Here is a 57671-nt window from a genome sequence, read left to right on the forward strand (position 1 = left end):
CCCGGCCCCGGGGCGGGGGGTTTGGGCGGCCCCCCGCCCTGGCCCCAACGCCGGTCCGTGAACCCCCCGCCGGCGCCCGTTCCCCCTCGGGCGCCGGCTCCCCCTCGGACGCCGGGCCCCCGTCGGACCCGACGAGCGGCGGCGCGGTCCTGCGCGGTACGTGGAACCAGGCGGCCTCGTCGGTCTCCTTGGACCGGATGCGGGACTTCCGGTAGTGGTCGGGCTCCACGTACCGGCCGCCGAGGACGACGACGTTCTCGTACAGCCAGTCGGAGACCACGACGAGCAGGTCGACCTCGGGTGCCTCCGTCATGATCCGCTTGGCCGGGGGGCTGTCGCAGAGCCGGGCGGCGAGGTCCACCGCCCGTCCGACGAGGCCGTGCCGGTCCTGGACGACGAGGCCGGCGTTCATGCCGATCCGCAGCCGCAGCCGCCGGCTGCGGCCCGCGTTGTGCTCGCGCAGGCTCTCGTAGAGGGTGTCGATCCACCGCCCGACCATGAGGGTCGGCGGCATGTCGGGGCGCAGGGCGGCGAGGATGCCGTCGCCCCGGTCCTCCTGGTGGAAGGTGCCGGGCTCGACTCCGACGGAGCTGTACGCCTCGTCGAAGGCGTCGTACATCGCGGCGCGGTGCAGCTCCTTCTCCGCCATGTCCATGGCCCCGGAACCACAGATGTCGCCGAAGACGACGAACCGGTGGATGCCGCCCTCCACCCCGCTCGCTCCCGCACTGCTCACTCGGACTCCCTGTGTGATGCGTCGTGCCGCTTGATGCCGTGGTGCAGTGGTGCCGTCGTGCCGCTTGACGCCTTGGTGCCGTCGGTTCCTCGTCGGTGGCGCTCGTCCGCCTTCGCCGGCGTTTCCGTGCCGGTGGCGCAGGTCCAGAGTGGTCGCCTTCCGCGACCGGCGATGTAGCCGTTTACACATCCGGCGGAGATTCGTCCGCCCGTTCCGCGCGGGGGCGCGCGCGCCCCTCGGCGAGCAGCACCAGGACCCGCATGTCGATGACGACGACGGTGCGGTTCGCGGTCCGGACGACGTCCTGCTCGCGCAGCAGGCGCAGCGCCTTCGCGACCGCCTCCCGGGTGGCTCCGATGGCCGCCGCCAGGTCGTGCTGGGGCAGCGGCAGTTCGAGCACGGTGCCGGCGTCGGCGCGCCTCCCCGCACGCTCGGCCAGTTCGACGAGCCGGGCGGCGAGGCGCTGGAGGACGGTCTCGGAGGCGAGCGCGCGGCGTTCGACGTCGGCGCTGCGGAGCCGGGTGGCGAGCTGCCGCATGATCAGCGAGGTGGCGTGCGGCCGGGCGGCGAGGAAGCGCCGGAACCGGTCGCCCGAGACGGCCACCGCCTCGACCGCGCCGAGCGCGGTGACACTGGCGCTGCGCGGGCGCAGGTCGACGGCGGCGAGGTCGCCGACGACCTCGCCGGCGCCGCGCAGGGCGAGGATGAGCCGCGAGCCGCGCTCGGTGCCGACGGAGACGACGGACCAGCCGGAGAGCAGGGCGAGGACGTAGGCGCTGGTGTCCCGTTCACGGATCATCACCTCCCCGGGTTCGTAGACGCGGCGGGCGCCCTCGGCGAGCAGCGCCCGCCGGTCGGCCGCGGGGAGGGCGTGGAGGAAGGAGCGGTCCTGGCCGAAGAGACTCATGGCCCGTTCACCCCCCGTACCGTCCGCCCGCCCTCGGCGGAAGACCGCCCGCCGGTGGTCGACCGGCTTTATTCGTGCGCTTGTTCCCACCCCATGTGACCACCTCCGTCACAGAGTTGACGCTGCGTCACCTCATGGGGTGAAGAACGCTAGAGGGTGCGGAAGAAACACGTCAACGAGCACGAGGGGCGCAGGGGAGCGCCGTCGCCGGCGTCCCTGCGCCCCCCCGTGGGCGGCGGAAGGGCGGCTTCGCGAAGCCTTGGTGAAGGCTTCGCGAAACCGCCCCGGAACATTCCCTTCGGCGTCGTCTCGCGACGCTGTCGCGCGGCGGCGTCAGAGCCTCGGGTCGACCGGCTCCGATTCCAGCGCGAGGACCGCGAAGACGGCCTCGTGGACCCGCCAGAGCGGTTCCCCGTCGGCCAGCCGGTCGAGCGCCTCCAGGCCGAGGGCGTACTCGCGCAGCGCCAGCGACCGCTTGTGGCCCAGGAAGCGCTGACGCAGCCGCTCCAGGTTCTCCGGCCGGGTGTACTCGGGGCCGTAGATGATCCGCAGGTACTCGCGGCCGCGCACCTTGACGCCCGGCTGGCCGAGCCGGCCCTTGGCGTCGCGGACGAGCGCCGCCAGCGGCTTGACGACCATGCCCTCGCCGCCGGCTCCGGTCAGCTCCAGCCACCAGTCGGTGCCGGCCCTGACCGATGCCTCGTCGCCGGTGTCGACGACGAGCCGGCGGGTGACCTGGAGCAGCCCGGTCGGATCGTGCTCCACCAGCCGGTCGAGCAGGGCCAGCTGCTCGTCGTGCGGCACGGCGGCGAGCGAGCGCCCGCGTGCGGCCAGGAGCTGGAAGGGCGCGAACCGCACCCCGTCCAGTCCCTCGGTCGGCCAGCAGTACCTGCGGTACGCCTCGGTGAACGCCGCCGCGTCCCCCACCCGCTCCCGCTGCCTGGCGAGCAGCCCGTCGATCCCCTCGACCCCGCGCGCCACCGCCTGTTCGAGGGCACCGACCACACCGGGGAGGACGGCGCCGGAGGCCGCGCCGACCGCCGCGTACTGCGCGCGCAGCAGCCCGGCGGACTTGAGCGACCACGGCATCAGTTCGCCGTCGAGCAGCAGCCAGTCGGTGTCGAGCTCCTCCCAGAGGCCGGCGGCGCCGATCGCGGTCCGCAGCCGGCCGAGCACCTCCTCGGTGACGGCGGTGTCGTCGAAGAAGGGCCGTCCGGTACGGGTGTGCAGCGCGCCGGTCACCCCGGTGACACCGAAGCGCTCGCGGGCCGCCTCCTCGTCGCGGCAGACCAGGGCCACGGCCCGGGAGCCCATGTGCTTCTCCTCGCACACGACCCGCTCGACGCCGTCCGCCCGGTACTGGGCGAACGCCTCGGCCGGGTGCTCCAGGTACCCCTCGGTGCGCGAGGTGGCGGTCGGCGCCATCGTCGGCGGCAGGTAGGCCAGCAGCCGGGGGTCGACCGCGAAGCGGCTCATGACCTCCAGGGCCGCCGCCGCGTTCTCCTCCCGCACGGCGACGTTGCCGAGCTGCCGGGTCTCCACGATCCGCCGGCCGTGCACGTCGGCCAGGTCCAGGGGGCGTCCCTGGTGGCCGCCGGGCGCGTCCGTGGCGAGCGGCCGGGCCGGCTCGTACCAGACCCGCTCGGCCGGTACGTCGACGAGCTCGCGCTCCGGCCAGCGCAGCGCGGTCATCTTCCCGCCGAAGACGGCGCCGGTGTCGAGGCAGAGGGTGTTGTTGACCCACGAGGTGTTCGGCACGGGGGTGTGGCCGTACACGACGGTGGCCCGGCCCCGGTACTCCTCCGCCCACGGGTACCGCACGGGCAGCCCGAACTCGTCGGTCTCGCCGGTGGTGTCCCCGTACAGCGCGTGCGAGCGGACCCGGCCCGAGGTGCGGCCGTGGTACTTCTCCGGCAGACCCGCGTGACAGACGACGAGGTTGCCGCCGTCGAGGACGTAGTGGCTGACGAGCCCTTCGATGAAGTCGGCGACCTGGGCCCGGAACGCGTCGCTCTCCCCGGCCAGCTGCTCGATGGTCTCGGCGAGTCCGTGCGTCTCCTGGACCTTCCGTCCCTTCAGCCAGCGGCCGAGCTTGTTCTCGTGGTTCCCGGGGACGCACAGGGCGTCGCCCGAGGCGACCATCCCCATCACCCGGCGCAGGACGCCCGGCGAGTCGGGGCCCCGGTCGACGAGGTCGCCGACGAAGACGGCCGTGCGCCCCTCGGGGTGGTGGCCGTCGACGTACCCCAGCTTGGCGAGCAGGGTCTCCAGCTCGGAGCTGCAGCCGTGGACGTCGCCGATGACGTCGAAGGGGCCGGTGAGGTGGCGCAGGTCGTTGAAGCGGCGCTCCAGGACGATCCCGGCCTCCTCCACCTCCTCGGCGGAACGCAGCACGTGGACCTTGCGGAAGCCCTCGCGCTCCAGTCCGCGCAGCGAGCGGCGCAGCTCGCGGCGGTGGCGCTGGATGACGTGCGCGGGCATGTCCGCCCGGTCGGGGCGGCCGGCGTTCCGGCTGCGGCACACCTCCTCGGGCAGGTCGAGGACGATCGCGATGGGCAGCACGTCGTGCGTCCTGGCCAGCTGTACGAGCTGCCGCCGGGCCTCCTGCTGCACGTTGGTGGCGTCGACGACGGTCAGCCGTCCCGCCTCCAGACGCTTGCCCACGATGTAGTGGAGGACGTCGAAGGCGTCCCTGCTCGCGGACTGGTCGTTCTCGTCGTCGGCGACGAGTCCCCGGCAGAAGTCGGACGAGACGACCTCGGTGGGCTTGAAGTGACGCCGGGCGAACGTGGACTTGCCGGAGCCGGTCGCGCCGACGAGCACGACGAGCGACAGGTCGGTGACGTGCAGGGTGCGGGTCATGCCGTGACCTCCTTCAAGGTCTCGTCGGTGCGGGTGAAGACGGCCATCTGGGTGGGCGGTCCGACCTCGGGGTCGTCGGGGCCGACGGGGGTGAACCCGACGTCGTACCCGTACCGCCCGGCGACCTCGGCCGCCCAGCTCCGGAACTCCTCGCGGGTCCATTCGAAACGGTGGTCGCCGTGGCGGACATGCCCGGCCGGCAGCGACTCCCAGCGCACGTTGTACTCGACGTTCGGCGTGGTCACCAGGACCGTCCGGGGCCGCGCCGAGCCGAACACCGCGTACTCCAGGGCCGGCAGCCGCGGCAGGTCCAGATGCTCGACGACCTCGCTGAGCACGGCCGCGTCATAGCCGGTCAGCCGCTTGTCGGTGTACGCCAGGGAGCCCTGGAACAGCTTCACCCGGGCGGCCTGCCGCTCCCCCATCCGGTCGAGCCGCAGCCGTCGCGCGGCGACGGTCAGGGCCCGGACGGACACGTCGACGCCGACGATCTCGGTGTACCGGGCGTCCTTGAGCAGGGCCTGCACCAGCTGCCCCTGCCCGCAGCCGAGATCGAGCACCCGGGCCGCTCCGGCGGCGCCCAGCGCGGCGAGGATCGCCTCGCGCCGCTGCTCGGCGAGCGGCACCGGCCGCTCCTCCGTGTCCGTGGTCTCGTCGACGGCGTTGTCGACGTCCTCGACGTCGACCTCCTCGGCCTCGGCGAGCCGCACCAGTTCGAGCCGCTCCGTCGCCTCACGGGTCAGGGACCAGCGGCGGGAGAGGTAGCGGGCGGTGATCAGCTGCCGCTCGGGGTGGGCGGCCAGCCAGCCGTCACCGGCGCGCAGCAGCTTGTCGACCTCGTCGGGCGTGACCCAGTAGTGCTTGGCGTCGTCGAGGACGGGCAGCAGCACGTACAGGTGGTTGAGGGCGTCCGCGAGCCGCAGCTCGCCCTCCAGGACCAGCCGCACGTACCGGGAGTCGCCCCACTCGGGGAACTCCGTGTCCAGGGCCACCGGCTCGGCGTCCACCGTCTCCCAGCCGAGCGGCCCGAACAGCGCCCGCACCAGTTCGGCGCCGCCCCGCGCGGGCAGCACGGGCACCTCGACGCGCAGCGGCAGCGGCGCGGCGGCCCGCTCGGGCATCGTCTTGCAGACGCCGTGCAGCGCCGTCGCGAAGACCTTCGCGAGCGCGACGGCCAGCAGCGAGGACGCCGCGTAGGGCCGGTCGTTCACGTATTGCGCGAGCGAGGAGTCCGGGGCGCCGCCCCGGCCCTTGCCCTTGCCGCGGCGCACCAGCGCCACGGGGTCCACCTCCAGGAGGAGTGCCGCCGTGCACCGCTCGGTGCTCGCCTCGGGATAGAGGACGTGCACGGTGCCGTGCGAAGTCGTGAACGACTGCGCCCGCTCGGGATGCTTGTGCAGCAGAAAGCCGAGATCGGTCGCGGGTCGCTCCGGGTTGCCGGTCGTACTGATCGTCAGGAACACACTTCCGAGTATGGTTCGCCCGTCCCCCCGCCGACCAGGCATTTTCCGCGGCCCCGGCCCGGGCGCACACCTCAGAGCGGCCGACCCCCGGAGCCCGGGAACCCCCCGCCGTCCCCGGGATGCCCCGTATCCCCGGTGCCCCCGGTGCCCCTGGCATGCCCGGCATGGCCGGTGTCCCCGGTGTCCCCGGACAGGGCCGCCGCGAGGGCGGTGATCGTGGCGGGCCCCACGCGGCAGCAGCCGCCGACGAGCCGGGCGCCGGACGCGGCCCAGGCGGTGGCCGCGGCCGGGTCGAGGGCGGGGTCGCCGCGCCAGCCGCGCGCGCGGGCGTCCCACCGCTCCCCGCTGTTGGGGTAGACCACGACCGGTCCCCCGGTCACGGCCACGGCGAGCTCCACGGCGCCCCCCGCCCCGGCCGGGTCGCAGCAGTTCACGCCGACCGCCACGACCTGGTCGTTGCCGGCGGCGACCGCGAAAGCCTCCGCCAGGTCCTGCCCGGCCCGGGTCCGCCCGCCCTCGACCGTGTACGAGAGCCACACCGGAACCCCGCACCCCTCGGCCGCCCGCAGCAGCGCCTCCGCCTCCGTCACGTCCGGAACCGTCTCCAGCGCCAGCACGTCCGGCGCCGCCGCCGCGAGGGCCTCGATCCGCGGCCGGTGGAACGCCTCCAGCTCCCGCACGGACAGCCCGTACCGTCCCCGGTACTCGCTCCCGTCCGCCAGCATCGCCCCGTACGGTCCGACGGACGCCGCGACCCAGACCTCCTCCCCGGCGCGGTCCGCCGCCGCCCGGGCGAGCTCCACGCTCCGGGCCATCAGCCCCGCCGCCGCCCGGCCCGCGCCCCGCCGGGCGAAGCCCTCGAAGGTGGCCTGGTAGCTGGAGGTGATGAGCACCCGGGCACCGGCCCGTACGTACGCCACGTGCGCCGCCTCGATCTGCTCGGGGCCGTCGGCGAGGAGCCGCGCGGACCAGAGCGCGTCCGAGAGGTCGCAGCCCTGCGCCTCCAGCTGGTTGGACAGACCGCCGTCGAGGACGACCGTCCCCGCCCGGAGGGCCTCGGCGAGCGTGCGGACCGGTTTCACCGGATCACCCCGCTCGTCCCAGCTGCGACTGGACCCGCGCGGAGATCAGCTCCAGGTGGTCCAGGTCGTCCAGGTCCAGGACCTGGAGGTAGACCCGGGAGGAACCGATCGCCGCGTACCGCCCGAGCTTGTCGACGACCTCGGCTGGCGAGCCCGCGAGGCCGTTCGCCCTGAGCTCGTCCACGTCCCGCCCGATCGCCGCGGCCCGGCGCGCCACCTCGGCGTCGTCCTTGCCGACGCAGACGACCAGCGCGTTGGAGTACACCAGGTCGTCGGCCGCCCGCCCGGCCGCCTCCGCGGCGGCCCGGACCCGGCCGAACTGCAGCGCGCTCTCCTCCAACGAGGCGAAGGGGATGTTGAACTCGTCGGCGTACTGCGCGGCCAGCCGCGGCGTACGGCTCACGCCGTGCCCGCCGATCAGCACCGGGATCCTGTCCTGGGCGGGCTTGGGCAGTGCCGGGGAGTCGGTGAGCCGGTAGTACTCCCCCGCGTAGTCGAAGGTCTTCCCGACCTCGGTCCCCCACAGCCCCGTCACGATCGCCAGCTGCTCCTCCAGCCGGCCGAACCTCTCCTTCGGGAACGGAATGCCGTACGCCCGGTGCTCCTCCTCGAACCAGCCCGCCCCGAGGCCCAGTTCGACCCTGCCGCCGGACATCCGGTCGACCTGGGCGACCTGGATGGCGAGGACCCCGGGAAGCCGGAAGGTCCCCGCGGTCATCAGCGTGCCCAGCCGGATCCTCTTCGTCTCCCGGGCCAGGCCCGCCAGGGTGATCCAGGCGTCCGTGGGGCCGGGCAGCCCGTCGCCGGACCCCATGCCGAGATAGTGGTCGGAGCGGAAGAAGGCATCGAACCCCAGGTCCTCGGTGGCCCGGGCCACGCCGAGGAGGGTGTCGTAGTCGGCTCCCTGCTGGGGTTCGGTGAAGATGCGAAGATCCATACCTCCATCCTGCACCGTCGGGTGCGTGTCAACCTCTCCGTCACCCCGCCGTCCGCACCGGCACGGGCGGGTGAATATCCGACCCCCTGGCGGGGCGCGTCCGCCCTGGCCAGTGACCGGGGCCCGGCACCCGTCGTTGGCTCGGGCGGAGCCGGACCGCCCGGCCCTCGTGCCGGCGGCCGCTGCCGGTGCGTCGCTCTCTCTCGCGGCCCCGTCCTCGGCGGTGGGGTCCGGGTCGAGGAGGCCGCCATGTCCCAGGAAGCCGCGCCGAAGCGGGCCGTTCCCGAGCAGCCGGTACCGCAGTCCGTGCCCGAGCAGAAGACCGCCGGCGCCCCCAAGGGTCTGCTCCAGCAGATGGAGGAGCTCATGGCGGCGCTCTCCGCCGACCTCTCCCAGCTCGACGCCGACCTGCAGTCCACAGCCGACCGCCACGAGCCCGACCAGCACGAGTCCGGCCAGAGCGAGTCCCACCAGCACGGGTCCGACCAGCGCGGACACGACCGCTAGGCCCTCCGTCGCCCTCCGCGTCCCGGCCGTCGGCCGGGCGCCGTTCACGTCGGGCCCCGTCCGGGGCCCGCGCGACCGCGGGCCGGGTCGGGCGGGCGGGCCCGCTCCCCGTCCCGCACCGCGAGGCGCCGGAGCATCCCGCGGACCCGGTCGCTCGACTCGTCGGCGGCGTCGATGGCCTCGATGCACTGCCAGTAGAGCCCTTCCTCGTCGGTGGCGCAGGCCACCCCGACGAGCGCGATCCCCACCTCGCCGAGTAAGGCCCCCAGCGCGGTCAACGTCCCGCGCGGGTCGCCCACTTCGGTCAGCTGGGCCGCCCGGGGGCCGCCGGCGCCCCACACCGGGTACTCCCCGATCTCGCTCAGCCCCCGCGCGTCACCCCTCAGTTCCAGCGGTCCGCAGAGGGCGAGATGACTCCCTATCGCCTGGGCGAGGGCCTGGGCCTGCCATGCCTCCGCCACGATGTCCTGTGCCGTTCCGCTCTCCGCCAGCGCGCGCCGGCCGAGCGTGATGAGTCGCTCCGCGTCCATCAACGCAGCCCCCGTTCGTACGACTTACTACCCACTCCATCCACTACCCAGCGTGAGGCCGCCTGAGCCGCTCCACCAGGGGAATTCGGAAATCTGTGGACAGGAAGCTCGACGGGGAGAAGGCGATCACTCCGAAGAGTGACGATCCTCGTCCGTATCTCCGGTCCGGCCCCCTTCCTGACCCCCTTCGCGGCCTCCTCCGCCCCGTCTCCGGACGGGAAAACGGACCTCGTTGCGGTCGATCTTGGCCGCCAGGGCCTCCAAGGGGTCGACCCCGAGCACCGCGCAGAACTGGAGAAGGTAGGCGAGGACGTCCGCCACCTCGTCGGAGACGCGGTGCGCCGACTCGGGGTCGTCCATCACCCGCTCCGCCTGCTCGGGCGTCAACCACTGGAAGATCTCCAGGAGTTCGGCAGCCTCCACACTGAGCGCCGCCACCAGGTTCTTGGGCGTGTGGTAGGGCTGCCAGTCGCGTGCGGCCGCGAACTCGACCAGCCTGCGCTGCAGTCCCGCCACGTCGTCGTTGTCCGTCATCCGGTCAGGTCTACCACCGTCACCCCGGGCGTATGCCGGGCCTCCCCCGCCGCCCGCTCGCCGACCGTCCCGGCGACCCGGATGTGTCCGTCCGCGGCGATGCCCACCGCGAGCCGGAGCAGTTCGCCCACCTGCCGGCCGTCGAGGTCGCGGTCCAGGCCGTCGGCGAGCAGTGTCAGGCCCTGCATGGCGTCGGGGACTTCCGCGAGCCGGTCCATCGCCAGCACGCCGGGGCCGGTGAGCAGGGTGAGCGCGAGCGCCAGATAGCGCAGTTCGCCGCCGCCGAGCCGGCCCAGCGGCGTCGCGGGCCGGCTGCCCCGTTCGAGGAACGCCCGTACCGTTCCCTCCGGCAGCTCCTGCACGCCGAGTCCGGTGACGGGGCCGGCGCAGCCGGCACCCGCGACGGCCGCGAGGCGGTGGTGCCGGCGGGGGCAGTCGGTGTGGGTGCGGTGCAGGACCTCGGCGAGGTTGCCGCAGCCGCGCCGAAGCCGCCCCTCGCCCGGCGGTACGGGAGCCCGCATCCGCTCGGGCCGCGGGTCGCAGGCGAAGGCGGACCTCAGCCCGATGACCACCTGCTCGGCGGCGGCCAGCACTTCCAGCTGCCCGGCGGTCTTGCCCGCGACGCGCAGCGGCAGCAGGGCCGTGCCGAGCAGGTCGTCGGGGAGTGGCGCGCGCGTCACGGGGGTGGCCCCCGCCGTGTGCCATGCGGCCTGCACGGTGCTGCGGCCGGGGTCGCGCAACGCGGTGGCCAGCAGGGTGCGGCCCCGGCCGGTGAGCCGTTCGCCGACGATCCTCAGCCGGGGCTCGGCCTGGACGGCGAGGTCCAGATGGACGGGGCCCTCCGGCCCGTCGACCGTGCACCCGATCCGGAAGCCGCGCCGGCCCTGGGCGTCGGGCCGGGCCCGCTCGGGGACGCAGTCGGCCGCGTCGGGGAACACCTCGTCCAGCGGGTCGCCCGCGCCGAGCCTCGCCAGCGCCTCGTACGCCCGCAGGGTGGTCGTCTTCCCGCTGCCGCTGGGCCCGGCGAAGAGCGTGACCGGCCCGAGCGGGTGCACGGCCCCGCGGTGTCCCGCGAACGCGGACAGGCGCAGCTCGGTGACGGCGGGCCGGGCGACGGTCCGCCCGGCCCCCGCCCCGCCGCCGGACGGGCCCCGCGCCTCGGGGACGGAGACACGCGGCCCGGAGGACCGTCCGGCGCGGGAAGGACGTCCGGAGCCGGAGAGGCGCCCGGCAGGTGAAGGACGTCCCGCGTCGGCCGGGGCCGGTTCCGGGGGAACGGCGTCCGGGGCGACGCCTTCCGGCAGGACGACGTCCAGGGGGACGCCTTCCGGCAGGACGACGTCCAGGGGGACGCCTTCCGGCAAGACGGCGTCCAGAGGGACGACTTCCGGCAGGACGCCTTGCCGCGGGACGACTTCCGGGGAAGCGGCGTCCGGGCGGGCGGAGGAGTCGGCGCCGGAGCGTGCGACGCCGGAGGGGCGTGCGTCTGACGTGCGGGCGAGCGTGGAGCCGCCGGTGAGGTCCATGCCCGGACCGTACGCAGGCCGTTCCCTGACGAACCGTTACGGCGAGATGACCTTCCTACGATCGGGGGACGCCGGCGGTCCGGCCGCCCACGACCTCCTCCTCGTCCTCGCCCTCCGCGCCCTCGACCTCCGTGCCGGCCGGGGCGAGAAGGAAGACGTTCCGGTCCACGCGGTGCATCCCGCTGCCGAGCCCGAAGACCACGCCGCTGCTGAAGTCGAGGATCCGCTTGGCGACCTCGGTGTCGGCGCTCGTCAGATCGAGGAGCACCGGGATCTGGGCGACGAGGTATTCGGCGACCTCGCGGGCGTCGGCGAACACCTGCACGCGGAGCACCACCATGCGGCGCTGCTCGACGGACTCGTACTGCTCGGGGATCGTGCGGTGGTCGACCCTGGACGGCCATTCGTCACGTCCGCGCAGGGGCACGACCTGCGCCAGGCCCTCCCACTGCTCGTCGGTGACGTCGTACCTCTCGTACCTACTCATGGACCCATCCTCCCGCTCCTCACCCGTTCGGCCCAACAACGACACGAGGTCGTGACCGGGCCGTGGCCGACGCGGACCGGAAGTCACCCGGTCGGCCCACGCCGTGGGAGGAGGCGGGACGACGTCCTCGTAAGTCAACTCAGCGCGTCAACCGTGCGGACCGGCCGTCAGGCGAAGCTCTTGGCCAGCCGGCGCAGGCCCTCCCGGATCTCGTCCGCCGAGTGGGTGGTGAACGACAGGCGCATCGCGCCCGGATCCGGCTCGCCGCAGAAGAAGGGCGCGCCCGGCACGTACGCCACCTCGTGGCCGACGGCGGTCTTCAGGAGCGCGGTGGCGTCGTGCCCCGCGGGCAGGGTCGCCCAGATGAACATGCCGCCCTCCGGGCGGTTCCAGCGGGTGCCCGCGGGGAGCGCGGCCGGGAGGCCGTCGAGCATCGCGTCCCGGCGCTCCCGGTAGGCGGCCCGCATGACGGCGACGTGCGCGTCGAGGTCGCTGTCGCGCAGATAACGGGCCGCCGCGGCCTGGTCGATGGTCGAGGTGTGCAGGTCGGCGGCCTGCTTGGCGATCACGCAGGCGCGGCGCAGCCCGGCGGGGGCGCGGAGGAAGCCGAGCCGCAGGCCGGGGGCCATGACCTTGGAGAAGGAGCCGAGCAGGACGGTGCGGTCGGCGGCCGCCGGGTCGGCGGCGATCCAGGGGACGCGCTCGCCGTCGTACCGCAGCTCGCCGTACGGGTCGTCCTCCACGATCCAGAAGCCGTGGCGTGCCGCGGCCTCGGCCACGGCGGTGCGGCGCTCGGCGGGGAGCGTACGGCCGGTGGGGTTCTGGAAGGTGGGGACGAGGTAGAGCAGGGTGGGCTTCTCGCGTGCCGCGATCTCGTCCAGGGCGGCCGGGTCGAGGCCGTGCTCGTCGGTGGGCACGGGGACGATCCGGGCTCCCGCGAAGCCGAAGGTCTGCAGGGCCGCGAGATAGCAGGGGTCCTCGACGAGTACGACGGCGCCGGGCTCGACGAGGGCCGTGGTCAGGAGCGTGAGGGCCTGCTGCGAGCCGGTGGTGACGAGCAGGTCGTCGGCGTCCGTGGCCAGTTCGCGGGCGGTCAGCCGCGCGGCGACGGCCGTACGCAGCTCGGGGTCTCCCTCGGTCGTCGAGTACTGGAGCGCGTGCTGCGGCTGCTCGGCCAGGACCCGGTCGTACGCCGCCCTGATCCCCGCGACGTCGAACAGCTCGGGGGCGGGCAGGCCCCCGGCGAAGGAGATCACCTCGGGCCGCGCGGTGAGCGCCAGGATCTCCCGTACCGGCGACGCCCCCACACCGGCCAGCCGGGCGGCGGTCGCGGGAGGGGGGACGAATGCGGCGCCGGCGTCGTTCGCGGGCGTCGGGGCGGCAGGAAGCATGGCCTCAGCATATAGATACGCCCAAGGCTGTCCAGGGGTCCGATTCGCCCTGAGCCAGCGGGAGTTGAAGGCCCGACCCCGGCCCGACTCCGGCCCGCCGCCGTCTAGCGGGCGGCGGCGTCGCGGGCGAGCGCTCCGGCGGTTCCGGCGCGCGGTTCGCCGGTTCGGGCGAGCGTTCCGGCGGTTCGAGCGCGTGGTTCGCCGGGGTGGGCGAGGGGTTCGTCGCGGGCGTCGGCCCAGAGGGAGCGGACGTGGCCGAGGTGGCGGCGCATGCAGTCCTCGGCGCCGCGCGCGTCGCCGGCGGCCATCAGGTCGAGGAGTTCGAGGTGTTCCTCGGCGGAGGTGACCAGCTTGCCGGCCTCGTCGAGGCCGGTCAGCCCGTAGAGGCGGGAGCGCTTGCGCAGTTCGCCCACGGTCTCGACGAGGCGGTCGTTGCCGGAGAGGGCGAGCAGGGCGAGGTGGAAGCGGCGGTCCGCCTCCAGATAGCCGATGAGGTCGTGCTCCCGGGCGCGGGAGACGATCTCCTCGGCGACGGGGCGGAGCGCCTCCAGCCGCGCCCGGTCGGCGGTCTCGGCGATGCGGCCGATGGTGGGCACCTCGATGAGGGTGCGCAGTTCGGTGTACTGGTCGAGGTCCCGCTCGCTGACCTCGGTGATGCGGAAGCCCTTGTTGCGCACCGGCTCGACCAGGCCCTCCCGGGCCAGGTCGAGCATCGCCTCGCGGACGGGGGTCGCGGACACGCCGAGGTCGGCGGCGAGTCCGGGCGCCGAATAGACCTGGCCCGGCCGCAGTTCGCCGGCGATGAGGGCCGCGCGCAGGGCGTGCCCGACCTGGTCGCGGAGCCGTTCCTGCGCCCGGACCAGGCCGTACTGCTTCAGGTCACCCATCGTGCGTCCTCCGAGAAGTCACGGAGGAGCATCGTACAATGTCACGTTTCTCCATCTGGGGTCCGGGAGTTCCGGCCGCCCGGGCGTCAGAGCAGGAACCCGGCCGGGAAGGGGTCGTCCGGGTCGAGGAAGTACTGCGCGGTCCCGGTGATCCAGGCCCGGCCGGTGACGGTCGGGATGACGGCGGGCAGCCCGCCCACGACGGTCTCGCCGACGATCCGTCCGGTGAACTCGGTGCCGATGAAGGACTCGTTGACGAAGTCGGTGTGCGGGGCGAGCAGCCCCCTGGCGTGCAGCTGGGCCAGCCGCGCGCTGGTACCCGTACCGCACGGGGAGCGGTCGAACCAGCCGGGATGGATGGCCATGGCATGGCGCGAGCGGGTCGCGTCGGAGCCGGGCGCGGCCAGGTAGACGTGCTTGACCCCCGCGATGGCGGGGTCCTCGGGGTGGACGGGCCGGTCGGGTCCGGCGTTGATCGCGTCCATGACGGCGAGACCGGCGGCGAGCAGCTCGTCCTTGTGCGCGCGGCCGAACGGCAGGCCCAGGGCGTCGAGGTCGACGAAGGCGTAGAAGTTGCCGCCGAAGGCGAGGTCGTAGGTGACGGTGCCGTGGCCCGGGACCTCGGCCTTGAGGTCGAGCCCGACGGAGAAGGAGGGCACGTTGGTCAGCGTGACGGCCTTCGCGGCACCGTCGGCCACGTGGACGTCGACGCTGACGAGCCCCGCCGGGGTGTCGAGGCGGACGGTGGTGACCGGCTCGACGACCGGCACCATGCCCGTCTCGACGAGGACGGTCGCCACCCCGATCGTGCCGTGTCCGCACATCGGCAGCAGGCCGGAGACCTCGATGTAGAGGACGCCGTAGTCGGCGTCGGGGCGGGTGGGCGGCTGGAGGATCGCGCCGCTCATCGCCGCGTGGCCGCGCGGCTCGTACATGAGGAGGGTGCGGAGGTGGTCCATGTGCTCGATGAAGTGCAGCCGGCGCTCGGCCATCGTGGCTCCGGGGATCACGCCGACGCCGCCCGTGATCACACGGGTGGGCATGCCCTCGGTATGGGAGTCCACCGCGTGGTAGACGTGACGGGTGCGCATGGGGTCGTCCTTTCGGGGCGGACGGGCGGACAGGGGCGGACGAACGGGCGGGTACGGCGGGTACGGGCAGGTACGGGCGGGTACGGGCAGTTACGGACGGACAGGCCGTGACAGGCGGACGGGCGGCGGCAGGCGGCCAGGCGGCAGGCGGGCTCGGGCGAAAGGCGGGCCGGCGCCTACGCGTGCCCCTCCGCGAGCACCTTCTCCGTGGCGGCGCGGACGACGGCCGCCTGCTCGGGTGCCAGCGGGTGGCGCGGCGGCCGGGTGGCGCCGCCGGGGCGGCCGGCGAGGTCCATGGAGAGCTTGATGGCCTGGACGAACTCGGTCTTGGAGTCCCAGCGGAGCAGCGGGTGCAGGGACCTGTAGAGGGGGAGGGCTACGTCGAGGTCTCCGGCGACGGCGGCGCGGTAGAGCGTGGCGCAGCTGCGCGGGAGTGCGTTGGGGTAGCCGGCGATCCAGCCGACCGCGCCGGCGAGGGCGAGTTCGAGGAGGACGTCGTCGGCGCCGACGAGCAGGTCGAGGCCCGGGGTGAGTTCGGCGATCTCGTAGGCGCGGCGGACGTCTCCGCTGAACTCCTTGACGGCGACGATGCTGCCGTCGGCGTACAGGCTCGCCAGGAGTCCGGGGGTGAGGTCGACCTTGGTGTCGATCGGGTTGTTGTAGGCGACGACGGGGAGGCCGGCGGCGGCGACCTCGGCGTAGTGGTCGCGTACGGCCCGCTCGTCGGCGCGGTAGGCGTTGGGCGGCAGGAGGAGGACCGATCCGGCGCCGGCCTCGGCGGCCTGCTCGGCCCAGCGGCGGGACTCGGCGCTGCCGTAGGCGGCGACGCCGGGCATGACGCGGGCCCCGTCCCCAGCCGCTTCGACGGCGGTGCGGACGACCTGGGCGCGCTCCTCGTCGGTGAGGGTCTGGTACTCGCCGAGGGAGCCGTTCGGGACGACCCCGTCGCAGCCTTCGGCGATCAGCCAGGCCACGTGCCGCGCGTAGGCGTCGTGATCGACGGTGCCGTCGCCGCGCAGGGGCAGGGCGGTGGCGACCATGATCCCGTGCCACGGGCGGGCGCGGTGCACGGGGGCTTGCTCGTGGGCCATGGGTGGACTCCGAACTCCTTGTATGGTGTGTGACATTTTATTGATGGACGGGCAGGCCACAAGCCCTTCACCCCCACCTCCTTCTGACCCGGCATCAGCTCGCACCCCCGAAGACCCTCCCCCGAGGCGCCGTGCGGGGCGGGTCGCCCCCGGAGATCCCGGCCCCGGGGCCACCCTGCATCATCGAACGCATGCTCGTCGCGTTCGTATCCGTATGTGCCCTGGCCATGGTGCTGATCTGCGCCGTCGTCCGGCCCTTCCGCCTGCCCGAGGCGGCCTTCGCCGTGCCCGCCGCCGGGGCCGTCCTGGCGGTGGGCGCGGTCACGCCCGCGGCCGTGCGCGAGGAGGCGGAGCGACTGGGTCCGGTCATCGGCTTCCTGGCGGCCGTGCTCGTCCTCGCCAAGCTCTGCGACGACGAGGGGCTCTTCCACGCCTGCGGCTCCTGGATGGCACGGCGGGCCCGCCGGCGCCCGCAGCGGCTGCTCGGGGCGGTCTTCGCGCTCGCCTCGCTGATCACCGCCGCGCTCAGCCTGGACGCGACGGTCGTCCTGCTGACCCCGGTGGTCTTCGCGACCACCGCCCGCATGGGAGCCCGCCCGGGACCTCATGTGTACGCCGGCGCGCACCTGTCCAACACCGCGTCGCTGCTCCTGCCCGTCTCGAATCTGACCAACCTGCTCGCCTTCACGGCCGCCGGCGTCGGCTTCACCCGGTTCGCGCTGCTGATGCTGCTCCCCTGGCTCGCCGCCATCGCGGTCGAGTACGCGGTCTTCCGGCGCTTCTTCGCCCGCGACCTCGCCGCCCCGGCCGAACCCGTCGACCCGCCGGAGCCCGCGCCGTTCCCGTTCTTCGCCCTGGGGACCGTGGCCGCGACGCTCGCGGGGTTCGGCGTGGCCTCGGCCGTCGGCCTGGACCCGGCCTGGGCGGCCGCGGCGGGTGCCGCCGTGCTGGCCGTGCACGCGCTGGCGCACCGTCGCACCACCCCGCGGGCGCTCGTCCGCTCGGCGTCGCTGCCCTTCCTCGCGTTCGTCCTCGGGCTCGGCGTCGTGGTCCGGGCGGTCGTCGACAACGGCCTCGGCACCGCGCTCGCGCACGTCCTTCCCGACGGCACCTCGCTCCCCGCCCTGCTCGGCACCGCCGCGCTCGCCGCCGTCCTGGCGAACCTGATCAACAACCTGCCCGCCACGCTGGCCCTGGTCCCACTGGCGGCCGCCTCCGGTCCGGGCCCGGTGCTCGCGGTCCTGCTCGGCGTGAACATCGGCCCCAACCTCACGTACGCCGGTTCCCTCGCCACCCTCCTCTGGCGCCGGGTCGCCCAGGACCACGGTCACCCCGTGGCCCTCGGCGAGTTCACCCGGCTCGGGCTGCTGACGGTCCCCGCCGCCCTCGTCGCCTCGACGGTGGCCCTGTGGGCCTCCCTGCTGCTGACGGGCGGGTGACCGGCGGCCGCTCGCTCCGCCCGCCGCGACACGGCCGCCCCTTCCGCCCCGGGAACCCCTCGGCCCGCTGTTACGTTCTACAAGTCCGTAGAAGTAACCGACGTCGGGAGTACTCATGGCCCTGTGGGACCGCATCCGGGAATCCGCATCGACGATGCAGACCCAGCTGGTGGCGAAGAAGAACGACCTGAAGAGCGGCGCGTTCCGGGACGCGAGCATGGCCATGTGCGCCCTGGTCGCCGCCGCCGACGGCACGATCGACCCCGCCGAGCGCCGCCGGGTCGCCCAGCTCATCGCGAGCAACGAGGTCCTGCAGAACTTCGACGCGCTCGACCTCCAGCGCCGGTTCGACGACAACCTGAACAAGCTCACCGCCGACTTCGACTTCGGCAAGGTCAGCGTGCTCCAGGAGATCGCCAAGGCGAAGAAGAAGCCCGCCGAGGCCCGCGCCGTCGTCCAGATCGGCATCGTCATCGGCGGCGCCGACGGCGACTTCGACAAGACCGAGCAGGCCGTGGTGCGCGAGGCGTGCTTCACGCTCGACCTGCCGCCCCACGAGTTCGACCTCTGAGACACCCCCGCCCGCGGCCCGAGCCCGCCGCGCCGGTCAGACCGGCGCGGCGGTCGCGTGCAGGACGAGGAACAGGGTCACGGCCGAGTTCGCCGAGGACAGCGCCGACACGGTCACGCCGAACGCGGCGCCCCACGCCGCCAGTCCGACCGCGGTGAACACCGGCGGCCACGCCCCGCCCACCGGGGCGGGCCGCATCAGCGCCGCGACCCGCCGGGGCACCGGCCCCGCGCCCGCCACCGCGGGCAGCGTCGCCGCGGGCGCCCCCGGGGCCAGCAGCGCGGCCCTGCCGATCGCCCGCGCCACCGTACGCCTGCTGCCGACCTCGGCGGCCGCCTCCTCGTCCGCCCACCGCTCGGCCGTGTACGCGACGGCGGTACGCAGCGGGCGCAGGAACGGGTTGGCGCGCGCGGCGAGATGCACCGTCAGCAGATGCCGGTGGTGGTGCCCGGCCAGATGCGCCCGCTCATGGGCGAACAGCGCCCGGCGCTCGGCGGACGAGAGCCCGGCGAGCATCCCCGTACTCACGACGACCCGGCCGCGCCGCCCGCCGGTACGGCCCCGCCGGGTGGAGTCGCCGCCCGGGAGCGCGTACGCGTACGGCGTCCGGTCCGGCAGTACCGCGACGGACGTCGTGGGCAGCCCGCCGAGCGCGCCGGCGGCACGGCGGCGGGCCCGCAGCTGACGCCAGGCCGCGCCGCCGCACGAGACGAGGACGGCCAGGAGGGCCGGGATGGCGGCCCGGCCCGCGACCTCGTCGTAGGGGACGGCGGCGCGGACGTCGGGATCGGACCAGCCGTCCGGAAGCGGGTTGCCCGGCAGTTGGGCGGTGCCCACGATCACGAGCAGGCCGAGGCAGAGCGTGCTGCACACGGCGGAGACGCCGGCGAGGACGGCGAGCAGGCGCGTCGCCGTACGGGGATCGAGCCGCTGCTCGGCGAGGCGGGCGACCGGCCACGCGGTCAGCGGAAGGACCAGGGGAAGGAAGACGAAGACTCCCATGGCGGCTAGCCTTCCTCCTCCTCGGCGTCCCTGGAGAGCAGTTCACGCAGGAGTCGCTCGTCGTTCGGCGAGAGTGCGGTGACGAAGCTGGCGAGGACCGCCTGGCGGTCCGTCTCCGCGTCCAGCACCCTGCGCATCCGCAGGGCGGCCAGCCCGGCCTCGTCGGCGACGGCCGTCCACCGGAAGGAGCGGCCGGAGCGCTCGCGCTCGACGGCTCCCTTCGCGCGCAGCCGGGTCAGGATGGTGATCACCGTGGTGTAGGCGAGAGCGCCGCCGAGGCGTTCCCGCACCCAGGCCACCGGCACCGGTTCGGACGCCTCCCGGAGCACGGCGAGCACCTGGGCCTCCAGCTCGCCCTGCGCGCGCCTGCGCGGCGCGGACCCCGCTCCGTCGTCCGCCCGGTCCACCATGCCGCCGCCCTCCTGCCCGCCGTCGCCGTTCGCCCGCTCACTCCCCCGCCGACCGGGGAACGGCAGACCATCGTACTGACCACGGGCCCGGGACCGCCCGGGCGCACGGCACCCGTGTCCGGCGCTCTCACACCCGGTCGGGCGCGCTCCGGCCGTCCACGCTGCCGGCACCGTCCACGCCGGGCACACCGGCGGCGCCCTGCGCGCCGTCGCCGCCGTCCGCCGCGGCCGCGCCGCCCGGGGACCTCGGGGGGCCGAGGGGCGATCCGGTGGCGGAGTCGGCCGAGGACGCCCGGCCGCGGCTCCCGCTCTCGGGCACCGGCGTGCGACGCCGGGCGAGGGCGGCGGCGACCGGCTCGGTGAAGCGGGCCGTGAGCGGGCCGATCACGACGAGGATCAGCACGTAGGCGGTGGCGAAGGGCCCCAGCTGCGGCTGCACTCCGGCGGTGACGGCGAGTCCGGCGATGACGATGGAGAACTCGCCGCGCGCGACCAGGGTGCCGCCGGCCCGCCAGCGGCCCTTGACGCCGATGCCGGCCCGCCGCGCGGCCCAGTGGCCGGTGGCGATCTTGGTCAGCGCCGTGACGACGGCCAGGGCGAGCGCCGGGAGGACGACCGGCGGAATGCTCGCGGGGTCGGTGTGCAGTCCGAAGAAGACGAAGAAGACCGCGGCGAACAGGTCGCGCAGCGGGCTCAGCAGCGTGTGGGCGCCCTCCGCGACCTCCCCGGACAGGGCGATGCCGACGAGGAACGCCCCGACGGCCGCGGAGACCTGGAGCTGCTGGGCGACGCCCGCGACCAGCAGCGTCAGGCCGAGGACCACGAGGAGCAGCTTCTCCGGGTCGTCGCTGGAGACGAACCGGGAGATCAGGCGCCCGTAGCGGACGGCGACGAAGAGAACGGCGCCGGCCACGCCCAGGGCGATCGCGAGCGTCGCGCTGCCGGCCGCGAGGCCGACCCCGGCGAGCAGGGCCGTGATGATGGGCAGGTAGACGGCCATCGCCAGGTCCTCGAGGACGAGGATGCTGAGGATGACCGGTGTCTCGCGGTTGCCGAGGCGGCCGAGGTCGCCGAGGACCTTGGCGATCACGCCGGAGGAGGAGATCCAGGTGACGCCGGCCAGGACGACGGCGGCGACGGGCCCCCAGCCGAGCAGCAGCGCCGCGGCGGCGCCGGGCAGGGCGTTGAGGGCGAAGTCGACGAGCCCGGCGGGGTACTGGGTCCTGAGGTTGGAGACGAGGTCGCTGGCCGTGTACTCCAGGCCGAGCATGAGCAGCAGGAGTATCACCCCGATCTCGGCGCCGATGGCGACGAACTCCTCGCTCGCGCCGAGCGGCAGCAGGCCGCCCTTGCCGAAGGCGAGCCCCGCGAGGAGGTAGAGCGGGATCGGGGAGAAGCTGAAGCGGCCGGCCAGCCGTCCGAGCAGGCCGAGACCGAGGATGATGGCGCCGAATTCGATCAGGAAGACCGCGGAATGCACCCGCCCTCACTCCTGTCCGAGGATCGCGGCCGCCGCGTCGACGCCCTCGCGCGTGCCGATCACGATGAGCGTGTCACCGCCGGCGAGCCGGAACGCCGGCGTCGGGGACGGTATCGCCCCGGAGCGGCGCAGCACGGCGACGACGGAGGCGCCCGCCTCGGTCCGCATCCGCGTCTCGCCGAGCACGCGCCCGTTCCAGTACGAGTGGGCGGACAGCTCGATCCGCTCGGCGACCAGGCCGAGGTCGGTGGTGTGGAGCACGCTGGGGCTGTGGTGCGCGGGCATCAGCGCGTCGATCAGCGAGGCCGTCTCCCCCTCGGTGAGGTGGAGCGACTGGGCGCAGGCGTCGGGGTCGTCGGCCCGGTAGACGTTCACGGTGCGGGTGCCGTCGCGGTGCGCGATGACCGACAGCTCCCGGTGCTCCCGCGTGGTGAAGTCGTACTGGACTCCGATGCCGGGCAGGGGTGTCGTTCTCATCCGCGGAGCAGGCACAGGCCCGTCCCTCCCAAGGGTCGTGAGCGGTCGTGGCAGGGGGCGGCCGGGCACGGCCACAGGGCGGAGACCGGGTGACGGCTCCGCTCGCCACCCCCGTGGCCCGGTCATGGTGCCATCTCCCCGGAGCCCCGCGACATGGGTGTCGGCACGGATGGACAAGACCCCGTGCCGCTGGTCAGGATGGGGCGGGGACATGGGTCCCGCCGCAGGTCAGAGGGGATGACGGCGGCGTACGACGGCTACCGGCGGGAGGAGTGGATCGTGTCGCTGTACTGGCGCGTCTTCCTCCTGAACGCCTCGGTCCTCGTCGTGGCCGTGCTACTGCTGTTCGGTCCCGTCACGGTCTCCACCCCGGTCCTCCTGGGCGAGGCGGTCGTCCTCGTGGCCGGGCTGCTCGCCATGCTCGTCGCCAACGCGGTCCTCCTCCGGATCGGCCTCGCGCCGCTCCAGCGCCTCACCCGCGCCATGCGGACGGCGGACCTGCTGCGGCCGGGGCGGCGGGCGCCGGTGGCGGGGCGGGGCGAGGTCGCCGACCTGACCCGTACGTTCAACACCATGCTCGACCGGCTCGAGGCCGAGCGGGCCGCCAGCAGCGCGCGCGTGCTGTCCGCGCAGGAGGCGGAGCGCCGGCGCATCGCGCAGGAGCTGCACGACGAGGTGGGACAGACCCTCACCGCCGTACTCCTCCAGCTGAAGGTCGCCGCCGACCACGCCCCCGACGAGCTGCGTCCCGAACTCCGGCAGGCGCAGGAGACCACCCGGGCAAGCCTCGACGAGATCCGGCGCATCGCACGCCGTCTGCGGCCGGGCGTCCTGGAGGAGCTCGGTCTGCACAGCGCGCTGCGCTCCCTGGCCTCCGAGTTCTCCACGCGCGGGCTGTCCGTGCGTCCCCGCATCGACACCGGCCTGCCGCCGCTCGACCCCGAGACCGAACTCGTCCTGTACCGGGTGGCCCAGGAGGGCCTCACCAACACGGCCCGCCACTCGGGCGCGAGCCACGTCGACCTGTGCCTGCGCCTGCTGCCCCACGGCGGGGTGCGTCTGCTGGTCCGCGACGACGGCCGCGGCACGGGACGGGCCGCCGAAGGCGCCGGCCTCCGCGGGATGCGCGAACGCGCCCTGCTCATCGGCGCGGAACTCACCGTCGGCGACGCCGACGGCGGGGGCACCGAAGTCCGCCTGGACACCAGGGGTGCCGGGAACCCGAAGGCGGAGGCACCATGACCGAACCGTCCGGTACGACGACTCCCCCGCGCCCCACCCGGATCCTGCTCGCCGACGACCACGCCCTCGTGCGCGGCGGAGTCCGGCTCATCCTCGACGCCGAACCGGACCTCACCGTCGTCGCCGAGGCCGCGGACGGGGCCGAGGCCGTGGCGCTGGCCCGCTCCGGCGGGATCGACCTGGCGGTCCTGGACATCTCCATGCCCCGCCGCACCGGTCTGCAGGCGGCCCGCGAACTCAGCCGCCTCCGGCCGGAGCTGCGGATCCTGATCCTGACCATGTACGACAACGAGCAGTACTTCTTCGAGGCGCTCAAGGCGGGCGCGAGCGGCTACGTCCTCAAGTCCGTCGCCGACCGCGACCTGGTCGAGGCGTGCCGCGCGGCCGTACGCGACGAGCCGTTCATCTACCCCGGCGCCGAGACCGCCCTCGTCCGCAGCTACCTCGACCGCGCGGAACAGGGCAGGCCCCTCCCCGCCAAGGCCGTCACCGAGCGCGAGGAGGAGATCCTCAAACTCGTCGCCGAGGGCCACAGTTCCAAGGAGATCGCCGAACTCCTCGTCATCAGCCCCAAGACCGTCGAACGCCACCGCGCCAACATCCTGCAGAAGCTCGGCATGCGCGACCGCCTGGAGCTCACCCGTTACGCGATTCGGGTGGGCCTGGTCGAACCGTAGCGCCGTACGGCCCGGCGGTCGCCCGGCCGTTCGCCGCCTTGCCCGGGCGCGGCGAGGGGGTGCCCGGTCCGACGCCGTTCCTCGTTCCGGGCCCGGCGGCCGGGTCGTGGCCGGGGTGCGGGGGGTGGCCGCAGCCGCCCTGGCCCGGGGTCGCGTCCTCGCCGGCCTTCTCCGCCATCCGGGGCTTCTCCGGCTTCTCCGGCCTCTGCCCCTTGTCCGGCTTCTCCGGCGTCCGGGGCTTCTCCGCCTTGTCCGGCTTCCCGTACGCGCGGCACAGGTCGTCGCGGCCGCCGGCCGGCGGCGGGGGGTGGCCGTCCGGGTGGACCGGGGTGCTGGTCTCCGGCGGTCCGGGGGGTGTCGACCCGGCCCTCGTCCGGCCGGGGGCCGGGGCGGGCGTGCTGCCGACGGCACGGGGTTCGGGGGCCGGGGAGGGGGTGCCGGGGAAACGGTCGGGGAGGCCGCCGGTGGCGACGGCCACGCCGCCCAGCGTGACGCTGGCGATCAGCGCGGCCACCGCCGTCCTGACGGAACGCACGGGGCGCCGCCGTCCGGTGGCGGGGGTCCAGTCGTCGCGGCGGCGCGTCGGCCGTGCCCTGTGCAGGCCCGCGTCGCGGGCGGCCCGGAAGGCGGCGACGGCGCGCGCCTCGGCCTCCCGCGCCGTCGGGTCGCCGTCCGGGGTGGGGCCGTCGGCGGGGCGGGCCCGCCCGGTCGGGGCGCCGAGCGCGGCCCGCAGGGAGTCCTCCAGGGCGCCGTTCCGCTGATCGTCAGGCATACGTCACCTCTCCCTCCCCGTGAGTTGCCGCGCAAGTCGCTTCAATCCCCTATGTGCCGCGGACCGTACCGCACCGGGACGCTTGCCCAGCACCCGGGCGGCCGTCGGTCCGTCGAGGCCGACGACGACGCGCAGCAGCACGGCCTCGGCCTGGTCCCGCGGCAGGCCCGCGATCAGGGCCAGCGCGTGCTCCGTCGACAGGGCGTCCAGGGCCTCGCCGGCCGCGTCCCCCGTGGCGGGGAGGTCCAGTACGTCCTGCTCGATGCCGGTGGGGCGCGGCCGGGACCGTACACGGCGCAGATGGTCGAGGGCACGGTGGCGGGCGATGGTCGCGGTCCAGCCGCGGAAGCCCGCGCTGTCGCCGCGGAAGCGGCCGAGGTCCCGGGCGATCTCCAGCCACGCGTCGGAGGCCACGTCCTCGGCGTCGTCGCCGACGATTCCCCTCAGGTAACCGAGGAGGCCGGGCTGGACGATCCGGTACGCCGTCGCGAAGGCGTCCTCGTCGCCGTGCCGGGCCCGCTCGACGGCGGCGCCGAGCTCCGCGTCCCGCTCGGGGCCGTGTGCCGCGGTGGGCACCCGCCCCGTTCCCTCGCCCACACGACCCTCTTCACAACCGTACGCGTTCCGGACTCCCGGTCGCGCCGAGGGACCGGAAGGCGTTCATCCTGTCAGACTGTCAACAGGTGTGCGCCGACGGCCTGTCGGCTCTGCGGACCGGACCCCGGCTCAGGCGGGGCGACCGGCGCCCGTGCAGGGTGAGGAAGTAGGTCTGGAGGGACTCACCGGGGCCTATCTCGAAGCGGTTGACCGTGCGGCCGAGCGGATTCCACACCCGTCCGTCCGGCATCCGCACCCCGACGGGGTGCGCGAAGACGGACCGCAGCAGGTGCCCGGGCGGGAGGTCCACCCACACCGCCCCCGCCTCCCGTACCAACACCTCGCCCACGTACGCCCCCAGGCCCGTCAGCGGTCCGGCCACCTCGTCCCGCCCGGCCCCACCCCTGCGCAGCCCGTCGATCAGCCGGTCCACCAGGCGCAGGCTGCCCGCCGTGTAGTCCAGGGGCAGCCGCCCTCTGGCGGCCACGCCCTCGACGAACTCGGCGGCGTGCCGGCCCATGTCGGCCGCGCACAACGTCAGGCACTCGCGATCCATCGGTGACCACCCTCCCCATCGAAGCGGCGGAACTCGCCAGGTGATCAAGCGGATCTGACCCCACGAACATCACGCGTCACACGCGTGACCCTCGTCACAGAATCCCCTGGGGTCACCACGCGCCCCGGGGGTGGGAACGGACCGGCGAACGCCTGCGGTGGGTGGGGCGTATAGGACAGACTTCTGTCCGGGACGTCACCACAGGGTGTCACTGGACGAGGGGGATCCCATGGACAGGGGAATTTCACTGGCCGAGGCGCTGAGCGAACTGCGCCAGGAGTTGTACGCGGCTCAGGACGAGGGCTCCCACGAGCAGTTCCGGTTCGAGGTGGAGCAGGCCGAGGTGACACTCGAGCTGGAGTTCCGCCGGGACGGCAACGGCAAGGTGAACGTCGAGGTCGGGGCGTTCGGCGCCAAGGTCGCCGGGGAGGCCGGCGGCGCGCTGGGCAGCACCCTGCGCCAGACCCTGACCCTCACCCTCCAGGTCCACGACGAAGCGCTGGGCGGCGAGCGGGCCAAGATCCGCCGCGCCGAGGGCGGCCTGGAGCCGACCGGCGCCCCCACGGCGGCGCAGGGCTCCGCCGACGCCCCGCCGGCCGCCGCCACCGTTCCCGACCAGAAGGGCGTCGGACTGCGGCCGTGGGAGGTATGAGGTGGACCCACGACGCCTCGTACGGGTCGCCACCGGCGGCCCGCAGGGATGCGGCTCCGGCTATCTCGTAGGCCCCCATCTGGTCCTGACGGCCCTGCACGTGGTCCGGCCCGAAGGCCACTGGGCCGAACAGGTCGAGACCCACGTCGGCCACACCCACTTCGGGGAACTCGAACGACGCCGGGCGCAGGTCTGCTGGCCGGACCCGCTGCAGGACGCCCCTCCACCGGACGCCCTGGACATCGCCCTGCTCTGGCTCGACGAACCGGTGCCGACCACCGGCGGCGCGGTGGCCTGGGGCCGTCCCGGCGGCACCGGCGCGATGCCGTACAGCGGCGCCGGATTCCCCGCGTTCGCCGCCGACGCCGGGAGCCCCGCACAGGTCGAGGACCTGCGCGGCGAGCTGTCCGCGGTCTCCACGTCCATGGCCGGCTGGGTGCTGGACTGCCGGATCTGGCCCGCACCCGGACGCGCGGGCAAGCGGCCGTGGGCCGGGGCGTCGGGCTCGGCGATCTTCTGCCACGGCCGGCTCGTGGGGGTGGCCGTCGAGGACAACCGCACCATGGACTGGCGCCGCCTCCACGCCGCGCCCATCCACAAGGCGCTGGCCCTGCCGGACTTCGCCCGGATCGTCGCCCGCCACGCGCACCCGGGTACCTCCACGTTGCCGGAGGAGGTGACCGCCGACCACGGAACGGCCGCGCCGGCCCGCCCCGCCGTGGTGTGGCCGGTCGAAGTGGGCCCGGTGCCCACGCAGGCCACGGCCTTCCAGTCACGCAGCGTCCTGCGCGAGCGCATCGACGCGACGCGGTCGGCCGGCGGGTCGGTGGTCCTGACCCAGGTGCTCGCCGGCGGAGGAGGGGTCGGCAAGACCCAGCTCGCCGCCGCCTGCGCCACCGACTTCCTCGACGAGGGCGCCGACCTCGTCGTCTGGGCGCCCGCGACCGAACTCCAGCAGGTGATCACCCAGTACGCCCAGGCCGCGGCCGACCTCCAGCTGCCCGGTGCGACCGGCGACGACCCGGAAGCCGACGCCCGGGCCCTGCTGAAGTGGCTGGCCACGACGTCCAGGCGGTGGCTCGTCGTCCTCGACGACATCACCGATCCGGCCACGCTGGGCACCTGGTGGCCCGTCAGCCGGACCGGGACGGGGTGGGTCCTGGCCACCACCCGCCTCAACGACGCCCGCCTCACCGGCGGCGGGCGCACGCGGATCGACATCACCGTGTACACGCCGGAGGAGTCCCTCTCCTATCTCGGACAACGCCTCGACGGCGACCGCATGGGCCACCTGCTCGACGACCAGGCCCCCGCCCTCGCCGAAGCCCTCGGGCACCTGCCCCTCGCCCTGGGCCTCGCGGCCGCCCACATGCTCAACGAGAACCTCACCTGCACCCAGTACTTGGGCCGGTTCGACAACCGCGCCACCCGCCTGGCCGACGCGCTGCCCGAATCCGCCGACACCGAGGGCTACGGCCGGCAGATCACCGTCGCGCTCCTCCTCTCCCTCGACGCGGCCCGCTCCGCCGACACCACGGGACTCGCCGTCCCCGCGCTGCGGCTCGCCGCCCTCCTCGACCCCGCCGGTCACCCCCGCGCCCTCTGGGCCGCCACCCCCCTCCTCGACCACCTCACCACCCACCGGCCGGACGACACCCCGGTCACCGAGGCGGAGGCCCACAGCGTCCTCCAGCTCCTCCACCGCTACGCCCTCATCACGTACGACACCCCCGCCGAACCCCGTGCCCTCCGCATCCACGCCCTCACCGCCCGCGCCGTACTCGAGGACACCCCGGAGGCCGAGCTCCGCGACCTCGCCGTCGTCGTCGCGCAGGGCCTCGTCTCCATCTGGCCCGAAACCGACCAGTCCCAGCCGGACTTCGCCGCCGCCCTGCGCACCAACACCGACACGCTGGCCCGGCACGCCCACGACCACCTCTGGGACAGCGAGGGAGGGCGCCTGGTCCTCTACCGGGCCGGCGACAGTCTCCTCTCGGCGGGCTTCCCCAGCGCCGCGACCGCGTACTGGGAGCGCCTCGTCCCCCTCGCCGAGGCGAAGCTCGGCGAAGACCATCCGGAACTCCCCCCGGTCCGCGTCAGACTGGCCGGCGCGTACCGCCACGCGGGCCGCACCCAACAGGCGATCGCCCTGTTGGAACAGGCCGTACCCGCATGCGAGCGGCTGCTCGGACCCGACCACCGCGACACCCTCACGGCCCGCACCAACCTGGCCGGCTCCTACCAGCAAGCGGGCCGCACCCAGGAGGCGATCGGCCTGCTGGAACAGGTGAACGCGGACCGCGAGCGGCTCCTCGGACCCGACCACCCCAGCACTCTCGCGGTCCGCGGCAACCTGGCCACCTCCTACCAGTACGCGGGCCGCACCCAGGAGGCGCTGACCCTGCTGGAACGAGTCGTGGCGGACTGCGAGCGGGTCCTCGGGCACGATCACCCCAACACCCTCACGGCCCGCGGCAGCCTGGCGGGCTCGTACCAGCAGGCGGGCCGTCTCCAGGACGCCGTCGACCTCCTGGAACAGGTGACCGTCGATCACCGGCGCGTGCTCGGGGTCGACCACCCCGAGACGCTCACGGCCCGCAGCAATCTGGCCGGCTCCTACCAGCAAGCGGGCCGTATCCACGAGGCGATCGGCCTGCTGGAACGCCTGGTGACGGACTGCGAGCGGCTCGCCGGCCCCGACCATCCCCGGACCCTCACGGTCCGGGGCAACCTGGCCGGGTCGTACCGGGGCGCGGGCCGCACCCACGAGGCGGTCGACGGCCTGGAACGCCTGTTGGCGGACTGCGAGCGGATCCTCGGCCCCGACCACCCCAACACCCTGTCGGTGCGGGGCAACCTGGCCAGCTCGTACCAGCAGGCGGGCCACACCCAGCGGGCCACGGCCCTCCTGGAACAGGTGGCGGCGGATCACGAGCGGCTGCTCGGGCACGACCATCCCAGCAGCCTGACGGCCCGGGGCAACCTGGCCAACTCGTACCAGCAGGCGGGCCACACCCGGAAGGCGATCGACCTGCTGGAACAGGCGGTGGCCGACGCCGAGCGGATACTCGGGCACGATCACCCCGAGACCCTCACGGCCCGCAGCAGCCTGGCCAACTCGTACCAGCAGGGCGGCCACACCCAGAAGTCGATCGACCTGCTGGAAGGCGTCGCGGCGGACCGCGACCGGCTGCTCGGATCCGACCATCCCAGCGCCCTCACCACCCTCGGCTGTCTCGCCAACTCGTACTACCAGGCCGGCCGCACGCAAGAGGCCGTGGACCTGCTGGAACAGGTGGCGGCGGATCACGGGCGACTGCTCGGAGGACACCACCCCGACACCCTCATAGCCCGCAGCAACCTGGCCAGCGGGTACCAACGGGCAGGCCGTATCCAACAAGCCGTGGACCTCGTGGAGCAGGTGGCGGCGGACAGCCAACGGCTGCTCGGCCCCCACCACCCCAACACCCTCACGACCCTCGCCAACCTGGCCGGCGCGTACCAGCACGCCGGTCACACCCAGCGATCCATCGACCTCCTCGAACAGGTGTCCGTCGACAGTGAGCGGCTGCTCGGCGCCCACCACCCCGAGACCCTCAAGGCGCGCGGCAACCTGGCCGCCTCCTACCAACAGTCGGACCGCACCTGGGAGGCGATCGCCCTCCTGGAGCACGTCGTGGCGGACTGCGAGCGGAACCTCGGGGTCCACCATCCCGAGACCCTCGCCGCCCGCGGCAACCTCGCCGGCTCCTACCAGGAAGCGGGCCGCACCTGGAAGGCCATCGCCCTCATGGAGCAGGTCGCCGCCGACTGCGCACGCGTCCTCGGTCACCACCACCCGAACTCGCTCACCGCCCGCGCCAACCTGGCCGGCTCGTACCACCAGGCCGGCCGCATCGCCAAGGCGGTGACCCTCATGGAACGCGTCACCGCCGACTGCCTCCGCATTCTCGGCCCCGAACACCCCGGCACCCTCACCGCCCGCGGCAACCTCGCCATCGGCTACTCGGACGCGGGCAGCATCCACAAGGGCCTCGCCATGCTGGAGAAGGTCGTCGCGGACTGCGAGCGCATCCTCGGTCCCGACCACCCCGGCACCGTCAGGGCCCGCACCAACCTGATCAAGGCCAGACAGCGCCGCAGGGTGAGGCGCATCCGGTAGGGCGTGGAAGGAGCAGGCCGCCGAATACCGGAATCCTGTATTCAGATGGCCTATTCACGGGCTTCACGATTGCTTCACACTCCACATAAACCACCTCGGGGGCGATGCAAAGAATGATCCACGTGAAGGTAAAAACCTAAGTCAGACCCCTTTCCAGCCCTTACGGCCAGGCCCTGCGGCGCGGCGATCACCCCCTGCGTGGCGCGAATGTCGATCAAGCTCTCCCCCGTGGACCGCGGCGTGAACAGTGCGAGAACGGAGCCGAACTCCGGCTTAAAGAAGGCTTGTTGGGGCCCGGCAAGCGCAGCTCCACGGGGGCCGCGGCCGGGGCCGAGCGGGCTGTTCCGGCGTGCCGCGAGGGCACGGAACCCGTCGCCCGTCGCCGATCTTTGGCCAACCTCAAAGCTTGACCACGAATTGCACACATCCCCTCTCCATACGTGGCCCCGATGGTCTAGATTGACCGTGCTTCAGCTGTTCGGATACGAGGCGACCACTAACGATCAATAGGTCCGGCGCTACGGAAGGTCAGCAGTCGCGCGCCCCGCGCAAGGCGTGGGGTGGTCAGTTCTTGGGGCCCTAGGGGGGGCCTCGGGTGCGGGGAGCGCCCGGGGTTTCAGCGGGTTCCCGAACACTTGGAGAGTCTGGCGGGACAGGCAGGTCTGCTGTCGCCGGCTGGTTGCTCGGTAACCGAGACAGCCGGCACGTCATGTGCGGGAGGGCGGGGGCCTCCCGGGGGGAGGAACAGTGTTAGGCGAGCACGTCGAATCACTGGGGGACCTGGGGGGTTCTGTGCGGCAGGGGGGAGTAGTCAGCCCGTTTCCGTCGACGCGTGGGCGTCTGGCGGAGGGGGCCATCAGCCGGTCCGCGATCGACTGGGAGCAGCGGTACCGCCGTACCGTGATCATCAGCGACACGGTGGCCACCGCCTTCGTCGTGGCGGCGATCGGGAACTTCTTCGGGTCCCGGGACGCGGCCAACTGGCATGAGAAGTGGGGCATTCTCGCGTTCGGCACCGAGCTGCTGGTGCTGGCGGCACTGGCGGTGAGCCGATCGTGGGCTCCGGCCGTCCTCGGCCAGGGCGCCGAGGAGTTCCGCCGGCTCGGACGCTCCCTGTTCACGGCGACCGTCGTGCTGGCGCTCGGCGGCATCGCCCTCACCTCGCGCAACATCAAGCTGTGGATCTTCGTCGCGATCCCCGCGATCGCACTCACCACCATGACGGCGCGGTACCTGCTGCGCCTCTGGCTGCACAAACACCGCAAGGAAGGACGGTGCCTGCGACCGGTGCTCGCCGCCGGGAGCCCGGCCACCGTGAGCGACCTGATCACCCGGACCCGCAAGTTCCCGCACCTCGGCTGGCGGGTGGAAGCCGTGTGCACGACGGACGGTCTCGGGCCGGACGGAGACCAGCTGGACGGAGTGCCGGTCGTCGGCCGGCTGGCGGACGTCGCCAACCACGTCCGCCGCGACGGCTACCGCGTCGTCGCGGTCACACCGGACCCGCACTGGTCGCCGGACCGACTGCAGCGGCTGGCCTGGAACCTGGAGGGAAGCGACGCCGAGATGGTCGTGGCGCCCGTGCTGATGGAGGTGGCCGGCCCGCGGCTGCACGTCGACGCGGTGCTGGGGATCCCGCTGCTGCGGGTCAGCATGCCGACCTTCACCGGAGGCCGCCGCGCGTTCAAGGAGGTCGTCGACCGGTTGGGCGCGGTGATCCTGCTGCTGCTGTTCGCGCCGCTGATGCTGCTCGTCGGGCTGCTCGTGCTGCTGGACAGCCGGGGCGGGGCGTTCTACCGGCAGCGCAGGGTCGGCAAGGACGGCCGGGAGTTCACCATTCTGAAGTTCCGCACCATGGTCGTCGGAGCCGACCGGGCACGCGACGAGCTGGCCGAGCTCAACGAGGGCGCCGGCCTGCTGTTCAAGCTGCGCCGGGATCCGCGGGTGACCCGGGTGGGATCGGTGCTGCGCCGCTACTCGCTCGACGAACTCCCGCAGCTCGTCAACGTGCTCACCGGCTCGATGTCGCTCGTCGGCCCGCGGCCCCCGCTGCCGGAGGAGTCCGCGGCGTACGGACCGGACATCCGGCGACGGCTGCTGGTGAAGCCCGGGCTCACCGGGCTGTGGCAGATCAGCGGGCGCAGCGACCTGTCGTGGGAGGAGGCGGTCCGGCTGGACCTCCGCTACGTGGAGGACTGGTCGCTCGCCCTGGACACGGTGATCTTGTGGAAGACGCTGCGTGCCGTGCTCTACGGGCAGGGGGCGTACTGATGCGCGGGGGTCGTCGTCCGGCCGACGCACGGACCGCAGGCCGCAAGGGCCTGCCTGGGGGGAGGAGCGGGGCATGAGAGTCAGCGTTTTCGGGCTCGGCTACGTGGGCTGCGTGTCGGCCGCGTGCCTGGCCAGCATGGGTCACGAGGTCATCGGGGTGGACGTCAACCAGGTGAAGGTCGACCTGGTCAACGACGGCAAGGCCCCGGTGGTCGAGGAGGGGATCGGCGAGCTCGTCGCCGAGGTCGTGGAGTCCGGGGCCTTAAGAGCCACGGACGACGTCCGCGAGGCGATCATGGGCAGCGAGGTGTCCCTGATCTGCGTGGGGACGCCGTCGGAGCCCAACGGCAGCCTGTGCACGACGTACTTGGAGCGGGTCACCGAGGAGATCGGTGCCGCGCTGGCCGAGCGGGGCGGACGGCACACCGTCGTGTTCCGCAGCACCATGCTCCCGGGCACCTGCCTGAACCTGCTGGTGCCGATCCTCGAGAAGTTCGTCGGCGGCACGGCCGGGGTGGACGTCGGGGTCGCGGTCAACCCGGAGTTCCTGCGCGAGGGCACGAGCGTGCGGGACTTCTTCGACCCGCCCAAGACGGTCATCGGCGAGCTGGACCCGGCGAGCGGCGACGTGGTGGCGGCGCTGTACGACGGCGTACCCGGCGAGGTGTTCCGGGTGCCGGTCCCGACGGCCGAGGCGATCAAGTACGCGGACAACGCGTTCCACGGCCTCAAGATCGGCTTCGCGAACGAGCTCGGCGCCGTGTGCCAGGCACTCGGCGTGGACTCGCACCAGGTGATGGACGTGTTCCTGGCCGACCGCAAGCTGAACATCAGCCCCGCCTATCTGCGGCCCGGTTTCGCCTTCGGCGGCTCCTGCCTGCCCAAGGACCTGCGCAGCCTCGTCCACGCGGCGCAGCGGGCCGACGTCTCGGTGCCGATCCTCGCCCATGTGCTGCCCTCCAACTCCGACCACCTCCAGCGCGCGGTGGAGCTGGTCGAGCGCACCGGCAAGCGCCGGGTGGGCCTGTTCGGGCTGTCCTTCAAGCCCGGCACCGACGACCTGCGCGAGAGCCCCCTCGTCGAGCTGGCGGAGCGGCTCTTCGGCAAGGGGTACGACCTGCGGATCCACGACGCCAACGTGAGCCTGTCCCGGCTGCTCGGCGCGAACCGCGAGTACATCGAGAACCGGCTGCCGCACCTCGCGCAGCTGCTCGCCGACTCCGTCGACGAGGTGCTGGAGCACGCCGAGGTGTGCCTGGTCGGGACCAGGGACCCGGCCGTGCTGTCGGCGCTGCCCCATGGCGGAGACCCGGTGATCATCGACCTCATCCACCTTCCCGACGCCGACGTGCGCCGGGCCGAACCTGGGTACGTGGGCCTTGCTTGGTGACGAGACCAGCGGCGACCGGCCGAGCCGGCGCGCGCTGATCCTGGTGGAGAACCTGTCGGTGCCGTTCGACCGACGGGTGTGGCAGGAGTGCACGACGCTGCGCGCCGCGGGCTGGCAGGTGGACGTCATCTGCCCCCGCGGGACCAAGCGGGACACGGAGCCGGAGGCGGAGATCGACGGGGTGCGGATCCACCGCTACCCGCTGCGCGCGGCGACCGGCGGGCCGGCCGGCTACCTGCGGGAGTACGGATCGGCGCTGTGGCACACGCTCCGGCTGGCCCGGAAGGTCGGCCCGGTCGACGTGGTCCACGCCTGCAACCCGCCGGACCTGCTGTTCCTGCCCGCCCTGTGGCTGAAGCGGCGCGGGGCGCGCTTCGTCTTCGACCAGCACGACCTGGTGCCCGAGCTGTACCTCTCCCGGTTCGACCGCGGCAAGGACCTGCTCTACCGCGCCGTGTGCGCGCTGGAACGGCGCACTTACCGGGCCGCGGACGTCGTGCTCGCCACGAACGAGAGCTACCGGGACGTCGCGGTGCGCCGCGGCGGCAAGCGGCCCGAGGACGTGTTCGTGGTGCGCAGCGCGCCCGACACCGAACGGTTCCACCCCGTGCCGCCGGAGCCGGAGTTGAAGCGCGGCAAGCCCCATCTGCTGTGCTATCTCGGCGTCATGGGACCGCAGGACGGCGTCGACTACGCCCTGCGGGCGCTCGCGAAGCTGCGCGACGTGCACGGACGGACCGACTGGCACGCGGTGTTCGTCGGCTCCGGCGACACCTTCGACGCGATGGTGGAGCTGTCCCGGCGGCTCGGGCTCTCGGAGCAGGTGGAGTTCACCGGGCGCGTGCCGGACGCCGATCTGGTGCGCTACCTGTCCACCGCGGACGTGTGCCTCTCCCCCGACCCGTGCAACCCGCTCAACGACGTGTCGACCATGAACAAGGTCCTGGAGTACATGGTGATGGGCCGGCCGATCGTCTCGTTCGACCTCAAGGAGGCCCGGGTCTCCGCCGGTGACGCCGCCGTCTACGCGGCCGCCGACGACGAGACCGAGTTCGCCCGGCTCGTCGCGCTGCTGCTGGACGATCCGGAGGAGCGGGCCCGCATGGGCAAGATCGGCCAGGAGCGGATCAACGGGCCGCTCGCCTGGCGGAACTCCCAGCGGTCGCTGCTCGCCGCCTACGCCGCTGCCTGCCGTGACCACGCCGTGGTGTCGGCGGGCTCCCCGGACGGCACAGGGACGAGGCCGCACCGTTGAGCGATGACACGATACGCCTGGTCACGATCGGGCGGATTGTCCGTCGGCGCCGGCGGCTGCTCGCCCTCCTCGTGGTGGTGGGCGCGCTCGTCGGCTACAGCACCTCCTTTCTTCTTCCGCCGCGCTACACGACGTCGGCCTCGGTCCTGCTGCCCGGAGCCTGGGAGGAACGCGAGCTCAGGACCCAGACGGAGATCGCGACCAGTTCGGTGGTGGTCGACCGCGCCGCCGCCGCCCTCGGCTGGCACGGGGTCGGCGGCCGCGAGCTGCGGGAACAGGTGAGCGCCGAGACCTCCGACGGGAACATCATCAAGATCTCGGGCACGGCCGACACCCCGGAGCGGGCACAGCAGCTCTCCGACCAGGTGGCCCGGCAGTTCGTCGCGTTCGCCGCACAGATCACGGGAAACAACGCCGACCTCGACGCGGCGGCGCGGCTCGACGCGCTGCGCCAGCTGGTCGTGCAGACCGACCGCCGTATCACCGAGCTGGCGGACGCGGCCGACCCGGGACGGACCGTGGAGAGCGTGCAGACCCGCACCGACCTGGAGAAGCTGCGCACCGCGCTGCGGGAGGCCGTCGACAAGCTGGACCAGGCCGACCCGGCCGCCAACAAGGCCGTCAAGGCCAACCTGGTCGTCATGGGCCCGGCGGCCCGGCCGGCCGGCGAGGCACCGCCGACGAGGACGCAGCTCATCGTCGCCGGGGCGCTGCTGTTCTTCCTGGTCGCGGTCGTCGCCCATCTCACCGCCGCCCGGATGAGCCGCCGGCTGCGCACCGAACCGGAGATCGCCGCGGCACTGGGCTCGACGCTGCTGGGTACGGTCGACGTGCCCGCCGAGCGGGCCGCGCACCGGCCGGGAGGCCGTGGCCCGCGGGCCTGGATCCGCCGGCTCCTCGGCGTCGACGTCCGGTGGGACATACCGGCGCCGCGGACGTCCGGCGACGAGGCGAGCCGACAGGTCCGCTACCGGCGGGTGTACGCCCGCCTCCGGGACCGGCTGCCGGCCTCCCGGCGACTGCTGGTCGTCGTCCCGGACGGCGACGAGATCGCCCGCCGGGCCGCCGAGCAGCTCGTCGCCGAGGCCCCGGGCGATCCCTCCCCGGGCGCTTCGGGCAAGGGACACCCCCTGCTGCGGATGGTGGGGGTCTCGGTGTCCCAGCCGATGCTGCCGGACCGCGACGACGAGTCCGGTGCCCTGGTCGTGCTCAGCGCGGCCAACTGGACCGCCGGCGAGCTCGCCGGCGTCGCCGAGGCGTGCGCGGACGCCGGGCACGAGGTCGTCGGCATCGTCCTCGCGGGCACGGTCCTGACCCGTCCGGCACGGTCCGCCGGCCGTACCCGACATGCCGTCGCACCGGAGCTCGCGGTGGCCGACGAGGCGACGGGAGTTGCAGGGTGACGACGAGTACGACATCCGAGCCGCCGGCCGCCGCTCCCCTGCTCGACCTGCAGTCGCTGGTCGTGGCGGTGCGGAGGCGGCGCCGCGTCTGGTCCTCCCTGGCGCTGCTGGGGCTGCTCCTCGGCACGGCGGTGGCGGTACTGCTGCCGCCGCCGCCGACCGCGGTGACCAAGCTGCTGGTCGCGCACCAGGAGGACCAGCCGAACGACCCCGGAACGCTGATCCGCACCGACGTCGCGCTGCTGCAGACCACCCGTATCGCCGGCAAGGCCCTGCAGTCCCTCAAGTCCCCCGAGAAGCCGGAGGACTTCATGCGGGACTACACGGGTGCCGGCCTGACCAACAACCTGCTGCAGATCGAGGTGACCGGTGACACGGACGCGGAGGCGGTGGCCCGCGCCCAGGCGCTGGCCGACGTGTTCGTCGCGGACCACGTGAGGCGGATACAGGAGGCGGCGAACGCCGAGGCGAAGGCCCTGCTCGACCAGCGCGACCGGATGCGGGACGAACTCGCCCAGGTCAACAAGTCGATCGGGGACGGGGCGCCGCAGAGCGGACCGAAGGCGTCGGCGAACATGGAGTCGCTCTTCGCCCGCCGGGCCGAACTCACCTCGCGCATCAGCGATTTCGACCAGCGCGCCGCCGAGGCACGCGTCGGCACACCCCGGCTCGTGGCCGGCACGCAGATCGTGGACGCCCCGCGGGCGGTGCGGCACTCTCTGCCCAGGACCGCCGCCACCGACGCCGCGATCGGGTTCGCCCTCGGGCTGGTCCTCGGGCTCGCGGTGTCCGCGGTCGGCGCGGTGGTGGCGGACCGCCCGGTGCTGCGCCGGGAGATCGCGGCGAACCTCGGCGCCTCGGTCATCGCGGAGCTGCCCCGCGGGTCGTCCGCGCCGTGGCGGCGCCGCCGGGCCCGGGCGGCCCGCGAACGGCTCGCCGCGTCCCTGGCGCGTACCGTGCACGGCTCAGCGGAACCGGTGTCGCTGCTGGAACTCGGCTGTGCGCGCGACGCGAGCGTGATCGCCCTGGACCTCACCAGGGCCCTGTCGGCGGACGGGCCGGTGGTCGTCGTCGACGGTCTGCCCGGCCGGCAGCTCGCCGACCGCCGCCCGAGGCCGGGAGACCCGGTGGTGGTCGGCGGCGAGCGCGCCGCGGCCGTGGCGCACCAGGAGCGCCTGATCGGCGTCGGCTCGGTGGCGCCCGGCACGGCGTGGACCGACCTCCAGTACCTCGGCACGCGGACCGTGCTCGTCGTGCGGGCCGGGCACGGCAGCGCCGCATGGCTGCACACCGTGGCGCGGCAACTCGCCGACCAGCACATCCCGGTGATCGGTGTGGTGCTGATCGATCCCGATCCGCGGGACCGGACCGACGGCACGCTGTGGGACGGCCTGCAGACCGCGCTGCGCGGGCGGAAGGAACTGCTCGCCCGGCAGAGCGGAACGGGCCGGCGGCGGGCGGAGCGGCTGCCCATGTGGGCACGGGTACCGGAAAGCGACCAGGAGGCACGGTAGGACATGTGTGGCATCGCAGGCACGTACCGGTGGCCGGACGGGAAGGTCGTGGCCGACCGGCTCACCGACATCCTCGCCCACCGTGGTCCGGACGGGGCGGGCCGTTACAGCCACTCCGCCGGTGACGGCGAAGTGCACCTCGGGCACCGCCGGCTGGCCATCGTCGACCTGTCCGAGACCGGCGCCCAGCCGATGGTCTCGGACGGCCTCGTCCTGACGTACAACGGCGAGCTGTACAACGCGCCCGAGCTGCGCGCCGAACTGACGGCCGCCGGGGTGCGTTTCCGGGGTACCTCCGACTCGGAGGTGCTCCTCGAGGCGTGGCGGCGCTGGGGCACGGACTGCCTGCCGCGGCTGCGCGGCATGTTCGCGTTCGGGATCTTCGACGAGCGGACCGGTGAGCTGGTGCTCGCCCGCGACCAGCTCGGCATCAAGCCTCTGTTCCTGCTGCGGCGGGGCGGGGGCCTGGTGTTCGCCTCCGAGCTCAAGGCGCTCGCCGCCGTGACCGGCGGGTCGCTGGAGGTGGACCAGGCGGCGCTGGTGGCCTCGCTCCTGTACTACTGGGTGCCGGACTCGCGGTGCGCGTTCCGCGAGGCGGAGAAGCTGCCGCCGGGGACCTGGCTGCGGTGCCGGCCCGACGGCCAGGTGGAGCGCGGCCGGTTCTGGAACCTCAAGGACGTCGCCGCCGAGGGCCGGGAGCGGGCCCGGAGCGGCGAGCTGCCGGACATCGCGGCCGTCGTCGAGGAGTCGACCCGGCGCCATCTGCTCGCCGACGTGCCCGTGGCGACGTTCCTCTCCGGCGGTCTCGACTCCAGCTATCTGACCGCGCTGGCGGCCCGCGACCGGCCCGGCATCTCGGCCTACACGATCGGGTTCCGTGCCGAGGACGCCCGGTTCGAGGCGATGCCGGACGACCTGCGCTATGCCCGGCGGGTGGCCGAGCGGTTCGGCGTCGATCTGCACGAGATCGAGATCGCGCCGAACGTGCTCGACATGCTGCCGCGGATGACGTACCACCTGGACGAGCCGATCGGCGACCCGGCCGCGATCAACACGTTCCTGATCTGCTCGGCCGCCCGGGAGGCCGGGGTCAAGGTGATGCTGTCGGGGATGGGGGCCGACGAGCTGTTCGCCGGTTACCGCAAGCACCTGGCGAACCTGATCGCGCTGCGCTACCAGCGCGTCCCGCGGCCCCTGCGGCGGGGTGTGTCGGCGGCCGTGGACCGGCTGCCGGTCGCCACGGCCCGCCGGGGGTACCGGTCGGTGCGCTTCGCGAAGCGGTTCCTGTCCTTCGCGGATCTGCCGGAGGAGACCGCGTTCCGGCGCAGCTACACCATGTACGACCGGTCCGAGCTGCTCGACCTGGTCGATCCGGATCTGGCCGGGACGGTCGATGACGTGCTGACCGAGCACGCGGACGTCTACCGGGACAACGACCTGGACGACTTCGTGAACCGCATGTGCCTGGGCGACGCGCGGATGTTCCTGCCGGGCCTGAACCTCGCGTACACGGACCGGTCGAGCATGGCGGCGTCGACCGAGGTGCGGGTGCCGTACGTGGACGTCGAGGTGGTCAAGGCGGCGTTCGCCGTGCCGGGCGACCGCAAGATCGTCGGCCGGCAGGGCAAGGCCGTCCTCAAAGAGGCGGCCACCTCGATCCTGCCCCGGGAGATCGTGTACCGGCCGAAGGGCCTGTTCAGCGCCCCGCTGCGGGCCTGGATGAGCCGGGATCTGGCACCGCTGGTCCGCGAGGTGGTGCACGACGGCGTCCTCGTCCGGTCCGGGCTCCTGCGCCGCGACGCGCTGGCGCGCATGGTCGCGGAGGACGCCGCCGGGCAGCGGGACTTCTCCAAGCATCTGTGGCATGTGCTGACCCTCGAGTACTGGTATCGCGGCGCGACCTCCGGGTCCGGCGAGAACTGACTGCGTAGAAACAAGAGGACTTCGGTGAAACAGGTCGTTCAGAACTACAAGAGTGGCGAGCTGGCGGTGCTCGACGTGCCGATGCCGGCGTGCAAGCCGGGCGGTGTGCTGGTCCGGAGCGCCTACTCGCTGATATCCACCGGGACCGAGCTGATGAAGGTCTCCGAGGCCGGCATGTCGATGCTGGGCAAGGCCCGTTCCCGGCCGGACCAGGTGGCCAAGGTCGTGCAGAGCGTGGCGACCAACGGGGTGCCCGCCACCTACCGCAAGGTGATGGGCAAGCTGGACTCGTACACGCCGCTGGGCTATTCGCTGTGCGGGGTGGTCGAGCAGGTCGGCAGCGGGATCGACGACGTGAAGGTCGGCGACCTCGTGGCCTGCGCCGGCAACGAGCACGCGCTGCACGCCGAGCTGAACTGGGTGCCGAAGAACCTCTACGTCCCGGTGCCGGACGGCCTGGAGCCGCGGCACGCGGCCTTCGGCACCGTCGGGTCGATCGCGATGCAGGGCGTCCGCCAGGGCGAGCCGCAGCTCGGCGAGGTGGCGCTGGTCATCGGCCTCGGGCTGATCGGGCAGCTGGTGGTGCAGCTCCTCACCGCCTCGGGAGTCCGCGTCGTCGGGGCCGACCCCGATCCGGCGCGCTGCGAGCTCGCCGAGCGCCTGGGCGCCGCGGCCTGCGGCGACCCCGCGTCCGCTGCCGTCGAGGCCGCCGTCGCCGAACTCACCGACGGTCACGGCGTGGACCAGGTGTATCTGGCCGCCGGCGGCGGCAGCAACCAGCCCGTCGAGCTGGCCGCCCGGCTCTGCCGGGACCGGGGCCGGGTCGTCGACATCGGCAAGTGCCGCCTGGACCTGCCGTGGAACGCGTACTACGAGAAGGAGCTCGACGTCCGGTTCTCCCGCAGTTACGGCCCCGGGCGCTACGACCCGGAGTACGAGCTGGAGGGGCGGGACTACCCGATCGGCTACGTGCGCTGGACCGAGCGCCGCAACCTGGCGTGCTTCCTCGATCTCGTCGCCCGCGGCAGCGTCGACGTGGAGCCCCTGGTCTCCCACATCGCCGACTTCGACGACGCCGTCGAGACGTACCGGCGACTGAAGGACGGCGACCTGAAGGCCGTCGCGGTGCTGTTCCGGTACCCCGAACCCGCGGCGGAGGCCGAGACCCCTGCGGTGGCCGTGCCCGCGGTGCGACGCGGCGGCGGAGTACCGGCCCCGGCCCGGCCCGCGAAGACGCCGGTGCGGCTGGCGTTCATCGGCGCCGGGAACTACGCGACGTCGATGCTGCTGCCGCACCTGGCACAGCGCGACGGCGTGGAGTTGTCCACGGTCGTCACCACGACGGCGCTGTCCGCGGCCAACGCGCAGCGGAAGTTCGGCTTCGCCGAGGCGACCACCGATCTCGACGCGGTGCTCGGCGACGCGTCCATCGACGCGGTGTTCGTGGTCACCCGCCACAGCTCGCACGCCGACCTGACCCGGAAGGCGCTGCTCGCCGGCAAGACGGTGTTCGTGGAGAAGCCGCTGGCGCTCACCGAGGACGAGCTGGCCGGCGTGCTGGCGGCGGTGGAGGAGTCCGGCAACGACCGGCTGCAGGTGGGCTTCAACCGCCGGTTCGCGCCGCTGCTGCAGGAGGCGCGGAAGCAGTTCGGCGCCCGGACCGGTCCGGCGAGCCTCCGCTACCTGGTCAACGCGGGCAGCCTCCAGCACGGCAGCTGGTACCTCCGGCAGGGCACCGAGGGCTCGCGCTTCGCCGGCGAGGGCGGGCACTTCGTCGACACGGCGAGCTGGCTGCTGGGCGCCGACCCGGTGTCGGTGTACGCGGCCGCCACGCCCGGCAACGAGGACCTCCAGGTCGTGCTGCACTACCCGGACGGGTCCACCGCCACCCTCAGCTACGTCACCACCGGCGCGCCGGGCTTCCCCAAGGAGACGCTGGACCTCGTCGCGGACGGCAAGGTGCTGCGGCTCGACGACTTCGTCCGCGCCTCGGTGTACGGCGGCAAGCGGTGGGTCAGTTCGCGGCTGCCCAAGGCCCGCGACAAGGGCCAGTCCGCCGAGCTGGCCGCGTTCGTGAAGGCCGTGCGGACCGGCGGCCCGATGCCGGTGCCGCTGGAGTCGCTGGTCGCCACCACCTCGGCCACCCTCGCCGTGCAGGCCGCCCTGGCCGGTGGTGTGCCGGTGACGCTGGCGGGCGCCCGATGACGATGAGCGCGGGCTGGTACCTGCGGCGGCTGTCCCGGATGGGGCCGCGGGAGGTCGGCGGCCGGGTGGGCGACACGCTGCGCAGACGGCGGTGGCGGTCGGCGCGGCCGGTCTGCCCGGCCGTGACCGGCGCCCGGTTCACCGCGGTGCTGCCCGCGGGGACGATCGCGTCGGTGCCGCCGGACGCCGCGAAGCGTCTGGTGGCCGAGGCGGACCGGCTGATGGCCGGGCACGCCGAGTACTTCGGGGTGGAGCGCGACGACCTGGTCGATCCGGACTGGTGGTACGACCCGAAGACCGGGCGCCGGGCCCCGTGGGGCTACGCCTTCGACGTGCCGTACCGCGACGAGGAGGCGGTCGGGGACGTCAAGCAGATCTGGGAGCTGTCCCGGCATCAGTACCTCACCGTGCTCGCCGCCGCCTACGCGGTCACCGGGGACGAGCGGTACGCCGAGCGGGTGGCCGAGCACCTGCGGTCGTGGTGGGCGGCCAACGCGCCGCTGCGCGGGGTGCACTGGACCAGCGGCATCGAGCTGGGGATCCGGCTGCTGTCCTGGGTGTGGGTGCGCCGGCTCCTCGACGGCTGGCCGGGCGCGGCCGGGCTGTTCGAGGAGAACCCGGTGGCGCTCCACCAGATCTGGCACCACCAGCGCTGGCTGGCCGCGTTCCCCAGCCGGGGGTCCTCGGCGAACAACCACGTCATCGCCGAGGCCGCCGGGCAGTTCGCCGCGGCCTGCGCGTTCGGCTGGTTCCCCTCGTCGGAGCGGTGGCGGGCCGACGCGCTGCGGTCGCTGGAGCGGCACCTGCGCGGCAACACCTACGGCTCGGGCCTCAACCGCGAGCTGGCGACCGAGTACCACGGGCTGGTGCTGGAGCTCGGCCTGGCCGCCGTGGCCGAGGCGGACACCGCCGGTGTGCCGGTCCCCGCGACGGTCCGGCTGGTGCTGCTGCGGATGACCGACGCGCTCGCGGCCGTCGTGGACGGCCGGTTGCGGCCACCGCGCCAGGGGGACTCCGACGACGGGCACGGTCTGATCGTGGACGGCGCGGGCACCGACCGCTGGGGCTCGCTGCTCGCCACCGGGGACGCCGTGTTCGGCCGGCTCGCCTGGTGGCCCGCGGTGAACGGCACCGACGTGCGCACCCCGCTGCTGGCCGCGCTCGTCCGGCCCTCGTCGCCGTCCGTGTCCCGTCCGGCGAGCCGGCCGGCGCACTTCGCCGACGCGGGCATGACCATCCTGCGCGGTCCGGAGGAGATCTGGTGCCGCTGCGACGGCGGTCCGCACGGGTTCCTGTCCATCGCCGCGCACGCGCACGCGGACGCGCTGTCCGTGGAGGTCCGGCACGACGGGGTCGACGTGCTCGCCGACCCGGGGACGTTCTGCTACCACGGGCAGCCCGCGTGGCGGCAGTACTTCCGGTCGACCCTCGGCCACAACACCCTCCAGCTGGACGGCGTCGACCAGTCCGTCTCGGGCGGCCCGTTCCTGTGGACCCGGCACGCCCGCAGCCGCGTCCTGGTCGCGGACGCGGGCGGCGAGGGCGTGGCCCGCTGGTCCGCCGAGCACGACGGGTACGGACAGTCCGTGCACCGCCGCCGGGTGGAGCTGACGGCCGAGAGCCGGGAGCTGAAGGTGGTGGACGAGGTGAGCGGCCCGCGCGCGGCCGTACGGCTGGCGTTCCACCTCGGTCCGGCGATCACCGCGGACCTGGTGGGGAACCGGGCCGTGCTGACCTGGACCCGGGACGGCGAGGACCGCTCCGCGGAGCTCGACCTGCCCGGACAGCTGTCCTGGCGGGCGCATCGGGGCGAGAGCAATCCGCCGCTGGGCTGGTACTCCGCCGGCTTCGGACGCAAGGAACCCGCCACGACGCTGGTCGGTTCCGGTTTCGCCGACGGCTCGGAGGGGTTCACCACCATGCTCAGGTTCCGCGGCTAGGGGGACGCGTGGTGATCAAGTGGCGGCACTGGACGGTGCCGGCGGCACCGCTGGTGCTGCTCCTGCCGGTGGTGACCGGCTGTACGACCCCGTCGGACGCCCCGGCGAGGCCGACCCGGACGCACGCCGCGTCCGGGCCGTCCGGCACGCCCGGGACGTCGGAGGCGTCGGGGGCCGGGGCGTCCGGCACCTCCCCGGCCCGGGTGTGCGCCCGGCCCTCGGCCGGACCGGTGAAGGCGCCGCCGGGCGCGGTGACGGTGGACCCCGGGGTCGTCGGGGACCTGGCCGCGAAGACCGAGAGCAGCCCCGCGCACACCACGTTCTGGCTTCGGCCGGGCCGGCACCGGCTGGAGCCGGACGCGTACGCCCAGGTCGTGCCCAAGGAGGGGAACCGCTATCTCGGAGCGCCGGGCGCGGTGCTCGACGGCGGCAGGACCAACCAGTACGCGTTCGGCGGGACCGCCCGCGACGTCACCATCCGCCACCTGACCGTGCAGCGCTTCGCCGCTCCGAACAACGAGGGTGTGGTCAACCACGACATGGCCGACGGATGGGTGATCGAGCACGCGAAGATCCAGTACAACTCCGGTGCCGGGCTGATGGCCGGTGCCCGCCAGCAGGTCCGCGCCAGCTGCCTGCGCGACAACGGCCAGTACGGCATGAACGCCTACAAGACCGGCGACTCCATCAAGGGCCTGGTGGTCGAGGGCAACGAGGTCGTGGGCAACAACACCGACGACTGGGAGCGGCGGCAGCCGGGCTGCGGCTGCACCGCCGGCATCAAGTTCTGGGCCGTCGACGGCGCCGACGTCCGCGGGAACTGGGTGCACGACAACCGCGGAGCCGGGTTGTGGGCGGACACCAACAACAACGACTTCCGCATCGAGGACAACGTGCTGGAGGCCAACGACGGTGCCGCGCTGATCTACGAGACCAGCTACAACGCGGTCATCCGCGACAACACGATCCGGCGGAACAACTGGGTCGAGGGCCGCGGTGCCGCCAAGACCGGCGACGACTTCCCGTACGCGACCGTCTACGTGTCCGAGTCCGGCGGCGAACCGCGCGTCCCGGCCCGCACGGACAGGATCGAGATCCACCGGAACCTGCTGGAGGACAACTGGTCCGGGATCACCCTGTGGGAGAACGCCGACCGGTACTGCAACAGCCCGGCCAACACCTCGACGGACTACTGCACGTTGCTGGTGAAGGACACCGGCCGCTGCGCGCCGCCCGCGATCGCCACCGCACCGCTCTACGCCGACTGCCGGTGGAGGACCCAGCGGGTGGACATCCACGGGAACCGCTTCACGCTGGACAAGTCCGTCGTCGACTGCACCGTGATGTGCGACCGCATGGCGGTACTGGCCGACTCCGGCGCTCCTCCGGAGGGGTCGCCGTACCGGGGCGACCGCGTGGCCGCGGCGATCACCCACGAGCAGCACAACCGCTGGCACGACAACGTCTACGTCGGACCGTGGACGTTCGTCGCCCACGACCCGGGCCGGAAGCTCGACTTCGCGCAGTGGCAGGGCGCGCCGTACCGGCAGGACGCGGGCAGCACCCTCCGCACACGGGACGGTGGTTGAGATGGAGGCGCAGCACCACACGCCGAAGATCGTCGGTGCGGTCTGGGCACTGCTGGCCCTCAACACCCTCGGCTCCGCCGGGGCGAAGACCGTCATCCCGCTGCCCCGCTCCCTCATCCAGATGGCCACCATGGGCGCGCTGGTCGCCGCGTTCGCGCTGGCGCTCGCGGTCAACCCCCGGCTGCGCATCCGGGCCAGCGCCTTCGTGTTCCTGCTCACCCTGCTGCTGGTGCCGAGCGTGATCTCCAGCGTGCACCTGGAGGTCGGGCTGGGCGCGCTGTTCCGCTGCGCCCGGCTGGCTCTCTTCATCGGCACGCTGTGGCTGCTCAGCCGCTGGTGGGACGGCAGCCTGACGTTCGTCCGCCATCACATCCGGATGTACTTCGCGGTGCTCGCGCTGGTGGCCGCCGGCCTGGTCGTCTCCCCCGGCACGGCCATGCCCGAGTACTACGGCGGACGGCTGGTCGGCGCGCTGTGGCCGCTCACCCCGCCGCAGATCGGCCAGTACTCCGCGGTGATCATCGGACTCACCGTGCTGCTCGTGCTGGGCCGCCGGACCACCGGGGCCGGTGCGGCGGTGGTCATCGTGCCGTCGCTCGTCCTGCTCGCGATGACCCACACCCGGACGGCCACGCTCGGACTGATCATCGGGCTGGCGCTGGCGATCGGCTCACTCGTCCTGACCAGCGCCGCCGCCCGCCGCGTCTTCGCCTGGGCGGTGCTGAGCGCCACGGTGGCCGCCGTGGTGTTCAGCTCCGCGCTGCGCTCGTGGTTCCTGCGCGGCCAGAGCCAGGAGAACTTCTCCAACCTCACCGGCCGGGCCAAGGTCTGGGACGCCCTGCTGTCGGCGCCCCGGACGGCCGGGGAGACGGTGTTCGGCACGGGCCTGGGCGACAAGTCGTTCGACGGGCTGCCGATCGACAACAGCTGGCTGGCCGTCTACAACGAACAGGGCCTGATCGGCGTCACCATCGTGGCGGCGATGCTCATCGTGCTCGGCGCCGTCGCGTTGCTGCGGCCGCCGTCGCTGCCGAGGGCCTGCGCGATCTTCCTGATCAGCTACGTCGCTCTCTCCTCGTACACCGAGGCCGGGCTGGGCGACGCCTCGGCGTATCTGCTGCATCTCGCCCTGGCCGCCTCGCTGCTCGCGGCCCCCGCCGCGGCGACGCCGCTCCCGACGGCCGAAATCCCTCGGCCGCGTATCCCGCGATGGGCCCGGAGGTGACCTGAGCATGCATGTCCTTGTGGTGCACAACCGCTATTCCTCGGCGCAGCCGAGCGGGGAGAACAGAGTCGTCGACGAGGAGGTGGGGCTGCTGCGCGCGGCCGGCCACCGGGTCGAGGTGTTCGAGCGGCGCAGCGACGACATCGCCGCCCGGTCCCTCCTCGCCAAGGCCGCGGTGCCGCTCCTCGTGCCGTGGAACCCGGCGGTCCGCACGGAACTCGCCGCCCGGCTCCGTACCGAGCGGCCGGACGTGGTGCACGTCCACAACGTCTTCCCGCTCCTGTCGCCCGCGGTGCTGGCCGCCTGCGCCGACGTGGGCGTGCCCGTCGTCGCCACGCTGCACAACTACACCCAGGTCTGCCCGCCCGGCACCCTGCACCGGGACGGCCGGCCCTGCACCGAGTGCGTCGGGACGGCCGCGTCGCTGCCCGCCGTCCGGCACGGCTGCTACCGGAACTCCCGGCTGGCGACGGTTCCGCTCGCGGTCAGCCTGTCGGTCAACCGGCGGCGGTGGTGGTCCGGCGTCGAGCGGTTCCTCTGTATCTCGGCGGCGCAGCGCGACGTCCTGGTGCGGTCCGGCATGCCGGCCGAACGGCTCACGGTGAAGCACAACTTCGTGCCCGACCCGGGCGTCGGCCGGAAGGACGACGGCGAGCACCTGCTCTTCCTCGGCCGGCTCGCGGAGGCCAAGGGCGTACCGCTGCTCATGGCCGCGTGGGACGAGATCGCCGCCGGCGGCGGGCTGGGCGTGCCGCTCGTGATCGCCGGCGCGGGGCCGCTGGAGCGGGAGGTGTCCGCCTGGGCGGCGGGCCGGGACGACGTGCGGTACGTCGGCCTGTACGACCCGGAGCAGTGCCGGGAGGCCGTCGCGCGGTCGGTGGCCGTGGTGGCGCCCTCGATGGCCCGGGAGACGTTCGGCCTGGTGGTCGCCGAGGCGATGGCGGCGGGGGTCCCGGCCGTCGCGGCGGGTCACGGCGGCTTCGTCGAGCTCGTCGAGGACGGCGAGACCGGTCTGCTGCACCGGCCGGGCGACGCCGCGGAACTCGCGTCCCGTCTGCGCCGGATCGCGGCCGATCCGGCCCGCAACCGGGAGATGGGCGAGGCGGCCCGGCGCCGTTACGAAAGCCACTTCAGCCCGTCCGTCGGGCTGAAGCGTCTGGAGGAGGAGTACCGCGCCGCGACAGCGGGGCGGTCCGGTGGCGGGGACGGCCCGTCGCCGACCAGGGAAACAAGCACAGGCTCGCGCCGGGACACCGGCGCGAGCGGGGATGGGGGCAGTAGATGACACGATGCCGACTCTGCGGCTCGGCGGCGCTGGAGAGCGTCGTCGATCTCGGGGCGACGCCGCCGTGCGAGAGCTTTCTCGCCGCGGACGAACTGGACCGGCCGGAGCCGGCGTACCCGCTGCACCTGCGGGTCTGCACCGACTGCTGGCTCGCGCAGATCCCTCCGCTGATCACGCCGGAGGAGACGTTCACGGAGTACGCGTACTTCTCCTCCTTCTCGACGTCCTGGGTGGAGCACGCGCGCACGTTCGTCGCCGGCGCCGTCCAGCGGGTGGGGCTGGGCGACGACGCCTTCGTGGTCGAGGTCGCGAGCAACGACGGGTACCTGCTGAAGCACGTGGTGGACCGCGGGATCCGCTGCCTCGGCGTCGAGCCCTCGGTGAACGTCGGCGCCGCCGCCCGGGACGCGGGTGTGCCGACGCTCACGGCGTTCCTGGACCCGGACACCGGCGCGGGCGTCCGCGCCGAACACGGCCCGGCGAACCTGGTCGTGGCCAACAACGTGTACGCGCACATCCCCGACGTGATCGGCTTCACCCAGGGGCTGCGGGCCCTCGTCGCCGACGACGGCTGGGTCTCCATCGAGGTGCAGCACCTGCTGACCCTGATCGAGGAGAACCAGTACGACACGATCTACCACGAGCACTTCCAGTACTACACGGTCGCCTCCGCGATCCGGGCGCTGGCGAGCGGCGGACTCACCCTCGTGGACGTCGAGCTGCTGCCCACGCACGGCGGTTCCATCCGGCTGTGGGCCCGGCCCGCCGAAGTGGCCGGCGAGCCGTCGGCGCGCGTGGCCGAGGTGCTCGACCGGGAGAAGGCCGCCGGGCTCCAGGAGCTGTCGGGATACACCGAGTTCTCCGCCCGGGTGGCCAAGGTGCGCCGGGACCTGCTGCGGTTCCTGATCGAGGCCGCCGAGCGCGGCGAGACGGTGGTCGGCTACGGCGCCCCGGGCAAGGGCAACACCCTGCTCAACCACTGCGGCATCCGGCCCGACCTGCTCGCGTACACGGTCGACCGCAACCCCTACAAGCACGGCCGGTTCACGCCGGGCACCCGCATCCCGATCCTCGCGCCCGAGCAGATCGCCGCCGACAAGCCGGACTACGTCCTGGTCCTGCCGTGGAACCTGCGGACCGAGCTGGTCGAGCAGTTGTCCTTCGTCCACGACTGGGGTGGCCGGCTGGTCTTCCCCATCCCGGAACTGAGCATTGTCGAGGTCAAGTCATGAAGGTCGTTCTCTTCTGTGGCGGCTACGGGATGCGGATGCGCAACGGAAGCTCCGACGACGTCCCCAAGCCGATGGCGATGGTCGGTCCCCGCCCGCTGATCTGGCACGTCATGCGCTACTACGCGCACTTCGGGCACACGGAGTTCATCCTGTGCCTCGGCTACGGGGCCCACCACATCAAGGACTTCTTCCTCAACTACGAGGAGACGACGTCCAACGACTTCGTGCTGCGGGGCGGCAGGACCGAGCTGCTGTCCACCGACATCTCCTCCTGGTCGATCACCTTCGTGCAGACCGGCATCGAGTCGCCGATCGGCGAGCGGCTGCGCCGGGTGCGTCACCACCTGGACGGCGACGAGATGTTCCTCGCCAACTACGCCGACGTGCTCACCGACGCCCCGCTGCCGGAGATGATCGACCGGTTCTCCCGGCGCGACGCCGGCGCGTCGATGATGGTGGTGCCGCCGCAGTCCTCGTTCCACTGCGTGGAACTGGGCGACAACGGCCTGGTCGGAGGCATCACCCCGGTGAGCGAACTGCCGCTGTGGGAGAACGGCGGCTACTTCGTCCTCCGCCAGGAGGTCTTCGACCACATCCCGGAGAACGGGGACCTGGTCGCCGACGGCTGCGCCGAACTGGCCAAGCGCGGAAGGCTGGTGGCCCACCAGCACCGCGGCTTCTGGAAGCCGACCGACACCGTGAAGGAGCGGGCGGCGCTCGACGACGCCTACAGTCGGGGCGACCGCCCGTGGGCCGTGTGGGAGCACGGCGGCGCGGAGGCGGGCCGGGCCGGTGCGCGGACGGGGACCGCGTGATCCGGCTCGGGACCGGGCGCCTGGACCGGATCGCCGCGGTGGGCGCGCACTGCGACGACATCGCCATCGGCGCCGGCGGCACCCTGCTGACGATGTGCCTCGCGCACCCGGGCATCCGGGTCGACGCGATGGTGCTCTCCGGCGGCGGCAGCGAGCGGGAGCAGGAGGAGCAGGCCGCGCTGGCCGCCTTCTGCCCCGGCGCCGACCTGCGGCTGACCGTGCACAAGCTGCCGGACGGCCGGCTGCCCGCGCACTGGGAGGAGGCCAAGGCCGCGGTCGAGGAGCTGCGCGAGCGGACCGACCCCGATCTCGTGCTGGCCCCGCGGACCGACGACGCGCACCAGGATCACCGCGGCCTGGCGAAGCTGATGACCACCGCGTTCCGCGACCACCTCGTCCTCGGGTACGAGATCGTCAAATGGGACGGCGATCTCGGCCGTCCGTCCGCGTACCAGCCGCTCACACCGGAGATCGCCGAACGGAAGGTGCGGCTGCTGCAGGAGCACTACCCCTCGCAGCGGCACCGGCCCTGGTACGACCGGGAAGCCTTCCTCGGGCTGGCCCGTATCCGCGGCATCGAAAGCCACACGCGCTATGCCGAGGCGTTCGCCGTCACCAAACTCACTCTCGATCTGGGGGAATGAACCTTGCGCGTACTGCTGACCGGGCACCAGGGCTACCTGGGCACCGTGATGGCCCCGGTCCTCGCCGCCGCCGGGCACGAGGTCGTCGGCCTCGACGCCGGCCTGTTCGCCGACTGCGTCCTCGGCCCGAAGCCCGCGGACCCGTCGGGGCACCGGGTGGACCTGCGGGACGTCACCGCCGAGCACGTGGCCGGCGTGGACGCCGTGATCCACCTGGCGGCGCTCTCCAACGACCCGCTGGGATCGCTGGCGCCGGAGCTCACGTACGACATCAACCACCACGCGTCCGTGCGGCTGGCCAAGCTGGCCCGCGAGGCCGGGGTGCGGCGCTTCCTGTACGCGTCGACGTGCTCGGTCTACGGCGCCGCCGGCGGCGACGAGCTGGTCGCCGAGGACGCCCCGCTGCGGCCGGTGACGCCGTACGCGGAGTCCAAGGTGCGGGTGGAGGACGACCTGCACGCGCTCGCCGACGGCGACTTCACCCCGGTGTACATGCGCAACGCCACCGCCTTCGGCTACTCGCCCCGGCTGCGCGCCGACATCGTGCTGAACAACCTGGTGGGCCACGCCCTGCTGTCCGGCGAGGTCCTGGTGCTCTCCGACGGCACCCCCTGGCGCCCGCTGGTGCACGCCGCCGACATCGCGCGGGCCTTCGAGGCCGCGCTGACCGCGCCGCGCGAGGCGGTGCACGACCGGGCGTTCAACATCGGCAGCGAGACCAACAACGTCACGGTCGCCGAGATCGCCGAGCAGGTCGCCGAGGCGGTGGCCGGCGCGAAGGTGCGGATCACCGGCGAGAACGGCGCCGACCCGCGGTCCTACCGGGTGGACTTCGCCCGGTTCCGCGAGGCGATCCCGGGCTTCGACTGCGAGTGGACGGTGAAGCGGGGCGCGCTCGAACTCGCCGACGCCTACCGGGAACACGGGCTGACCCGGGAGGACTTCGAGCGGCGCTTCACCCGGCTCGCCGTGCTGCGCGCGGCGTCCGACGCCGGCACCGTCGACGACACCCTGCGGTGGCGCCGATGACGACGGGCGAGGAGATGTACGCACTGGTGGAGCGGTTGTACCCGCTGTGCCGGAGCATCACCGGCGACGGCGTGCGCGCCACGCTGGACATCGTCGGCGAGTACCTCCCGCTCCAGGTGCACGAGGTGCCGACGGGCACCCAGGTGCTCGACTGGACGGTGCCGCAGGAGTGGAACATCCGGGACGCGTACATCGCCGACGCCGCCGGCGAGCGGGTCGTCGACTTCGCCGCGTCCAGCCTCCACGTGCTCGGCTACAGCGTGCCGGTGGCGGCGACCATGCCGCTGTCCGAGCTGCGCGGACACCTGCACACCCTGCCGGACCACCCGTCCTGGGTGCCGTACCGCACCAGCTACTACAAGCCGGAGTGGGGGTTCTGCCTCGCCCAGGAGACCCTGGACGCGATGCCGGACGGCGAGTACGAGGTGCGCGTCGACTCGACGCTCGCCGACGGCCACCTCACCTACGCCGAGCACGTGGTCCCCGGGCAGGTCGCCGACGAGGTGATCGTCTCCTGCCACGTCTGCCACCCGTCGCTGGCCAACGACAACATGGCCGGCGTCGCCGTGGCGACGTTCCTGGCCCGTGAGCTGGCCGAGCGGAAGCCCTGGTACACCTACCGGTTCCTGTTCGCGCCCGGCACCATCGGGGCGATCACCTGGCTGGCCCGCAACGCGGAGCGGGTGGAACGGGTCAAGCACGGGCTGGTACTGGCCTGCGCGGGCGACTCGGGCTCGCTGACGTACAAGCAGAGCAGGCGCGGCGACGCCGGCATCGACCGGGTGATGCGGCACGTGCTGGCCGCGTCCGAACGCCCTCACCAGGTCAGGGAGTTCACTCCGTACGGCTACGACGAGCGGCAGTTCTGCTCGCCCGGGTTCGACCTCGGCGTGGGCTCGCTCACCCGGACCCCGTACGCCGGCTACCCCGAGTACCACACCTCGGCGGACAACCTGGACTTCGTCTCTCCGGAGGCGATGGCGGACACGCTCGCCGTCTGCGGCGAGGCGTTCGCCGTCCTCGACCGCGACCGGCGGTACCTCAACCTCAGCCCCTACGGCGAACCCCAGCTGGGACGCCGCGGGTTGTACGACGCGCTCGGCGGCCGCAGCGACACCAAGCAGGCCCAGATGGCCATGCTCTGGGTGCTCAACCTCTCCGACGGCGAGCACGGGCTGCTGGACATCGCCGAACGGTCCGGGCTGCCGTTCGACACCGTCGCCGCCGCGGCCGACGCCCTGCACGACGCCGGGCTGATCAAGGCATGACGCCCATGACCACCAGGGGGGAGACGACGGCACCGGCGGACCGGCGGACCGCCAAGCGGGCCATCGCGGGCCGGCTGTCCTGGGGCCTGGCCGACCAGGCGGCCTCCAGCATGTCCAACTTCGCGGTGGGCATCTACGTGGCGCGCTCGCTGGGACTGACCGCCTTCGGCGTGTTCAGCCTGGCCTGGGTGACCTACGGCGTCGTGCTCAACGTCTCCCGCGGACTGGCCACCGATCCGCTCGTCGTGCGCTTCAGCGGCGTGACCGCCACGTCCTGGCGCGCGGCGGTGGCCCGGTCGTCGGGAACCGCGCTCGGCGTCGGCACCGCCCTCGGCGCGGTGTCCCTGGTGGTCGGCCTCGCTCTCGGCGGTCGCGTGGGGCCCGCGTTCGCCTGCCTCGGCGTCGTCCTGCCGGGACTGCTGCTGCAGGACGCGTGGCGGTTCGCGTTCTTCGCCGCCGGCGCGGGGCGGAAGGCGTTCGTCAACGACATGGTGTGGGCCGTCTCGCTCATCCCCGCCATGGTGGTGGCGGCCCACGTGGGCAGCGTGGCCGCCTTCGTGCTGGCCTGGGGCGCGTCCGCCGCGGTGGCCGCGGTGTACGGCTGCCTCCAGGCCGGCCTCCGGCCCCGGCCGGCCGGTGCCCGCGAGTGGCTTCGCGAGCACCGCGACCTCGGCTCCCGGTATCTGCTCGAGAACGTCACCAACAGCGGCGCGAGCCAACTGCGGGCGTACGGGCTCGGCGCCATCGTCGGGGTCGGCGCGGTCGGCGTGGTCCGGGGAGCGGAGCTGCTCCTCGGCCCGTTCCTCGCCGTCCTGATGGGGCTGTCGCTGGTCACCGTCGCGGAGGCGGCACGGGTGCTCCGGCAGGCCCCGCACCGCCTCGGCGCGTTCTGCCTTCTGCTGGGCGGCGGGCAGGCCGCCGCCGCGCTCCTCTGGGGCGGGGCGCTGCTCCTCGTCCCGGACCGGCTCGGCGAACTCGTGCTCGGCGGTGTCTGGAGCGCCGCCTCGCAGCTCGTCCTGCCGGTCACACTCGGCGTCGCGGGCGCCGGCCTCGGCACCGGCGCGGCGGCCGGGCTGCGCGCGCTCGGCGCGGCCCGGCGCAGCCTGCGCTGCCAGCTGTTCGCCTCCGCCCTCTATGTCTGCGGCGGGCTCGGCGGGGCGGTCGCGGCCGGCACGGCCGGCTCCGCCTGGGGCGTCGCCGCCGCGACCGTCGGCAGCTCGGCCGTGTGGTGGCTGCAGCTGCGCTCCGCCCTGCGCGAGCACCACCAGGAACCCATCCCCGAAGTGAGGACGTCATGACCGCCCGACCCCGGCTGAGCATCGGCCTGCCCGTCTACAACGGCGAGGAGTACCTGGCCGAGTCGCTCGACGCCCTGCTCGGCCAGACCTACGAGGACTTCGAGCTGGTCATCTCCGACAACGCCTCGACCGACGGGACCCAGGACATCAGCCGCCGGTACGCCGCGCGGGACTCCCGCATCCGGTACATCCGGCTGCCCCGGAACATCGGCGCCGCGCCGAACCACAACTACGTGTTCACCGAATGCCGCGGCGAGCTGTTCAAGTGGGCCTCGCACGACGACCTGTACGCCCGGGATCTGCTGCGGCGCTGCGTGGAGGCGCTGGACGAGCGGCCGGAGGTGATCCTCGCGCACGCCGACCAGGCGGTCATCGACGGCGACGGCCGGGTGAAGGTCCCGTACGAGTACGGGCTCGCCACCGGCTCCCCGCACGCGCCGGAGCGCTTCCGCAGCATGCTGTTCGAGCCCGGCGGCGACGACTTCTACGGGGTGATGCGGGCCGATGTGCTGCGCCGGGTGAAGCCGCACGACAGCTACCACCACGCGGACCGCACCTTCGTCACCGAGATCGGCCTGAACGGGCCCTTCCACCAGGTGCCGGAGCTGCTGTACTTCCGCCGCGACCACCCCACCCGCGCCGAGCGGGCGAACCCCTCCAAGCGCTCCCGGTGCGTCAACCTGGACCCGCGCCGGGCAGGCCCGCTGCACCCGACGCCCCGGCTGCTCGCCGAGTACGTCTGGGGCTTCGTCGCCGCGATCCGACGGGCGCCGCTCTCCCCGGCCGACCGGCGCGCGTGCTACCGCCACCTGGGCGAGTGGATGACCAGCCGGGCCCGGCCCGGCGCCGGCGAGCGGGTCGAGGACCGCGCCCCGGTGGACCCGGACCGGCTCGCCTTCTCCCTCGACGCCGTCGTCGCCGGCCGCGAGGGGAGGCGGACATGACGCCCGCGAACGGCGCCCCGGCGCGCGTCGGGGTGTTCGGCCTGCTCGGCTCCGGCAACCTCGGCAACGACGGGTCGCTGGAGGCCGTGCTCGGGTACCTCGGGGACGAGCACCCGGAGGCCGTCGTGGACGCGCTGTGCGGCGGACCCGAGGTCGTCGCGGCCCGGTACGGGATCCCCGCGACGCGGCTGCACTGGTACCGCGGGGAGTACCGGACCGCGTCGCGTGCGGGCGCGGTCGCGGCGAAGGGCCTCGGCAAGCTCGTCGACGTCGTCCGCACGGCCGCCTGGGTGCGCCGGCACGACGTGGTGATCGTGCCGGGCATGGGCGTCCTGGAGGCCACGCTGCCGCTGCGGCCGTGGGGCTTCCCGTACTCGCTGTTCCTGCTCTGCGCGACCGGCCGGCTGTTCGGCACCCGGGTCGCGCTGGTCGGCGTCGGAGCCGCCCCGATCGGCGACCGGGCGACCCGCGCCCTGGTGCGCCGGTCGGCGCGGCTGGCCGCCTACCGGTCGTACCGGGACGCGCTGTCCCGGGACGCGATGCGAGCGATGGGCGTGGACACCGCGCGCGACGAGGTCTACCCGGACCTCGCGTTCGCCCTGCCGGCGCCGCCGGCGAGCGCGCCCGCGGGCCCGTCGGGCCGCGTCTGCGTCGGCGTCATGGACTTCCACGGCGGCAACGACGACCGGGCCCGGGCCGAGGAGATCCACCGGCGCTACCTCGCGGGGACGACCCGCTTCGTCCGGGCGCTCGTCGAGGACGGCAGAGAGGTCAGGCTGCTCACCGGTGACGCGTGCGACGCGCCGGTGGCCGCCGCGATCCTCGACGCCGTGGACTCGCCGCTGGTCACCGCCGCCGAGACGGTCTCGCTGGCCGACCTGATGCGGGAGACGGCGGCGGCCGACACGGTGGTGGCGACCCGGTACCACAACCTGGTCTGCGCGCTGAAGTCCGGCACACCGACGCTCGCGCTCAGCTACGCGGCGAAGAGCGACGCGCTCATGGCCGGGATGGGGCTGGACGCGTACTGCCACCCGGCGCGCGAGGTCGACGCCGACCGGCTGCTCGAACAGTTCCGGGCGCTGGAGAAGAGCTCGGCGGAGCTGCGGCGGACCCTCGCCGAGCGGAACCTGGCCGCCGCCGAGCGCCTCCGGCACCAGTTCACCGCCCTGACGGCGGCCTTGTTCCCGACGACCGACCACGCCCACGCCCACACCTCGCGGGAGACTCCATGAAAGCGACCGAAGTCCCGGCGATCGCCGGCGCGTACCTGTTCGAGCCGACCCCGTACGCCGACGAGCGCGGCTTCTTCAGCCGCACCTTCGACGCCGACGTGGTCCGCTCGGTGGGCCTCGACCCGGACGCCTTCGTCCAGGACAGCCTGTCCCGCTCGGTCGGCGGCGTGCTGCGCGGCCTTCACCTGCGCTCCGGCGCCGGCGAGGCCAAGCTGGTGCGGTGCTCGTACGGGAGGATCTTCGACGTCGTCGTGGACCTGCGGACGGACTCGCCGACCTACCGCAACCGGGCCTTCTTCGAGCTGTCCGACGAGACGCAGACGACCCTGTACATCCCGGCGGGGTGCGCGCACGGATTCCAGGCGCTGACCGGCACCGCCGACGTCTCGTACCGGATCGACCGCCCGCACGACCCGGCCGAGGACGTCACCATCGCCTTCGACGACCCGGAACTCGCCATTCCCTGGCCCCTGCCGGTCACGTCGATGTCCCCGCGGGACCGGGAGGCGCCGAGCCTCGCCGAGGCCCTGAAGCACAGAGAGAACTGAGGTCCGCGTGGACACCGAGAACACCGAAGAGCTGGTCCTGCCCCGGTCGCGGGCGGCGAACGAGCGGCTGCACGCCCTGATCCCCGGCGGCGCCCACACCTACGCCAAGGGCGACGACCAGTACCCCGAGAACCTGGCCCCGGTCATCAGCCACGGCCGCGGTGCCCACGTGTGGGACGTCGACGGCAACCGCTACATCGAGTACGGCTCCGGCCTGCGGTCGGTCAGCCTCGGCCACGCCCACCCCCGTGTGATCGAGGCAGTACGGCGGGAACTCGACCGCGGCAGCAACTTCGTCCGGCCGTCCATCGTCGAGGTGGAGGCCGCGGAACGCTTCCTCGCCACGGTACCGACCGCCGAGATGGTGAAGTTCGCCAAGAACGGCTCCGACGCCACCACCGCCGCGGTGCGCCTCGCCCGCGCCGTCACCGGGCGGACACGGGTGGCCCTCTGCGCCGACCACCCGTTCTTCTCCGTCGACGACTGGTTCATCGGCACCACGCCGATGTCCGCCGGCATCCCGACGGCGACCGACGGGCTCACCGTCACGTTCCCCTACGGCGACCTGGCCGCCACCGAGGAACTGCTCA

49 protein-coding genes (1 of these 49 cut by a window edge) are annotated in these 57671 nt (G+C 73.5%); 28 read left to right on the top strand and 21 right to left on the bottom strand.

Annotation, left to right across the window (positions count from 1 at the left end; genetic code table 11):
* From ACFVZH_RS30610 to ACFVZH_RS30635, 6 genes are all read right to left on the bottom strand, one after another.
* Positions 1 to 736: hypothetical protein (locus tag ACFVZH_RS30610; protein WP_384902347.1), on the bottom strand; the 736-nt coding region annotated here is incomplete at its 3' end.
* Between the two features lie 181 nt (positions 737 to 917).
* On the bottom strand, positions 918 to 1643 hold the full coding sequence (locus ACFVZH_RS30615; RefSeq protein ID WP_384902349.1) for a Crp/Fnr family transcriptional regulator: 726 nt from the start codon (positions 1641 to 1643) through the stop codon (positions 918 to 920).
* 333 nt (positions 1644 to 1976) lie between these two features.
* On the bottom strand, positions 1977 to 4505 hold the full coding sequence (locus ACFVZH_RS30620; protein ID WP_384902351.1) for a polynucleotide kinase-phosphatase: 2529 nt from the start codon (positions 4503 to 4505) through the stop codon (positions 1977 to 1979).
* On the bottom strand, positions 4502 to 5968 hold the full coding sequence (locus ACFVZH_RS30625; RefSeq protein WP_384902353.1) for a 3' terminal RNA ribose 2'-O-methyltransferase Hen1: 1467 nt from the start codon (positions 5966 to 5968) through the stop codon (positions 4502 to 4504). Before ACFVZH_RS30625 ends, ACFVZH_RS30620 begins: the two co-directional genes overlap by 4 nt.
* A gap of 71 nt (positions 5969 to 6039) precedes the next feature.
* Complete coding sequence (mmuM, locus tag ACFVZH_RS30630; RefSeq protein WP_384902355.1) at positions 6040 to 7050, bottom strand: homocysteine S-methyltransferase; 1011 nt, start codon at positions 7048 to 7050, stop codon at positions 6040 to 6042.
* Between the two features lie 4 nt (positions 7051 to 7054).
* A complete protein-coding gene (locus tag ACFVZH_RS30635; protein ID WP_384902357.1) occupies positions 7055 to 7987 on the bottom strand; it encodes an LLM class F420-dependent oxidoreductase in 933 nt (310 codons plus the stop codon).
* Positions 7988 to 8236: 249 nt separating this feature from the next.
* Here ACFVZH_RS30635 and ACFVZH_RS30640 point away from each other — a divergent pair, with 249 nt between their 5' ends.
* Positions 8237 to 8494, top strand: coding sequence for a hypothetical protein (locus ACFVZH_RS30640; RefSeq protein ID WP_384902359.1), 258 nt, complete (start codon positions 8237 to 8239; stop codon positions 8492 to 8494).
* 44 nt (positions 8495 to 8538) lie between these two features.
* Here the strand turns inward: ACFVZH_RS30640 and ACFVZH_RS30645 are convergent, their stop codons facing one another.
* The 8 genes from ACFVZH_RS30645 to ACFVZH_RS30680 all read right to left on the bottom strand — a co-directional run bounded on the left by ACFVZH_RS30645 (position 8539) and on the right by ACFVZH_RS30680 (position 16031).
* The gene (locus ACFVZH_RS30645) at positions 8539 to 9024 is read right to left on the bottom strand and encodes a DUF6099 family protein (RefSeq protein ID WP_384902360.1); all 486 of its coding nucleotides are present in this window, start codon (positions 9022 to 9024) and stop codon (positions 8539 to 8541) included.
* A 126-nt stretch (positions 9025 to 9150) separates the two neighbouring features.
* Positions 9151 to 9558 carry a nucleotide pyrophosphohydrolase gene (locus tag ACFVZH_RS30650; protein WP_384902362.1) on the bottom strand — a complete coding sequence of 136 codons (408 nt, stop codon included), beginning with the start codon at positions 9556 to 9558 and terminating at the stop codon, positions 9151 to 9153.
* Positions 9555 to 10649, bottom strand: coding sequence for an ATP-binding protein (locus ACFVZH_RS30655; protein ID WP_384902459.1), 1095 nt, complete (start codon positions 10647 to 10649; stop codon positions 9555 to 9557). The genes ACFVZH_RS30650 and ACFVZH_RS30655 overlap by 4 nt, the downstream gene beginning before the upstream one ends.
* A gap of 490 nt (positions 10650 to 11139) precedes the next feature.
* The gene (locus tag ACFVZH_RS30660; RefSeq protein ID WP_384902364.1) at positions 11140 to 11571 is read right to left on the bottom strand and encodes a cell division protein SepF; all 432 of its coding nucleotides are present in this window, start codon (positions 11569 to 11571) and stop codon (positions 11140 to 11142) included.
* A 167-nt stretch (positions 11572 to 11738) separates the two neighbouring features.
* Positions 11739 to 12962 (bottom strand): PLP-dependent aminotransferase family protein, encoded by a 1224-nt coding sequence (locus tag ACFVZH_RS30665; protein ID WP_384902366.1) that lies wholly within the window; start codon positions 12960 to 12962, stop codon positions 11739 to 11741.
* A gap of 104 nt (positions 12963 to 13066) precedes the next feature.
* Positions 13067 to 13849, bottom strand: coding sequence for a GntR family transcriptional regulator (locus tag ACFVZH_RS30670; RefSeq protein ID WP_384902368.1), 783 nt, complete (start codon positions 13847 to 13849; stop codon positions 13067 to 13069).
* Positions 13850 to 13935: 86 nt separating this feature from the next.
* Entirely contained in the window at positions 13936 to 14940 is a 1005-nt protein-coding gene (locus ACFVZH_RS30675) for a proline racemase family protein (protein WP_384902370.1), read from the bottom strand.
* Positions 14941 to 15116: 176 nt separating this feature from the next.
* The gene (locus tag ACFVZH_RS30680) at positions 15117 to 16031 is read right to left on the bottom strand and encodes a dihydrodipicolinate synthase family protein (protein ID WP_384902372.1); all 915 of its coding nucleotides are present in this window, start codon (positions 16029 to 16031) and stop codon (positions 15117 to 15119) included.
* Positions 16032 to 16222: 191 nt separating this feature from the next.
* Between ACFVZH_RS30680 and ACFVZH_RS30685 the strand changes: the two genes are divergently transcribed.
* Positions 16223 to 17470, top strand: coding sequence for an SLC13 family permease (locus ACFVZH_RS30685; protein ID WP_384902374.1), 1248 nt, complete (start codon positions 16223 to 16225; stop codon positions 17468 to 17470).
* Positions 17471 to 17585: 115 nt separating this feature from the next.
* Positions 17586 to 18041, top strand: coding sequence for a tellurite resistance TerB family protein (locus ACFVZH_RS30690; protein ID WP_384902376.1), 456 nt, complete (start codon positions 17586 to 17588; stop codon positions 18039 to 18041).
* A 36-nt stretch (positions 18042 to 18077) separates the two neighbouring features.
* On the opposite strand, the gene ACFVZH_RS30695 is transcribed toward ACFVZH_RS30690, so the two are convergent.
* The 4 genes from ACFVZH_RS30695 to ACFVZH_RS30710 form a co-directional block, all read right to left on the bottom strand.
* Positions 18078 to 19043 carry a M56 family metallopeptidase gene (locus ACFVZH_RS30695; protein WP_384902377.1) on the bottom strand — a complete coding sequence of 322 codons (966 nt, stop codon included), beginning with the start codon at positions 19041 to 19043 and terminating at the stop codon, positions 18078 to 18080.
* A 5-nt stretch (positions 19044 to 19048) separates the two neighbouring features.
* Entirely contained in the window at positions 19049 to 19453 is a 405-nt protein-coding gene (locus ACFVZH_RS30700) for a BlaI/MecI/CopY family transcriptional regulator (RefSeq protein ID WP_384902378.1), read from the bottom strand.
* Between the two features lie 127 nt (positions 19454 to 19580).
* Positions 19581 to 20933, bottom strand: coding sequence for a cation:proton antiporter (locus ACFVZH_RS30705; RefSeq protein WP_384902380.1), 1353 nt, complete (start codon positions 20931 to 20933; stop codon positions 19581 to 19583).
* Between the two features lie 6 nt (positions 20934 to 20939).
* Positions 20940 to 21410, bottom strand: a complete 471-nt coding sequence (locus tag ACFVZH_RS30710; protein ID WP_384902382.1) for a cation:proton antiporter regulatory subunit — start codon at positions 21408 to 21410, stop codon at positions 20940 to 20942.
* A 279-nt stretch (positions 21411 to 21689) separates the two neighbouring features.
* Here ACFVZH_RS30710 and ACFVZH_RS30715 point away from each other — a divergent pair, with 279 nt between their 5' ends.
* Positions 21690 to 22652, top strand: coding sequence for a HAMP domain-containing sensor histidine kinase (locus ACFVZH_RS30715; protein ID WP_384902460.1), 963 nt, complete (start codon positions 21690 to 21692; stop codon positions 22650 to 22652).
* Positions 22649 to 23329, top strand: coding sequence for a response regulator (locus ACFVZH_RS30720; RefSeq protein WP_384902384.1), 681 nt, complete (start codon positions 22649 to 22651; stop codon positions 23327 to 23329). Before ACFVZH_RS30715 ends, ACFVZH_RS30720 begins: the two co-directional genes overlap by 4 nt.
* On the opposite strand, the gene ACFVZH_RS30725 is transcribed toward ACFVZH_RS30720, so the two are convergent.
* The 3 genes from ACFVZH_RS30725 to ACFVZH_RS30735 form a co-directional block, all read right to left on the bottom strand.
* A complete protein-coding gene (locus ACFVZH_RS30725; RefSeq protein ID WP_384902386.1) occupies positions 23289 to 24101 on the bottom strand; it encodes a hypothetical protein in 813 nt (270 codons plus the stop codon). The two genes, ACFVZH_RS30720 and ACFVZH_RS30725, sit on opposite strands and share 41 nt — an antisense overlap.
* 3 nt (positions 24102 to 24104) lie before the next feature.
* Positions 24105 to 24677: an RNA polymerase sigma factor gene (locus tag ACFVZH_RS30730; RefSeq protein ID WP_384902388.1), complete on the bottom strand. Its 573-nt coding sequence runs from the start codon at positions 24675 to 24677 to the stop codon at positions 24105 to 24107.
* Between the two features lie 100 nt (positions 24678 to 24777).
* Positions 24778 to 25254 (bottom strand): hypothetical protein, encoded by a 477-nt coding sequence (locus ACFVZH_RS30735; protein ID WP_384902390.1) that lies wholly within the window; start codon positions 25252 to 25254, stop codon positions 24778 to 24780.
* 229 nt (positions 25255 to 25483) lie between these two features.
* On the opposite strand from ACFVZH_RS30735, the gene ACFVZH_RS30740 reads away from it, so the two are divergent.
* The 23 genes from ACFVZH_RS30740 to ACFVZH_RS30850 all read left to right on the top strand — a co-directional run.
* Positions 25484 to 25906, top strand: a complete 423-nt coding sequence (locus tag ACFVZH_RS30740) for a trypco2 family protein (protein WP_384902392.1) — start codon at positions 25484 to 25486, stop codon at positions 25904 to 25906.
* Between the two features lies 1 nt (position 25907).
* Positions 25908 to 30068, top strand: a complete 4161-nt coding sequence (gene fxsT / locus ACFVZH_RS30745) for an FxSxx-COOH system tetratricopeptide repeat protein (protein WP_384902394.1) — start codon at positions 25908 to 25910, stop codon at positions 30066 to 30068.
* Positions 30069 to 30860: 792 nt separating this feature from the next.
* Positions 30861 to 32339: a sugar transferase gene (locus tag ACFVZH_RS30750; RefSeq protein ID WP_384902396.1), complete on the top strand. Its 1479-nt coding sequence runs from the start codon at positions 30861 to 30863 to the stop codon at positions 32337 to 32339.
* Between the two features lie 73 nt (positions 32340 to 32412).
* Positions 32413 to 33729 carry a nucleotide sugar dehydrogenase gene (locus ACFVZH_RS30755; protein ID WP_384902398.1) on the top strand — a complete coding sequence of 439 codons (1317 nt, stop codon included), beginning with the start codon at positions 32413 to 32415 and terminating at the stop codon, positions 33727 to 33729.
* On the top strand, positions 33719 to 34984 hold the full coding sequence (locus ACFVZH_RS30760) for a glycosyltransferase family 4 protein (RefSeq protein ID WP_384902399.1): 1266 nt from the start codon (positions 33719 to 33721) through the stop codon (positions 34982 to 34984). The genes ACFVZH_RS30755 and ACFVZH_RS30760 overlap by 11 nt, the downstream gene beginning before the upstream one ends.
* On the top strand, positions 34981 to 36387 hold the full coding sequence (locus ACFVZH_RS30765; RefSeq protein ID WP_384902401.1) for a Wzz/FepE/Etk N-terminal domain-containing protein: 1407 nt from the start codon (positions 34981 to 34983) through the stop codon (positions 36385 to 36387). Before ACFVZH_RS30760 ends, ACFVZH_RS30765 begins: the two co-directional genes overlap by 4 nt.
* Positions 36384 to 37901, top strand: a complete 1518-nt coding sequence (locus tag ACFVZH_RS30770; RefSeq protein ID WP_384902403.1) for a Wzz/FepE/Etk N-terminal domain-containing protein — start codon at positions 36384 to 36386, stop codon at positions 37899 to 37901. Before ACFVZH_RS30765 ends, ACFVZH_RS30770 begins: the two co-directional genes overlap by 4 nt.
* Positions 37902 to 37904: 3 nt before the next feature.
* On the top strand, positions 37905 to 39824 hold the full coding sequence (asnB, locus tag ACFVZH_RS30775) for an asparagine synthase (glutamine-hydrolyzing) (protein WP_384902405.1): 1920 nt from the start codon (positions 37905 to 37907) through the stop codon (positions 39822 to 39824).
* 24 nt (positions 39825 to 39848) lie between these two features.
* Positions 39849 to 42029, top strand: coding sequence for a bi-domain-containing oxidoreductase (locus ACFVZH_RS30780; RefSeq protein ID WP_384902407.1), 2181 nt, complete (start codon positions 39849 to 39851; stop codon positions 42027 to 42029).
* Entirely contained in the window at positions 42026 to 43969 is a 1944-nt protein-coding gene (locus ACFVZH_RS30785; RefSeq protein WP_384902409.1) for an alginate lyase family protein, read from the top strand. The genes ACFVZH_RS30780 and ACFVZH_RS30785 overlap by 4 nt, the downstream gene beginning before the upstream one ends.
* Before the next feature lie 8 nt (positions 43970 to 43977).
* A complete protein-coding gene (locus tag ACFVZH_RS30790; protein WP_384902411.1) occupies positions 43978 to 45558 on the top strand; it encodes a right-handed parallel beta-helix repeat-containing protein in 1581 nt (526 codons plus the stop codon).
* A gap of 1 nt (position 45559) precedes the next feature.
* Positions 45560 to 46783: an O-antigen ligase domain-containing protein gene (locus ACFVZH_RS30795; protein WP_384902413.1), complete on the top strand. Its 1224-nt coding sequence runs from the start codon at positions 45560 to 45562 to the stop codon at positions 46781 to 46783.
* A 7-nt stretch (positions 46784 to 46790) separates the two neighbouring features.
* Positions 46791 to 48068, top strand: a complete 1278-nt coding sequence (locus tag ACFVZH_RS30800) for a glycosyltransferase (RefSeq protein ID WP_384902414.1) — start codon at positions 46791 to 46793, stop codon at positions 48066 to 48068.
* Positions 48065 to 49300: a class I SAM-dependent methyltransferase gene (locus tag ACFVZH_RS30805; protein WP_384902415.1), complete on the top strand. Its 1236-nt coding sequence runs from the start codon at positions 48065 to 48067 to the stop codon at positions 49298 to 49300. Before ACFVZH_RS30800 ends, ACFVZH_RS30805 begins: the two co-directional genes overlap by 4 nt.
* Positions 49297 to 50115: a glucose-1-phosphate cytidylyltransferase gene (locus ACFVZH_RS30810; protein ID WP_384902417.1), complete on the top strand. Its 819-nt coding sequence runs from the start codon at positions 49297 to 49299 to the stop codon at positions 50113 to 50115. The genes ACFVZH_RS30805 and ACFVZH_RS30810 overlap by 4 nt, the downstream gene beginning before the upstream one ends.
* On the top strand, positions 50112 to 50759 hold the full coding sequence (locus tag ACFVZH_RS30815; RefSeq protein WP_384902419.1) for a PIG-L deacetylase family protein: 648 nt from the start codon (positions 50112 to 50114) through the stop codon (positions 50757 to 50759). Before ACFVZH_RS30810 ends, ACFVZH_RS30815 begins: the two co-directional genes overlap by 4 nt.
* Before the next feature lie 3 nt (positions 50760 to 50762).
* A complete protein-coding gene (locus tag ACFVZH_RS30820) occupies positions 50763 to 51788 on the top strand; it encodes an NAD-dependent epimerase/dehydratase family protein (RefSeq protein WP_384902420.1) in 1026 nt (341 codons plus the stop codon).
* Positions 51776 to 53056 carry a DUF4910 domain-containing protein gene (locus ACFVZH_RS30825; RefSeq protein ID WP_384902422.1) on the top strand — a complete coding sequence of 427 codons (1281 nt, stop codon included), beginning with the start codon at positions 51776 to 51778 and terminating at the stop codon, positions 53054 to 53056. The genes ACFVZH_RS30820 and ACFVZH_RS30825 overlap by 13 nt, the downstream gene beginning before the upstream one ends.
* Positions 53057 to 53061: 5 nt before the next feature.
* Positions 53062 to 54354: a hypothetical protein gene (locus ACFVZH_RS30830; protein ID WP_384902423.1), complete on the top strand. Its 1293-nt coding sequence runs from the start codon at positions 53062 to 53064 to the stop codon at positions 54352 to 54354.
* The gene (locus ACFVZH_RS30835) at positions 54351 to 55298 is read left to right on the top strand and encodes a glycosyltransferase family 2 protein (RefSeq protein WP_384902425.1); all 948 of its coding nucleotides are present in this window, start codon (positions 54351 to 54353) and stop codon (positions 55296 to 55298) included. Before ACFVZH_RS30830 ends, ACFVZH_RS30835 begins: the two co-directional genes overlap by 4 nt.
* A complete protein-coding gene (locus ACFVZH_RS30840) occupies positions 55295 to 56533 on the top strand; it encodes a polysaccharide pyruvyl transferase family protein (RefSeq protein WP_384902426.1) in 1239 nt (412 codons plus the stop codon). The genes ACFVZH_RS30835 and ACFVZH_RS30840 overlap by 4 nt, the downstream gene beginning before the upstream one ends.
* Positions 56530 to 57081, top strand: coding sequence for a dTDP-4-dehydrorhamnose 3,5-epimerase (gene rfbC / locus ACFVZH_RS30845; RefSeq protein WP_384902428.1), 552 nt, complete (start codon positions 56530 to 56532; stop codon positions 57079 to 57081). Before ACFVZH_RS30840 ends, rfbC begins: the two co-directional genes overlap by 4 nt.
* Before the next feature lie 7 nt (positions 57082 to 57088).
* On the top strand, positions 57089 to 57671 hold the start of the coding sequence (locus ACFVZH_RS30850; protein ID WP_384902429.1) for a glutamate-1-semialdehyde 2,1-aminomutase. 752 nt of this gene lie beyond the right edge of the window; only the first 583 of its 1335 coding nucleotides appear in the window; its start codon is at positions 57089 to 57091; its stop codon lies off the right edge, out of view.

Origin of the sequence: Streptomyces sp. NPDC059534 (assembly GCF_042743475.1) — a bacterium.
GTDB lineage: Bacteria > Actinomycetota > Actinomycetes > Streptomycetales > Streptomycetaceae > Streptomyces.

Excerpts from the sequence above, each read along its gene's own strand:
- ACFVZH_RS30615 (WP_384902349.1), bottom strand. The coding sequence starts at position 1,643 with ATGAGTCTCTTCGGCCAGGACCGCTCCTTCCTCCACGCCCTCCCCGCG.
- ACFVZH_RS30620 (WP_384902351.1), bottom strand. The coding sequence starts at position 4,505 with ATGACCCGCACCCTGCACGTCACCGACCTGTCGCTCGTCGTGCTCGTC.
- ACFVZH_RS30635 (WP_384902357.1), bottom strand. The coding sequence starts at position 7,987 with ATGGATCTTCGCATCTTCACCGAACCCCAGCAGGGAGCCGACTACGAC.
- ACFVZH_RS30640 (WP_384902359.1), top strand. The coding sequence starts at position 8,237 with ATGTCCCAGGAAGCCGCGCCGAAGCGGGCCGTTCCCGAGCAGCCGGTA.
- ACFVZH_RS30645 (WP_384902360.1), bottom strand. The coding sequence starts at position 9,024 with ATGGACGCGGAGCGACTCATCACGCTCGGCCGGCGCGCGCTGGCGGAG.
- ACFVZH_RS30650 (WP_384902362.1), bottom strand. The coding sequence starts at position 9,558 with ATGACGGACAACGACGACGTGGCGGGACTGCAGCGCAGGCTGGTCGAG.
- ACFVZH_RS30660 (WP_384902364.1), bottom strand. The coding sequence starts at position 11,571 with ATGAGTAGGTACGAGAGGTACGACGTCACCGACGAGCAGTGGGAGGGC.
- ACFVZH_RS30665 (WP_384902366.1), bottom strand. The coding sequence starts at position 12,962 with ATGCTTCCTGCCGCCCCGACGCCCGCGAACGACGCCGGCGCCGCATTC.
- ACFVZH_RS30670 (WP_384902368.1), bottom strand. The coding sequence starts at position 13,849 with ATGGGTGACCTGAAGCAGTACGGCCTGGTCCGGGCGCAGGAACGGCTC.
- ACFVZH_RS30675 (WP_384902370.1), bottom strand. The coding sequence starts at position 14,940 with ATGCGCACCCGTCACGTCTACCACGCGGTGGACTCCCATACCGAGGGC.
- ACFVZH_RS30680 (WP_384902372.1), bottom strand. The coding sequence starts at position 16,031 with ATGGCCCACGAGCAAGCCCCCGTGCACCGCGCCCGCCCGTGGCACGGG.
- ACFVZH_RS30685 (WP_384902374.1), top strand. The coding sequence starts at position 16,223 with ATGCTCGTCGCGTTCGTATCCGTATGTGCCCTGGCCATGGTGCTGATC.
- ACFVZH_RS30690 (WP_384902376.1), top strand. The coding sequence starts at position 17,586 with ATGGCCCTGTGGGACCGCATCCGGGAATCCGCATCGACGATGCAGACC.
- ACFVZH_RS30695 (WP_384902377.1), bottom strand. The coding sequence starts at position 19,043 with ATGGGAGTCTTCGTCTTCCTTCCCCTGGTCCTTCCGCTGACCGCGTGG.
- ACFVZH_RS30700 (WP_384902378.1), bottom strand. The coding sequence starts at position 19,453 with ATGGTGGACCGGGCGGACGACGGAGCGGGGTCCGCGCCGCGCAGGCGC.
- ACFVZH_RS30710 (WP_384902382.1), bottom strand. The coding sequence starts at position 21,410 with ATGAGAACGACACCCCTGCCCGGCATCGGAGTCCAGTACGACTTCACC.
- ACFVZH_RS30720 (WP_384902384.1), top strand. The coding sequence starts at position 22,649 with ATGACCGAACCGTCCGGTACGACGACTCCCCCGCGCCCCACCCGGATC.
- ACFVZH_RS30725 (WP_384902386.1), bottom strand. The coding sequence starts at position 24,101 with ATGCCTGACGATCAGCGGAACGGCGCCCTGGAGGACTCCCTGCGGGCC.
- ACFVZH_RS30735 (WP_384902390.1), bottom strand. The coding sequence starts at position 25,254 with ATGGATCGCGAGTGCCTGACGTTGTGCGCGGCCGACATGGGCCGGCAC.
- ACFVZH_RS30740 (WP_384902392.1), top strand. The coding sequence starts at position 25,484 with ATGGACAGGGGAATTTCACTGGCCGAGGCGCTGAGCGAACTGCGCCAG.
- ACFVZH_RS30755 (WP_384902398.1), top strand. The coding sequence starts at position 32,413 with ATGAGAGTCAGCGTTTTCGGGCTCGGCTACGTGGGCTGCGTGTCGGCC.
- asnB (WP_384902405.1), top strand. The coding sequence starts at position 37,905 with ATGTGTGGCATCGCAGGCACGTACCGGTGGCCGGACGGGAAGGTCGTG.
- ACFVZH_RS30785 (WP_384902409.1), top strand. The coding sequence starts at position 42,026 with ATGACGATGAGCGCGGGCTGGTACCTGCGGCGGCTGTCCCGGATGGGG.
- ACFVZH_RS30795 (WP_384902413.1), top strand. The coding sequence starts at position 45,560 with ATGGAGGCGCAGCACCACACGCCGAAGATCGTCGGTGCGGTCTGGGCA.
- ACFVZH_RS30800 (WP_384902414.1), top strand. The coding sequence starts at position 46,791 with ATGCATGTCCTTGTGGTGCACAACCGCTATTCCTCGGCGCAGCCGAGC.
- ACFVZH_RS30805 (WP_384902415.1), top strand. The coding sequence starts at position 48,065 with ATGACACGATGCCGACTCTGCGGCTCGGCGGCGCTGGAGAGCGTCGTC.
- ACFVZH_RS30810 (WP_384902417.1), top strand. The coding sequence starts at position 49,297 with ATGAAGGTCGTTCTCTTCTGTGGCGGCTACGGGATGCGGATGCGCAAC.
- ACFVZH_RS30830 (WP_384902423.1), top strand. The coding sequence starts at position 53,062 with ATGACCACCAGGGGGGAGACGACGGCACCGGCGGACCGGCGGACCGCC.
- ACFVZH_RS30835 (WP_384902425.1), top strand. The coding sequence starts at position 54,351 with ATGACCGCCCGACCCCGGCTGAGCATCGGCCTGCCCGTCTACAACGGC.
- ACFVZH_RS30840 (WP_384902426.1), top strand. The coding sequence starts at position 55,295 with ATGACGCCCGCGAACGGCGCCCCGGCGCGCGTCGGGGTGTTCGGCCTG.
- rfbC (WP_384902428.1), top strand. The coding sequence starts at position 56,530 with ATGAAAGCGACCGAAGTCCCGGCGATCGCCGGCGCGTACCTGTTCGAG.